The organism is Bacillus sp. FSL W8-1202 (genome assembly GCF_038006165.1).
GTDB lineage: Bacteria > Bacillota > Bacilli > Bacillales > Bacillaceae > Bacillus > Bacillus subtilis.
On the sequence record NZ_JBBOUR010000001.1, the window covers coordinates 1,082,501 to 1,140,171 of the forward strand.

The window sequence follows — 57,671 nt, forward strand, 5'->3', positions numbered from 1 at the left end:
TGAATTAACACGTAGTCATCACTTATATGCTGTGTTAATAACTCATACCACCATTCTGTTTCATACCTTGCAATCATCCCAACGTTGTACAAAATCAAATAATGAATTGTCATTTCGGGAAGCCTCAGAAATTGCTCCCTTTGAGAAGGGATATAATATTGGTTCTTTTCCATGTCAAACAATAAGCTGGTCGATGTCCATGGCTCTTTGTCTTGTGGTGAAATTTCGAACAGCAGCCCTTGTTCATTTTTTTTTGTGAAAGACCATTGATAATGATGGGACATGTATTCAGCAAACCTTGAATCAGACATTTTGTAATTGATTACTACTTCCTCCGGTACAAAAATTTCGTTCTTATCCTTCTCAACTTTTGTCATAAATCGTTCTTTCTGCTGAAAGTAGAAAATATCGCTAAGTTCTGGAATGGCCATTAATAATTTTTTCATGGTATACCGTTCATCTACTATATCCGATTGTCCGAATAAATGTTTCATGAAATGTACGCATAGGCCATTCCGTTGTATTTTCACTTCATCGTCGCTAAAACAATAATTTTGTTTCTTTCGTTTTCTTGTTGTTACGCCATGTGCCAGTACTGATGTATGGCTTGGATAATGAGGATCACGTGTAATTAAGCATGCTTTGATAAGCTGTGCCATTCCATAAAATAAAAGAATCGGTTTGATTTCTAAGGGAGAATATGCGGCTTGTTTATAAAACGATTCGGCATGCTTTAAGAAATAAATAAACCGTTCACTGTTTTTAAAAGAGTTTTTTTTCGCATCGTCAATACCGTTTAAGATATAAACCTTTTCTAGAAATTTCTGGGTTGATTCAACGGAGTAAAATAGCGCTAAGTCTTTCCACTCATGATATGTCATGTATATTTCTTAATCCTTTCCGTTATCTAAATATTTCAACTCTTTCCCGCTTCCTTGACATGCTCTTGGCTAGTTGATAATCTACATATAATATTTTGCCGAAAAGAGGGGGATTTACTAATGTGGGAAAGTAAATTTTCAAAAGAAGGCTTAACGTTCGACGATGTGCTGCTTGTACCAGCAAAGTCTGAGGTACTTCCGCGTGATGTGGATTTATCTGTAGAACTTACAAAAACGTTAAAGCTAAATATTCCTGTCATCAGCGCAGGTATGGACACTGTAACAGAATCAGCAATGGCAATTGCAATGGCAAGACAGGGCGGCTTGGGCATCATTCACAAAAATATGTCCATTGAACAGCAGGCTGAACAAGTTGATAAAGTAAAGCGTTCTGAGCGCGGCGTTATCACAAATCCCTTCTTTTTAACTCCTGATCACCAAGTATTTGATGCGGAGCATTTGATGGGGAAATACAGAATTTCCGGTGTTCCGATTGTAAATAACGAAGAAGACCAGAAGCTTGTTGGAATTATTACAAACCGTGACCTTCGTTTTATTTCTGACTACTCAATGAAAATCAGCGATGTCATGACGAAAGAAGAGCTAGTTACTGCATCTGTAGGAACTACTCTGGATGAAGCTGAAAAGATTTTGCAGAAACATAAAATTGAAAAGCTTCCTCTCGTAGACGACCAGAATAAATTAAAAGGTCTTATCACAATTAAAGACATTGAAAAAGTCATTGAGTTCCCGAACTCATCTAAAGACATTCACGGCCGCCTGATCGTTGGCGCGGCAGTTGGTGTAACTGGCGATACAATGACTCGCGTCAAAAAGCTTGTTGAAGCCAATGTTGATGTGATTGTTATCGATACAGCTCACGGACACTCTCAAGGCGTTTTAAACACAGTCACAAAAATCCGTGAAACGTATCCCGAATTAAACATTATTGCTGGAAACGTGGCAACAGCTGAAGCGACAAGAGCGCTTATCGAAGCTGGAGCAGACGTTGTCAAAGTTGGAATAGGACCTGGTTCAATTTGTACTACACGTGTTGTAGCCGGCGTCGGTGTTCCGCAAATTACAGCAATTTATGATTGTGCGACTGAAGCAAGAAAACACGGCAAAACAATCATAGCCGACGGCGGTATTAAATTCTCTGGCGATATCACTAAAGCGTTGGCAGCCGGCGGACATGCTGTTATGCTCGGAAGCTTGCTTGCAGGCACATCAGAAAGCCCTGGTGAAACTGAAATCTACCAAGGCAGAAGATTTAAGGTATACCGCGGCATGGGATCAGTTGCTGCAATGGAAAAAGGAAGTAAAGACCGTTACTTCCAAGAAGAAAACAAAAAATTTGTTCCTGAAGGAATTGAAGGCCGCACACCTTACAAAGGACCAGTTGAAGAAACCGTTTATCAGCTAGTCGGAGGCCTTCGTTCTGGTATGGGGTATTGCGGGTCCAAAGATCTGCGTGCGCTAAGAGAAGAAGCTCAGTTCATTCGCATGACTGGCGCAGGACTTCGCGAAAGCCATCCGCATGACGTACAGATTACAAAAGAATCACCTAACTATACAATTTCATAATAAATTGTTACAAATTAAAAACATTTGACAGGGTCTCTGACTCTGTCTATTTTTTTTATACTGATTATGATAAAATTTATACTGTTGTGCATTGAAAATGTCCTTAACGGCTTAATTATAGATGAAGAAAATGAAATACGGAGGTCGTACGATTGAACATCAAGAAATGTAAACAGCTACTGATGTCATTGGTTGTGTTAACTCTAGCTGTCACGTGTCTGGCTCCAATGTCAAAAGCAAAAGCAGCCAGCGATCCAATTGATATCAATGCATCTGCTGCTATTATGATCGAAGCTTCTTCAGGTAAAATTCTTTACAGTAAAAATGCAGATAAGAGACTGCCAATTGCGAGTATGACAAAAATGATGACAGAGTATCTGTTATTAGAAGCAATTGATCAAGGTAAAGTGAAATGGGACCAAACCTATACGCCTGATGACTATGTGTATGAAATTTCCCAAGATAACAGCTTATCAAACGTTCCTCTTCGGAAAGACGGGAAATACACAGTAAAAGAATTATATCAAGCTACAGCAATTTATTCTGCAAATGCTGCTGCTATTGCGATTGCAGAAATCGTTGCCGGTTCTGAAACTAAGTTTGTTGAAAAAATGAATGCAAAAGCAAAAGAACTAGGCTTAACAGATTACAAATTTGTTAACGCAACAGGTCTTGAAAACAAAGATCTTCACGGGCATCAGCCTGAGGGGACAAGCGTAAATGAAGAAAGTGAAGTTTCTGCAAAGGATATGGCCATTCTTGCGGATCACCTGATTACTGACTACCCTGAGATACTGGAGACTTCCAGTATCGCCAAAACGAAATTCAGAGAAGGCACCGATGATGAAATGGACATGCCGAACTGGAATTTTATGCTAAAGGGGCTTGTCAGCGAGTATAAAAAAGCGACTGTAGACGGACTGAAAACAGGTTCTACTGACTCTGCGGGTTCATGCTTTACAGGAACAGCTGAACGCAACGGTATGCGTGTCATCACTGTTGTATTAAACGCAAAGGGCAACCTTCATACAGGCCGTTTCGATGAAACGAAGAAAATGTTTGATTATGCTTTCGACAATTTCTCCATGAAAGAAATTTATGCTGAAGGCGATCAAGTAAAAGGCCATAAAACAGTTTCAGTTGATAAGGGTAAAGAGAAAGAAGTAGGCATTGCGACAAACAAGGCGTTCTCTCTTCCTGTCAAAAATGGTGAGGAAAAGAATTACAAAGCGAAGGTCACACTGAATAAAGATAACTTAACTGCTCCTGTGAAAAAAGGAACCAAGGTTGGGAAGCTGACTGCAGAATACACAGGTGATGAAAAGGATTACGGATTCCTTAACAGCGATCTGGCTGGCGTAGACCTTGTTACAAAAGAAAATGTAGAAAAAGCAAACTGGTTTGTTTTGACAATGCGCAGTATCGGCGGATTTTTTGCCGGAATTTGGGGAAGCATTGTTGATACGGTAACCGGCTGGTTTTAATCAATTGAAAGAGCTCTGATGGATGTTAGGGCTCTTTCGCGTAATATACTGAAAAAAACCAATTTTTAATAAAAAATGATTTTCAAAGCGTTAAAAACCGAATAAAATAGTATATATCCATATGAATTATTGGATTTCTAGGATACAATAAGAATTAGAAATCATATAACTATACCTTGATTAGGGGGACCAAGAAATGGCTCAAACAGGTACTGAACGTGTAAAACGCGGAATGGCAGAAATGCAAAAAGGCGGCGTCATCATGGACGTCATCAATGCGGAACAAGCGAAAATCGCTGAAGAAGCTGGAGCTGTCGCTGTAATGGCGCTAGAACGTGTGCCGGCAGATATTCGCGCGGCTGGAGGAGTTGCCCGTATGGCTGACCCTACAATCGTGGAAGAAGTAATGAATGCAGTATCTATCCCTGTAATGGCAAAAGCGCGTATCGGACATGTTGTTGAAGCGCGTGTGCTTGAAGCTATGGGTGTTGACTATATTGATGAAAGTGAAGTTCTGACGCCGGCTGATGAAGAATTTCATTTAAATAAAAATGAATACACAGTTCCTTTTGTTTGTGGCTGCCGTGATCTTGGTGAAGCAACACGCCGTATTGCGGAAGGTGCTTCTATGCTTCGCACAAAAGGTGAGCCTGGAACAGGTAATATTGTTGAGGCTGTTCGCCATATGCGTAAAGTTAACGCTCAAGTGCGCAAAGTAGTTGCGATGAGTGAGGATGAGCTAATGACAGAAGCGAAAAACCTAGGTGCTCCTTACGAGCTTCTTCTTCAAATTAAAAAAGACGGCAAGCTTCCTGTCGTTAACTTTGCCGCTGGCGGCGTAGCAACTCCAGCTGATGCTGCTCTCATGATGCAGCTTGGTGCTGACGGAGTATTTGTTGGTTCTGGTATTTTTAAATCAGACAACCCTGCTAAATTTGCGAAAGCAATTGTGGAAGCAACAACTCACTTTACTGATTACAAATTAATCGCTGAGTTGTCAAAAGAGCTTGGTACTGCAATGAAAGGGATTGAAATCTCAAACTTACTTCCAGAACAGCGTATGCAAGAACGCGGCTGGTAAGAACATAGGAGCGCTGCTGACATGTTAACAATAGGTGTACTAGGACTTCAAGGAGCAGTTAGAGAGCACATCCATGCGATTGAAGCATGCGGCGCGGCTGGTCTTGTCGTAAAACGTCCGGAGCAGCTGAACGAAGTTGACGGGTTGATTTTGCCGGGCGGTGAGAGCACGACGATGCGCCGTTTGATCGATACGTATCAATTCATGGAGCCGCTTCGTGAATTCGCTGCTCAGGGCAAACCGATGTTTGGAACATGTGCCGGATTAATTATATTAGCAAAAGAAATTGCCGGTTCAGATAATCCTCATTTAGGTCTTCTGAATGTGGTTGTAGAACGTAATTCATTTGGCCGGCAGGTTGACAGCTTTGAAGCTGATTTAACAATTAAAGGCTTGGACGAGCCTTTTACTGGGGTATTCATCCGTGCTCCGCATATTTTAGAAGCTGGTGAAAATGTTGAAGTTCTATCGGAGCATAATGGTCGTATTGTAGCCGCGAAACAGGGGCAATTCCTTGGCTGCTCATTCCATCCGGAGCTGACAGAAGATCACCGAGTGACGCAGCTGTTTGTTGAAATGGTTGAGGAATATAAGCAAAAGGCACTTGTATAAAACAGTTGAAAGCTGTGGAAACTTATAGTACATTATAAGCACAAATAAAGATCGAAAAGCGTTGATAGGAACTAGTAGGGAGCCTCTCTTTCTAAGAGAGCCGATGGTTGGTGCGAATCGGTGAAAGATGCTGTCTGAATCCATCCTTGAGCGAAATGCTGAAGCGAGTAGGCATTTACGGGATAACCGTTATGTTTGAAAGTGGAAAACGAGTCTTTGATTTGTTTTCAATCAGGGTGGCAACGCGAGAGCTCTCGTCCCTTTATGGGGATGAGGGCTCTTTTTATTTTCGATAAATCAATAAAAAAAGGAGTGTTTCGCATGCTTGATACGAAAATGCTGAGAGCAAATTTTCAAGAAATTAAAGCAAAGCTTGTACACAAAGGCGAAGACTTAACTGATTTTGATAAGTTTGAGGCGCTGGATGATAGACGAAGAGAGCTTATCGGCAAGGTTGAAGAGTTAAAAGGAAAACGAAATGAAGTTTCTCAGCAGGTTGCTGTGCTGAAGCGTGAGAAAAAAGACGCGGATCACATTATTAAAGAAATGCGTGAAGTCGGCGAGGAAATTAAAAAGCTCGATGAAGAATTACGGACAGTGGAAGCTGAGCTTGATACAATCCTGCTCTCAATCCCGAATATTCCGCATGAGTCTGTACCTGTCGGTGAAACAGAAGACGACAACGTAGAAGTGCGTAAATGGGGTGAAAAGCCTTCATTTGCTTATGAGCCGAAGCCGCACTGGGATATTGCGGATGAGCTGGGTATTCTGGATTTTGAACGTGCTGCCAAAGTAACAGGAAGCCGTTTCGTGTTCTATAAAGGCTTAGGTGCTCGTCTGGAGCGTGCGCTTTATAACTTTATGCTTGATCTGCATGTGGATGAGTATAACTACACTGAAGTGATCCCGCCATATATGGTAAACCGCGCAAGCATGACGGGAACGGGGCAGCTTCCTAAATTTGAAGAGGATGCATTTAAAATCAGAGAAGAAGATTATTTCTTAATTCCAACGGCGGAAGTGCCGATTACAAACATGCATCGCGATGAAATCCTTTCAGGTGACAGCCTGCCGATCAACTATGCGGCATTCAGTGCTTGCTTCCGTTCTGAAGCTGGTTCAGCAGGACGTGACACACGCGGATTAATTCGTCAGCACCAATTTAATAAAGTTGAGCTTGTAAAGTTTGTGAAGCCTGAAGATTCTTATGAAGAATTAGAGAAACTTACAAACCAAGCAGAACGGGTTCTTCAGCTGCTTGAGCTTCCATACCGTGTCATGAGCATGTGTACGGGTGACTTAGGCTTTACGGCTGCGAAAAAATACGATATCGAAGTTTGGATTCCAAGCCAAGACACATATCGAGAAATCTCTTCTTGCAGCAACTTCGAAGCGTTCCAGGCGAGACGTGCGAATATTCGTTTCAGACGTGAAGCGAAAGGCAAGCCTGAGCATGTACACACACTGAACGGCTCAGGACTGGCGGTTGGAAGAACAGTTGCCGCTATCTTAGAAAATTATCAGCAGGAAGACGGAAGCGTTGTGATTCCGAAAGTGCTTCGTCCTTATATGGGGAATAGAGAAGTAATGAAACCGTAAATTATGGAAAGGCGTGCCTGACAAGGTGCGCCTTTTTGCTTATGTAAACACGGCATTTTCATAAAAACAAAAAAAGTTTTTAAAAATGCTTGACCACACGAGAACATACGTGATATAGTAAGTCTTGTCGATACGGAGGAATACCCAAGTCCGGCTGAAGGGATCGGTCTTGAAAACCGACAGGGGTGTCAAAGCCCGCGGGGGTTCGAATCCCTCTTCCTCCGCCATATTGATTTTAATTCTAATGAAACACAAGCATATATTGGAGATTGTTTTGTCCGTTGCATTCGGTGCGGCGGATTTTTTATTTTAAAGAAAAAGTGAATCTCGACTGAGATTCACTTTTTTTGATTATCATGAATAACTGAAGCAATTTGATCTACAATATTTTCAATCGAGTTTTCGTCGTTCAGAAGATCATAATCTTCAATGCGAAGTTTTAAAACAGGGCAGGCATTAAAACCGCTTATCCAGTTCTCGTAGCGTGTATGCATTTCTTCCCAATAAGACCGGCTTGTCTGAAGCTCCATCTCACGGCCGCGTTGTTCAATCCGGTTTAAAATGTTCTCCAGATCTCCTTCTAAATAGATCAACACATCTGGATGTGGGAAATACGGTGTCATTACCATTGCTTCGAAAAGGCTTGTGTAAGTCTTATAATCAACCTTTGACATTGTCCCTTTATCAGCATGCATTTTTGCGAAAATTCCTGTATCTTCATAAATCGAACGATCCTGTACAAAACCTCCGCCGGCTTCAAAAATTGTTTTCTGTTCTTTGAAGCGTTCAGCTAAGAAGTAAATTTGAAGGTGAAAGCTCCAACGTTCAAAATCATGATAGAACTTTTCCAAATATGGATTATGATCGACTTCCTCCAACGATGTTTTAAATCCAAGCCGTTTAGCTAAAGTTTTTGTTAAAGTCGATTTTCCGACACCTACTGTTCCTGCTACTGTAATAATTGAATTCTTAGGGATATGATGTTCCTTCATACGATAAGCTCCTTTACATGGGCGGCAATGCGTTCAAAGTCGCTCTTATTCAAAACGAAATCCTTTGAATCACCATCTACGGTTAACACTGTAAGTTCAGGGTCTGCTTCCTGCAGCTGCTTGATGGCGACTTCATAATCTGAAATCAGCTGCTCCAAATAGCTAGTTTCAATTTTTTTCTCAAAGGGGCGCCCGCGTTTTTCAATGCGGTGTAGCAACGTAGGCAGACTGGCCTTTATGTAAATGATGAAATTCGGCTTTGGCAGATCATCCGTTAGCAGGTGATAAATCTTTTTGTATTTTTCCAGCTGATGTGGAGACAAGGTGCGTTCCGCAAAAATCACATTTTTATAAATATGATAATCAGCTATTACAGGCTGTCCCTTTTTTAAAAAGTGATCACTGGTGTCTTCAAGCTGTTTGTATCTGTGACAAAGAAAAAACATCTCGAGCTGGAAGCTCCATTCCTCTATATTGTCATAAAACTTATCAAGGTACGGGTTATCCTCTACAATCTCATTGATCATAGGGAATCCGAACTCTTGTGAGAGCATCGTTGCGAGAGTTGTTTTTCCTGCCCCGATAGGACCTTCTATTGCAATAAAAGGGGCTGTATTCATCGGAATCCTCCTTATATCTGAAAAACGTGCGTCAGTTACCGACCTTCATATTGTATCACAACCCTTGGGTGCCCCCATGAAAAAAAGACGTTTCCAAATTATCGAAACGTCTTTTTGACAACATTAAATTGATCAGACAGCAGCAGCCAGTTTTGCGGAAAGGAAAGACCCAGCTTCCAATAGCTGATGCCTCTTAAATTCAGCTCTTTAATCAGATTGAATTTTGCTTGAATCGAGCGGGCATCCTCGAACCATACCTCGTGTCTTCTGTTTTCTGCATCAGTATAGCGGAAGAAAGGGGCCTGAGCGGTTTGGTCATACTGAATTTCTGCATTGTTTTGATCGGCAATGACAATGGCTTGTTGAGGGCTTATTGCTCTTGCCGGAGTTCCCCCTGCTGTATATGGCAGCGTCCAGTCATATCCATATAAATTCTGGCCCATGACAATTTTGTTCGCAGGCATTTCAGTCAAAGCATATTCTATGACATCACGGACAGGTCCAATTGGAGAAACCGCTTGAGGCGGCCCGCCGCTATAGCCCCATTCATATGTCATGAGAACAACAAAGTCGACAATTTGGCCATGTGCCCTGTAATCATGAGCTTCATACCATCTGCCCTGCTGTGTTGCACTTGTTTTAGGAGCAAGAGCCGTAGAAATTTCTAAGCCCTCTCGATGAAAAAGATCCCTTGCTTCGCGGAGAAATTGGTTATAGGCTTCTCTATCCTCAGGCCGCAAATATTCAAAGTCAAAATGAATATCATAGAAACCATATCTTTTTGCATTCTCGACTATTTCATTTAAAAGTCTTCTTTTTACAGTATCGTCGTTCAAAAGGATCCGGCCGAGTTCATCGCTGAATGCCTGGTTTTCTAGGTTCGTTATAATCATCATCAATGCCGTGTTTTGATTCTCTGCAATGCTTCTTAAATTCGTTAAAGGCGGTGCGACTAAGGTTCCGTTCCGCTGTGCCTGGAAGCTGAATGCGCCAAGGTACGTTAAGTAGGGCGACGCTTCTCTGGCCGCCTGCTGGAGATTTTCGCTGACTTGATTTCCTCGGGGCTCCAAATAAGCATTTGATTCGATGTCTCGTTTAGGAGCTGGAGGGATGTATAAACGGAAACCAATCTGAAGCACGGTATTTAACTGGATGCGGTTAACCCTTGCGAGCTCGGCTGCTGTTGTATTGAACTGCCGGGCGATGGATGTCAGGGTATCACCTCGCTTCACATCATAGAACTGGCCGGCTATTGGAATGACAATGGTTTGTCCGACAACAAGGCTGTCGGGATTCGGTATTTCATTCGTTTCAGTGATCTCACTTACGGTTGTTCTGTATTGTGAAGCGATAGCAGAAAGAGTGTCGCCTTGTTTTACCACATAAATTTGAATGAAAAACGCCTCCTTTCATATCGATATCAATGTATGAAAGAAAAGCGCTGATCATGTTTATTTTTCTGTAATTTGTTCTTCCGTCGTAATTTCTGCGAAAAGAACATTCTCCATCATAGTTAAGGCGAATTCGTTATCTTCGTCACTGTTTGACGCGATACAGTCCTTAGGAATCGTGATGCTGTATTCCCTCATATAAGCGTCATTAGCGGTAAACAGCACACATATATTGCCGGCTATACCTGTTAAGATAATATGTCTCACCTGCAACTCAGTAAGAAGGGTGTGAAGTGCAGTTTCGTAGAAAGCGGAATGTTTTGGTTTGATTAAAAAATAATCAGCGTCTTCCGGAGCTATCTTTGTGATGATATCCTTGCTTCTTTCATTTGTGCATTCTTGCTGAATGTTTTTAATGTCAGCTTGCCAAAGTCCATAATGATCATTGATGTAAATAATCGGCCATTCATTTTGTCTCGCGTGCTCCTTTAATGATAAAATATGAGGAACGATTTTTTCTGTTTTTTTAGCGAGGGTTTCTCCCATATCGAATTCAAAATTATTGATCATGTCTACAATGAGAAGGGCTGTATCTGATTTGGACAATCGACAGTCTCCTTTCCGTTTCAGTTATAGTTAATATGTAGCCTTTTTAGGCAATGAAAAAACTTTGAAAAGAGAGCTTATCCTTATGACACAAGATGAACTTTATATGAAAGAAGCAATTAAAGAAGCGAAAAAGGCTGAAGAGAAAGGTGAAGTGCCAATAGGTGCGGTGCTTGTCGTTAATGATGAAATTATAGCGCGTGCACATAATTTAAGAGAGACTGAGCAACGATCTATTGCCCATGCAGAAATGCTTGTGATTGATGAAGCGTGTAAGGCACTGGGAACATGGCGGCTGGAAGGTGCGACTCTTTATGTGACGCTTGAGCCTTGTCCAATGTGTGCTGGTGCAGTCGTACTTTCTCGAGTGGAAAAAGTGGTTTTTGGCGCATTTGATCCGAAAGGCGGCTGTTCAGGCACGCTAATGAACCTTCTCCAGGAGGAACGCTTTAATCATCAGGCTGAAGTGGTGAGCGGTGTACTTGAGGAAGAATGCGGCGGAATGCTCAGTGCGTTTTTCAGAGAACTAAGAAAAAAGAAGAAAGCTGCCAGGAAAAACTTGTCTGAATAGTACGGTTGCAATTTTTAGGGGAAACAGATATACTTAAGTGTGCATCGTAATAGATGCAACATAAAATTTGATATTTATTTTGCCGTGCTAAGCGGGGAGGTAGCGGTGCCCTGTACCTGCAATCCGCTCTAGCAGGGCCGAATCCCTTCTCGAGGTTCGTTTACTTTAAGGCCTGCCTTAAGTAAGTGGTGTTGACGTTTGGGTCCTGCGCAATGGGAATTCATGAACCATGTCAGGTCCGGAAGGAAGCAGCATTAAGTGAAACCTCTCATGTGCCGCAGGGTTGCCTGGGCCGAGCTAACTGCTTAAGTAACGCTTAGGGTAGCGAATCGACAGAAGGTGCACGGTAAATCAATCATCAAATTTTCAGACTCACCTAATATTAGGTGAGTTTTTTGTTATGTAAAAAGAGCTTTTGGAATCGAAACAAGGTTCATGTATAATGGGAATGATGAATAACGGAGGAGGGCAAACCCGTGAGTTACCAAGCTTTATATCGAGTATTCAGGCCTCAGCGCTTTGAAGATGTGGTCGGACAAGAACACATTACAAAAACGCTGCAAAATGCCCTTTTGCAAAAAAAGTTTTCTCACGCCTATCTGTTTTCCGGGCCAAGAGGAACCGGAAAAACCAGTGCAGCCAAAATATTTGCTAAGGCTGTCAACTGTGAACATGCTCCTGTTGATGAGCCATGCAACGAATGTGCGGCCTGTAAAGGGATAACAAACGGGTCAATATCCGATGTCATAGAAATTGACGCCGCTTCTAATAACGGTGTTGATGAGATTCGTGACATTCGCGATAAAGTGAAGTTTGCCCCATCGGCCGTCACATATAAGGTATATATCATAGATGAGGTGCATATGCTTTCTATCGGCGCTTTTAATGCATTACTAAAAACATTAGAAGAGCCGCCTGAGCATTGTATTTTCATATTAGCAACAACTGAACCGCACAAAATTCCTTTAACCATTATCTCTAGATGTCAGCGTTTTGACTTTAAACGAATTACCTCCCAGGCGATTGTAGGCCGCATGAATAAAATTGTTGATGCTGAACAGCTGCAAGTGGAGGAAGGATCGCTGGATATCATCGCGAGTGCTGCAGACGGAGGGATGAGGGATGCCCTGAGCCTTCTTGATCAGGCCATATCATTCAGCGGCGATATCCTGAAAGTCGAAGATGCGCTTTTAATTACGGGTGCTGTTTCTCAATTATATATCGGGAAGCTTGCACAATCCCTGCATGATAAAAACGTTTCTGACGCACTGGAAACATTAAATGAATTGCTTCAGCAAGGAAAAGATCCAGCTAAGCTGATAGAAGATATGATTTTCTATTTCAGGGACATGCTGCTGTACAAAACAGCCCCTGGCTTAGAGGGAGTGCTTGAGAAAGTAAAAGTCGATGAAACGTTCCGGGAACTAAGTGAACAAATTCCGGCTCAGGCCCTATATGAAATGATTGATATTCTGAACAAGAGCCATCAGGAAATGAAATGGACAAATCATCCGCGTATCTTTTTCGAAGTGGCCGTTGTGAAGATTTGCCAAACCTCACATCAATCTGCTGCTGATCTCCCGGAAGTGGATATGCTGATGAAAAAAATCCAGCAGCTTGAACAGGAAGTAGAACAGCTCAAAACAACGGGCATAAAAGCAGCTGCGGAAAGTCCGAAAAAAGAAGCGCCGCGTGTGCCAAAGGGCGGGAAATCCAATTACAAAGCGCCAGTAGGCAGAATTCATGAGATTTTGAAGGAAGCCACAAGACCGGATCTTGATCTGCTCAGAAACAGTTGGGGCAAGCTTCTTGCTCATCTCAAACAGCAAAACAAAGTATCACATGCCGCTTTGCTGAATGACAGTGAACCTGTGGCTGCCGGATCGGCGGCATTTGTTCTGAAATTCAAATATGAAATTCATTGTAAAATGGTCGCTGAGGATAACAACGGAGTCCGGACTAATCTTGAGCAGATTTTAGAATCGATGCTCGGAAAAAGAATGGATTTGATTGGCGTTCCAGAAGCACAATGGGGTAAAATAAGAGAAGAATTTTTAGAAGATCATCAGCAGGAAAATGAAGGATCAAATGAACCGGCTGAAGAAGACCCGCTTATTGCCGAAGCGAAAAAGCTTGTTGGAGCGGATTTAATTGAAATAAAAGACTAACAAAATGAAAGAGAGTGAATGCTATGCGTGGCGGAATGGGTAATATGCAAAAAATGATGAAACAAATGCAAAAAATGCAAAAGGACATGGCGAAGGCTCAAGAAGAGCTTGCAGAAAAGGTTGTTGAAGGAACTGCAGGCGGCGGTATGGTAACAGTAAAAGCAAACGGCCAAAAAGAAATCCTGGATGTTATCATCAAAGAAGAAGTCGTTGATCCTGAAGATATTGATATGCTTCAAGATTTAGTGCTTGCTGCAACGAATGAAGCTTTGAAAAAAGTTGACGATATCACAAACGAAACAATGGGTCAATTTACAAAGGGAATGAACATGCCAGGTTTATTCTAGGGGGATAAAAGAACATGCAATATCCTGAACCAATATCAAAGCTGATTGACAGCTTTATGAAATTGCCAGGGATCGGACCGAAAACAGCGGTTCGTCTGGCTTTTTTTGTTCTAGGTATGAAAGAAGATGTAGTATTAGATTTTGCGAAAGCATTAGTAAATGCGAAACGCAACCTGACATATTGTTCAGTTTGCGGGCATATTACAGATCAGGACCCTTGCTATATATGTGAAGATACGCGCAGGGATAAGTCTGTTATCTGTGTTGTGCAAGACCCTAAGGATGTTATCGCTATGGAGAAAATGAAGGAATACAACGGACAGTATCACGTTCTTCACGGCGCTATTTCTCCAATGGACGGCATCGGACCGGAGGATATTAAAATACCAGAATTGTTAAAACGATTACAGGATGATCAAGTGACAGAAGTGATCCTCGCGACAAACCCTAATATAGAAGGGGAAGCAACGGCGATGTATATATCAAGGCTCCTCAAGCCGTCTGGTATTAAGCTCTCCCGTATTGCCCACGGACTGCCCGTCGGCGGTGATTTGGAATATGCTGATGAGGTCACTCTTTCTAAAGCACTTGAAGGAAGACGTGAATTGTAAGGAGGAAAAAGCGATCTATGGGTTTTCTTCGCAAGAAAACATTAAGAAGAGAGTTTGATGAAAAACTAACCGAACAGCTTTTTAAGCAAAAGGAAGAGTGGAACAGGCAAAAAAAGCTGGTTGAAAAAAGCTTAGAACCGTCTGCTGAAGTGTTATACGAACTGAAAGTAGCTGAAGCGAAGTATTTTTTTTACTTAAGGGAAGCGAAGCAGCGAAATTTAAAAATCAGCCGGTGGAAGTAAGTGGTCTAAACTCCTGGATCTTCTCATAAGCTTGTACTAGAACAAGCGAAGGAGATGAGAAGATTCATGGAGCCTATTTTTATTATTGGGATTATTTTAGGACTGGTTATTCTTCTTTTTTTATCAGGTTCAGCTGCGAAGCCTTTAAAGTGGATGGGCATCACAGCTGTTAAATTTGTGGCAGGTGCTTTGCTGCTGGTTTGTGTAAATATGTTTGGCGGCAGTCTTGGCATTCATGTGCCGATTAATCTGGTTACAACAGCTATCAGCGGAATTTTAGGGATACCCGGAATAGCTGCGTTAGTCGTTATTAAGCAATTTATCATTTAATTGATATTATGTATTGACTTAGACAACTGAAGGTGTTATTCTAATATACGTCGCTGATGACGAAAAGCTTTTTTGAAAAGAAAATATTAAAAAGTTGTTGACAGTAGCGGCGGTAAATGTTATGATAATAAAGTCGCTTAAACGAGCGGTAAACAAAGTTCTTTGAAAACTAAACAAGACAAAACGTACCTGTTAATTCATTTTTTATAAATCGCACAGCGATGTGCGTAGTCAGTCAAACTACTTTATCGGAGAGTTTGATCCTGGCTCAGGACGAACGCTGGCGGCGTGCCTAATACATGCAAGTCGAGCGGACAGATGGGAGCTTGCTCCCTGATGTTAGCGGCGGACGGGTGAGTAACACGTGGGTAACCTGCCTGTAAGACTGGGATAACTCCGGGAAACCGGGGCTAATACCGGATGGTTGTTTGAACCGCATGGTTCAAACATAAAAGGTGGCTTCGGCTACCACTTACAGATGGACCCGCGGCGCATTAGCTAGTTGGTGAGGTAATGGCTCACCAAGGCAACGATGCGTAGCCGACCTGAGAGGGTGATCGGCCACACTGGGACTGAGACACGGCCCAGACTCCTACGGGAGGCAGCAGTAGGGAATCTTCCGCAATGGACGAAAGTCTGACGGAGCAACGCCGCGTGAGTGATGAAGGTTTTCGGATCGTAAAGCTCTGTTGTTAGGGAAGAACAAGTACCGTTCGAATAGGGCGGTACCTTGACGGTACCTAACCAGAAAGCCACGGCTAACTACGTGCCAGCAGCCGCGGTAATACGTAGGTGGCAAGCGTTGTCCGGAATTATTGGGCGTAAAGGGCTCGCAGGCGGTTTCTTAAGTCTGATGTGAAAGCCCCCGGCTCAACCGGGGAGGGTCATTGGAAACTGGGGAACTTGAGTGCAGAAGAGGAGAGTGGAATTCCACGTGTAGCGGTGAAATGCGTAGAGATGTGGAGGAACACCAGTGGCGAAGGCGACTCTCTGGTCTGTAACTGACGCTGAGGAGCGAAAGCGTGGGGAGCGAACAGGATTAGATACCCTGGTAGTCCACGCCGTAAACGATGAGTGCTAAGTGTTAGGGGGTTTCCGCCCCTTAGTGCTGCAGCTAACGCATTAAGCACTCCGCCTGGGGAGTACGGTCGCAAGACTGAAACTCAAAGGAATTGACGGGGGCCCGCACAAGCGGTGGAGCATGTGGTTTAATTCGAAGCAACGCGAAGAACCTTACCAGGTCTTGACATCCTCTGACAATCCTAGAGATAGGACGTCCCCTTCGGGGGCAGAGTGACAGGTGGTGCATGGTTGTCGTCAGCTCGTGTCGTGAGATGTTGGGTTAAGTCCCGCAACGAGCGCAACCCTTGATCTTAGTTGCCAGCATTCAGTTGGGCACTCTAAGGTGACTGCCGGTGACAAACCGGAGGAAGGTGGGGATGACGTCAAATCATCATGCCCCTTATGACCTGGGCTACACACGTGCTACAATGGACAGAACAAAGGGCAGCGAAACCGCGAGGTTAAGCCAATCCCACAAATCTGTTCTCAGTTCGGATCGCAGTCTGCAACTCGACTGCGTGAAGCTGGAATCGCTAGTAATCGCGGATCAGCATGCCGCGGTGAATACGTTCCCGGGCCTTGTACACACCGCCCGTCACACCACGAGAGTTTGTAACACCCGAAGTCGGTGAGGTAACCTTTTAGGAGCCAGCCGCCGAAGGTGGGACAGATGATTGGGGTGAAGTCGTAACAAGGTAGCCGTATCGGAAGGTGCGGCTGGATCACCTCCTTTCTAAGGATATTATACGGAATATAAGACCTTGGGTCTTATAAACAGAACGTTCCCTGTCTTGTTTAGTTTTGAAGGAACTTTGTTCCTTGAATAAGTTAAGATGGGCCTGTAGCTCAGCTGGTTAGAGCGCACGCCTGATAAGCGTGAGGTCGGTGGTTCGAGTCCACTCAGGCCCACCATCTTATATAACGGGGCCTTAGCTCAGCTGGGAGAGCGCCTGCTTTGCACGCAGGAGGTCAGCGGTTCGATCCCGCTAGGCTCCACCAACGTGTTCTTTGAAAACTAGATAACAGTAGACATCACATTCAAGTAATACAAGATATCACATAGTGATTCTTTTTAACGGTTAAGTTAGAAAGGGCGCACGGTGGATGCCTTGGCACTAGGAGCCGATGAAGGACGGGACGAACACCGATATGCTTCGGGGAGCTGTAAGCAAGCTTTGATCCGGAGATTTCCGAATGGGGAAACCCACCACTCGTAATGGAGTGGTATCCATATCTGAATTCATAGGATATGAGAAGGCAGACCCGGGGAACTGAAACATCTAAGTACCCGGAGGAAGAGAAAGCAAATGCGATTCCCTGAGTAGCGGCGAGCGAAACGGGATTAGCCCAAACCAAGAGGCTTGCCTCTTGGGGTTGTAGGACACTCTGTACGGAGTTACAAAGGAACGAGGTAGATGAAGAGGTCTGGAAAGGCCCGCCATAGGAGGTAACAGCCCTGTAGTCAAAACTTCGTTCTCTCCTGAGTGGATCCTGAGTACGGCGGAACACGTGAAATTCCGTCGGAATCCGGGAGGACCATCTCCCAAGGCTAAATACTCCCTAGTGACCGATAGTGAACCAGTACCGTGAGGGAAAGGTGAAAAGCACCCCGGAAGGGGAGTGAAAGAGATCCTGAAACCGTGTGCCTACAAGTAGTCAGAGCCCGTTAACGGGTGATGGCGTGCCTTTTGTAGAATGAACCGGCGAGTTACGATCCCGTGCAAGGTTAAGCAGAAGATGCGGAGCCGCAGCGAAAGCGAGTCTGAATAGGGCGCATGAGTACGTGGTCGTAGACCCGAAACCAGGTGATCTACCCATGTCCAGGGTGAAGTTCAGGTAACACTGAATGGAGGCCCGAACCCACGCACGTTGAAAAGTGCGGGGATGAGGTGTGGGTAGGGGTGAAATGCCAATCGAACCTGGAGATAGCTGGTTCTCTCCGAAATAGCTTTAGGGCTAGCCTCAAGGTAAGAGTCTTGGAGGTAGAGCACTGATTGGACTAGGGGCCCCTACCGGGTTACCGAATTCAGTCAAACTCCGAATGCCAATGACTTATCCTTGGGAGTCAGACTGCGAGTGATAAGATCCGTAGTCGAAAGGGAAACAGCCCAGACCGCCAGCTAAGGTCCCAAAGTATACGTTAAGTGGAAAAGGATGTGGAGTTGCTTAGACAACCAGGATGTTGGCTTAGAAGCAGCCACCATTTAAAGAGTGCGTAATAGCTCACTGGTCGAGTGACTCTGCGCCGAAAATGTACCGGGGCTAAACGTATCACCGAAGCTGCGGACTGTTCTTCGAACAGTGGTAGGAGAGCGTTCTAAGGGCTGTGAAGCCAGACCGGAAGGACTGGTGGAGCGCTTAGAAGTGAGAATGCCGGTATGAGTAGCGAAAGAGGGGTGAGAATCCCCTCCACCGAATGCCTAAGGTTTCCTGAGGAAGGCTCGTCCGCTCAGGGTTAGTCGGGACCTAAGCCGAGGCCGAAAGGCGTAGGCGATGGACAACAGGTTGATATTCCTGTACCACCTCCTCACCATTTGAGCAATGGGGGGACGCAGGAGGATAGGGTAAGCGCGGTATTGGATATCCGCGTCCAAGCAGTTAGGCTGGGAAATAGGCAAATCCGTTTCCCATAAGGCTGAGCTGTGATGGCGAGCGAAATATAGTAGCGAAGTTCCTGATTCCACACTGCCAAGAAAAGCCTCTAGCGAGGTGAGAGGTGCCCGTACCGCAAACCGACACAGGTAGGCGAGGAGAGAATCCTAAGGTGATCGAGAGAACTCTCGTTAAGGAACTCGGCAAAATGACCCCGTAACTTCGGGAGAAGGGGTGCTCTGTTAGGGTGCAAGCCCGAGAGAGCCGCAGTGAATAGGCCCAGGCGACTGTTTAGCAAAAACACAGGTCTCTGCGAAGCCGTAAGGCGAAGTATAGGGGCTGACGCCTGCCCGGTGCTGGAAGGTTAAGAGGAGCGCTTAGCGTAAGCGAAGGTGCGAATTGAAGCCCCAGTAAACGGCGGCCGTAACTATAACGGTCCTAAGGTAGCGAAATTCCTTGTCGGGTAAGTTCCGACCCGCACGAAAGGCGCAACGATCTGGGCACTGTCTCAACGAGAGACTCGGTGAAATTATAGTACCTGTGAAGATGCAGGTTACCCGCGACAGGACGGAAAGACCCCGTGGAGCTTTACTGCAGCCTGATATTGAATGTTGGTACAGCTTGTACAGGATAGGTAGGAGCCTTGGAAACCGGAGCGCCAGCTTCGGTGGAGGCATCGGTGGGATACTACCCTGGCTGTATTGACCTTCTAACCCGCCGCCCTTATCGGGCGGGGAGACAGTGTCAGGTGGGCAGTTTGACTGGGGCGGTCGCCTCCTAAAAGGTAACGGAGGCGCCCAAAGGTTCCCTCAGAATGGTTGGAAATCATTCGCAGAGTGTAAAGGCACAAGGGAGCTTGACTGCGAGACCTACAAGTCGAGCAGGGACGAAAGTCGGGCTTAGTGATCCGGTGGTTCCGCATGGAAGGGCCATCGCTCAACGGATAAAAGCTACCCCGGGGATAACAGGCTTATCTCCCCCAAGAGTCCACATCGACGGGGAGGTTTGGCACCTCGATGTCGGCTCATCGCATCCTGGGGCTGTAGTCGGTCCCAAGGGTTGGGCTGTTCGCCCATTAAAGCGGTACGCGAGCTGGGTTCAGAACGTCGTGAGACAGTTCGGTCCCTATCCGTCGCGGGCGCAGGAAATTTGAGAGGAGCTGTCCTTAGTACGAGAGGACCGGGATGGACGCACCGCTGGTGTACCAGTTGTTCTGCCAAGGGCATCGCTGGGTAGCTATGTGCGGACGGGATAAGTGCTGAAAGCATCTAAGCATGAAGCCCCCCTCAAGATGAGATTTCCCATTCCGCAAGGAAGTAAGATCCCTGAAAGATGATCAGGTTGATAGGTCTGAGGTGGAAGTGTGGCGACACATGGAGCTGACAGATACTAATCGATCGAGGACTTAACCATATTTTTGAATGATGTCACACCTGTTATCTAGTTTTGAGAGAACACTCTCAATTTGTTTGGTGGCGATAGCGAAGAGGTCACACCCGTACCCATACCGAACACGGAAGTTAAGCTCTTCAGCGCCGATGGTAGTCGGGGGTTTCCCCCTGTGAGAGTAGGACGCCGCCAAGCAAGCTTAAACCCAGCTCATTGAGCTGGGTTTTTTGTTTACTCAAGATCGAGAAAATCAAACAAATACAAACACCGAGGGCTTATATAGCCCATATACTGATTTAAAGTTTCAAAAAGATCTAAATAGTGTATACAATATCCGTTTTAAGGGGAGGCTAATTGTACGGAGGTGGAGAAGATGGACGAAACAGGCAAACTTAATCATACATGTGTGATTTGTGATCAAGAGAAGAATAGAGGCATTCATCTTTATACGAAATTCATATGCTTAGATTGTGAGAGAAAAGTAATTTCTACATCAACTTCTGATCCTGACTATGCCTTTTACGTAAAAAAACTAAAGAGCATTCATACACCGCCATTATATTCATAGACCTGAAAAGGTCTTTTTTTGTACTCTTAATAATAAAAAGAAGATGAAACTTGTTTAAGGATTGAACGTAGTAGATAATAATATTAAAACTGAGTATAGACACAGGAGTCGATTATCTCATGCAGAGATTTTTTCACTTTTTGATGTGGAGTTTAACTAGCAGTGCGACTTTTGTTTTCATAGGAATATTGAGCTTTTTCGGTTTAAACCAGTCGCTTTTTTTATCTTTTGTTTATGGGCTTGCTTCTGGAGCAGCCGTATATATAGCTGGCATCTGGAATGCAAGACGGTTATTTCTTAAAAAGCATGAATTGACAGGAAGAGAGTATGCTTACATTAAGAAAAACTTAGAGGAAGCAAGGCAGAAAATGATCCGTCTTAGAAAAGCCTTGTTTCAGGCTAAAAGCATTCAAATGTTTAAGCAAAATGCAGAAATGCTAAGGATTGTGAGAAGGATTTATCTCCTCACCAAAAAAGAGCCAAAACGGTTTTATCAGGCAGAACGATTTTTTTATCAAACTCTCGATTCGGTTGTTGAATTGACAGAGAAGTATGCTTTTCTATCATCTCACCCAAAAAAAAGCAAAGAACTGTCGATGTCGTTAAGTGAGACACGCATCACTCTTACTGAATTGACCAAGCGTTTAGAGGAAGATTTAACTCAAGTAATGGGTGATGAAATTGACGAGTTGCAGTTTGAATTAGACGCAGCAAAACATTCATTAAAGAAATAAGGGAAGAGGGTAAGAGCGATGAACCGAGACCAAAGCGACCTTCATATAGATGAATTATTGGCAGATCCTTTTGGTGGTAACATAGAGATACCAGGTTCGGAGGCTGTAAAAGCAGAGAAAGAGCAAGTACGGCTTGTTGATGTTCTTCCTGAGGAAAACAAGGAAAAAGCAATTCAGCTTGCCGGACAGATTGATCATAAAAATATGCAAAGTATTGTCTTATACGGTTCACAAGCTCAATCTAAACTGCTGAACTTTTCTCATGATATGATTAATCATGTTCAAAAGAAGGATGTCGGGGAGATTGGCGAAATACTTGGAGAGCTGATGAAAAAGCTGGAGCAAGTAAATCCTGATGATCTCCAATCTAAGAAAAAGGGTTTTTTGGCACGCATGTTTGGAAGAGTATCAAGTTCTCTTCAAGAGGTGCTGTCTAAATACCAAAAGACCAGTGTGCAGATAGACAGAATCAGCTTGAAGCTGGAGCACTCTAAAAATGCTTTAATCAGTGACAACAAGCTGTTAGAGCAGTTATATGAAAAAAATAAAGAATATTTTGCCGCGCTGAATGTTTATATCGCTGCAGGAGAACTGAAGCTGGAGGAATTAAAAACAAAAACGATTCCTAAACTGAAGCAACAGGCTGAATCGAGTGATCATAACCAAATGGCAGTTCAAGAGGTGAATGATTTAATTCAATTTGCTGACCGGTTAGATAAAAGGGTGCATGATTTGCTGCTGAGCAGGCAAATTACAATCCAAAGTGCACCGCAAATCAGGCTGATTCAAAATACAAACCAAGCGTTAGCTGAAAAGATTCAGTCATCCATTGTGACAGCGATTCCTCTATGGAAAAATCAAGTTGCCATTGCACTGACGCTTTTAAGGCAGCGCAATGCAGTGGATGCACAACAGAAAGTATCTGATACAACCAATGAGCTTTTGTTGAAAAATGCGGAGCTTTTAAAAACCAATACAATTGAAACTGCACGGGCAAATGAACGGGGCCTGGTTGATATAGATACCTTGAAGAAGGTTCAGGAAAGCTTAATAAGCACGCTTGAAGAAACACTGACTATACAAGAAGAAGGACGAATCAAACGCCGTCAGGCAGAAGAAGAGCTTATGATGATGGAAGGCGACCTGAAGCAAAAGCTGCTTACAATAAAGGAAAGATAGTTACCAGTAAGTCTGGCTTTAAGTTCTCTCAGAGGCACGATATAATAAGGTGTAAGAAGACACATTCAAAGGATTGTTTTCATGAACACACCTTTATATAAAGCATTAATTCAACATGCGAGAAGAAATTCTCATTCATTTCATGTTCCGGGACATCACAATGGAGATGTCTTTTTTGATGACGCTAAGTCAATATTCGATCCGCTTCTCACCATTGATGTAACTGAACTGGCAGGATTGGATGATCTCCATCATCCTTCTGGGGTGATTAAGGAAGCTCAGGAGCTTGCCAGTCAATTATATGGATCGGCGGAAAGTTTTTTTCTGGTAAATGGTACGACTGTCGGAAACTTAGCGATGATTTTATCTGTTTGTGAACCTGGTGATACAATTCTGGTTCAAAGAAACTGTCATAAATCTGTATTTCATGCTGTTGATTTGGCCGATGCTGAGCCGGTTTATCTTGCGCCTGACGTTGATTCAGCGATGCATGTGCCTACGCATGTTCCGCTTGGAACAATTAAAGAGGCCCTGGCAGCATATCCAGATGCGAAAGGCTTGGTACTGACCAATCCGACATATTACGGACATAGTGCTGATTTGACTGAGATCATTACTGAAGCCCATCATTACGGGATTCCTGTTTTGGTCGATGAAGCGCATGGTGCACATTTTATTTTAGGTGAGCCTTTTCCGGTCTCAGCTTTAAAAATGGGGGCAGATATTGTTGTTCAGTCGGCCCACAAAACGTTGCCTGCCATGACGATGGGTTCTTATTTGCATCTCAACAGCAGCTGCAGGATTAACAGGGATCGGGTTGCAGAGTATTTAAACCGATTACAAAGCAGCAGCCCGTCTTATCCGATTATGGCTTCGTTAGATATTGCCCGCGCTTATGTACAGCATATTATAGAAGAACAAAAGCTTTCTGACATTCTGCAGCGGATACAAACACTTAAACAAACGTTTGATTCACTTACAAATGCTGAAGCTGTTAACCCTGCTAATCCACTGATCATCACGGACCCGCTGAAGCTCACAATTCGTTCAAAACGCGGGCATACTGGCTATACGCTGCAAAGCATATTAGAGCGTGCCAACATATTCACTGAGCTTGCTGATGAAAATCAAGTTCTGCTCGTTCTCCCATTGGGAGGAAAACGGAGAATAAACGCTGAAACCATTAGAAGCATTGATGAAGAGATTGAGAAAACGCCTCCGGATCAGACGTTTGTTTCTGCAGAATGGGGTGTGCAGCCTGTTACTGTCTTGCCTTATCCAAAAAAGGTCTTACATTCGTTTAAGAAAGAATATGTGGACTTTGAGGAAGCAGCTGGCCGGCTGAATGCAGAAGATATCATCCCTTATCCTCCGGGTATCCCGATGATTATGGCGGGAGAAAGAATAACAAAAGAAAGTGTGCAAAAGCTCAGCCGCTTGATCAGCATGAAAACGCATGTTCAAGGGAATATGAAAATCAAAGAGAAACAACTACTTGTTTATATAGAAGAGGAGAAATCATGAGCGGTTTATTTATTACATTCGAAGGTCCTGAAGGTGCAGGGAAAACGACTGTTCTGCAGGAGATCAAAAACATACTGACAGCAGAAGGCCTTCAGGTTATGGCAACTCGAGAGCCAGGCGGAATAGATATTGCAGAACAAATTCGAGAGGTTATTCTGAATGAGAACAATATATTAATGGACCCAAAAACAGAAGCTCTCTTATATGCGGCTGCAAGACGCCAGCATTTAGTTGAAAAAGTAAAACCTGCTTTAGAACAGGGGTTTATCGTTCTTTGCGACAGATTCATAGACAGTTCTCTTGCGTATCAAGGATATGCAAGAGGGCTTGGAATTGATGAGGTTCTGTCCATTAATGAATTTGCCATTGGAGATATGATGCCCCATGTAACGGTTTATTTTTCAATTGATCCGGAAGAAGGACTGAAGCGAATTTACGCAAACGGCTCACGGGAGAAAAACAGGCTCGATTTAGAAAAACTGGACTTTCATACAAAAGTACAAGAAGGTTATCAAGAGCTGATGAAGCGATTTCCGGAAAGATTTCATTCAGTTGATGCCGGGCAATCCAAAGACCTCGTCGTTCAGGATGTTCTAAAGGTGATCGATGAAGCGTTGAAAAAAATTCAATTGTGACCTGTTTCCCAATAGTTGATATAATAATGTAAACGAGATCACGTTGTTTCCAATCTAAAGGAGGCCTTCACAGATGAAATTGATAGTGGCAGTTGTACAAGATCAGGACAGCAACAGACTTTTGAAAACCTTAACGGATCACAACTTCAGAGTCACAAAGCTTGCGACGACAGGAGGATTTCTTAAATCAGGCAATACAACGTTTATGATCGGTGTCGAGGATATACGCGTCAATAAAGCGTTGAGTCTCATTAAAGAAAACGGGCAGAAACGTGATCAGATGATTGCCCCTGTATCTCCAATGGGCGGAAATGCTGATTCCTATGTCCCTTATCCAGTCGAAGTTGAAGTTGGCGGAGCGACAGTATTTGTCCTTCCAGTCGATGAATTTCATCAATTTTAAGGATCTGAAACTGTGAAAATTAATAAAGATATACGTACATTTATAGATAATAAGCAGATTCCCTCTGTGAAAACATCTGAGATCACAGCATCGTTTAAAACATCAATGGAAAACCAAAGCAGCAAAATGAAGCTTGATCAGCTTACCAGGCTGTTATCTGATATAGAAGCATTCGGAAAAAGGCTAACGAAATCTCGGAATTTTAAAGACTTAGCGAGATTTAAAGGACTTGTGAAACGTTTTGTCAAAGAAGCTGTGGACAGCGGCCTTTCACATGAAACATCGAAAAGCTTTGACCTTTACGGGAACAGCAGAACGCTGGGACTTGTGAAAGAAATAGATGACAAATTGATACAGCTTACGGAAGAGATGATGGATCAGGAAAAACCGGCAATAGATTTGCTGAAGCGTATTGGCGAAATAAAAGGTTTATTAATTAACCTTTACACATAGAGAGTGATACAATGGCAATATCCTGGAAGGAAATGAACGAGCTTCAGCCCAGAGTGATGAAGCTTTTATATAATAGTATTGAGAAGGACAGACTATCACACGCTTATTTGTTTGAGGGGAAAAAAGGAACAGGCAAGCTTGATGCCGCGCTGCTTCTTGCAAAAAGCTTCTTTTGTCTGGAGGATGGCGCGGAGCCTTGTGAGAGCTGCCGAAACTGTAAACGGATAGAGTCAGGGAACCATCCTGATCTCCATCTTGTTCAGCCTGATGGCTTATCAATCAAAAAGGCGCAAATTCAAGCGCTCCAAGAAGAGTTTTCTAAGACAGGACTTGAATCGCATAAAAAGCTGTATATTATTTCGCACGCAGATCAAATGACAGCAAATGCGGCGAATAGCCTGCTGAAATTTTTAGAAGAACCGAACAAAGACACAATGGCCGTCCTCATCACTGAGCAGCCCCAAAGGTTATTGGATACCATCATTTCAAGATGCCAAACCCTTCCTTTTCAGCCTTTGCAGCCGAAAGCAATTGAAGACAGACTGATCGAACAGGACGTCTCGCCTCATATGGCAAGGCTTCTGGCCAACATGACTAATAATGTAGCAGAAGCAGTCGAATTAAGTCGAAATGATGAGTTTGCAGAGTCTAGAGCGAAAGTGATAAAATTGTATGAAGTCCTACACCAGCGGAAAGGACATGCTTTTTTCTTTATTCAAGATCAATGGATGCCCTTTTTCAAAGAAAAAACCCATCAAGAAATGGGTCTTGATATGCTCTTATTGATATATCGTGATGTGTTGTCCATCCAAATAGGAAATGAAGATAAATTGATTTATCAAGACTTATTCCAATCAATAAAACAGCATGCGCTACAATCAACACAACAAAGCGTTACGAATCAGATACTTGCTGTTTTAGAAGCAAAGAAACGGCTTCATTCCAATGTGAATGTACAAGGATTAATGGAGCACTTGGTGTTAATGTTGCAGGAGGGATAAGCTTGTACAATGTAATTGGTGTCCGCTTTAAGAAAGCGGGTAAAATATATTATTTTGATCCGAATGGATTTCATATAGAACATGACAGCTGCGTAATTGTAGAAACTGTCAGAGGCGTTGAGTACGGCCAGGTCGTAATTGCAAATAAACAGGTGGATGAGCATGATGTTGTGCTTCCCCTTCGAAAAGTGATACGTGTGGCTGACGAGCGCGATCTTCTCATTGTAGAAGAAAATAAACAGGAAGCACTATCAGCATTTGATATCTGCCAAAAGAAAGTGATTGAGCATGGCTTGGATATGAAGCTGGTCGATGTTGAATTCACGTTTGATCGCAATAAAGTCATTTTTTACTTCACTGCTGACGGCCGAGTCGACTTTAGAGAGCTTGTAAAGGATTTGGCTTCTATCTTTAAGACAAGAATTGAGCTGCGCCAAATCGGAGTAAGGGATGAGGCAAAAATGCTCGGAGGAATCGGTCCTTGCGGAAGAATGCTTTGCTGTTCAACGTTCCTTGGAGATTTTGAACCCGTTTCCATTAAAATGGCCAAGGATCAGAACTTGTCTTTAAATCCTACGAAGATTTCGGGCCTTTGCGGACGATTGATGTGCTGTCTAAAATATGAGAACGATGAGTATGAGACGGCAAAAGAACAGCTTCCGGATATAGGAGAAATGATTACGACAGCAAACGGTCCCGCGAAGGTCGTCGGACTAAATATTCTGGAACGGGTGCTTCAGGTGGAACTGATAAACCGTGAAAAAGTGATAGAATATACTTGGGAAGAGCTCTTGGAAGAGGGCGTCGTATCCGCACAAACCACAGATTAACGAGGTGTGGAACCTTGGATAAAAAAGAGTTATTTGATACAGTCATTAACTTAGAAGAACAAATTGGCTCACTGTACCGGCAGCTGGGGGATTTGAAGCAGCATATCGGTGAGATGATTGAGGAAAATCATCATTTACAGCTTGAAAACAAGCATTTGCGCAAACGGCTGGACGATACGACGCAGCAGATTGAAAAGTTCAAAGCTGATAAAAAAGAATCAAAAACACAGAAGACAGAGCAAACTGATATAGGGGAAGGATATGATAATCTGGCACGTCTGTATCAAGAAGGATTTCATATCTGCAATGTCCACTATGGAAGTGTTCGAAAAGAGGATTGTCTTTTCTGTCTGTCATTCTTAAATAAAAAATAGGGAAAAGGCTTCCGCATAAGACGGGAGCCTTTTTCAAAGGTACTGAAAGGATAAGAAGATGGTTTCATTACATGATGATGAAAGATTAGATTATTTGCTGGCAGAGGACATGAAAATCATACAAAGCCCAACAGTGTTTGCTTTTTCGTTGGACGCTGTGCTTCTGTCCAAATTTGCGTACGTTCCGATTCAAAAAGGGAAAATTGTTGATTTATGCACCGGCAATGGTATTGTGCCGCTGCTGCTCAGTACAAGATCAAAAGCAGACATTCTGGGAGTCGAAATTCAAGAAAGACTGCATGATATGGCTGTTCGCAGCGTGGAGTATAATAAGTTGGACGATCAGATCCAGATCATACATGATGACCTGAAAAACATGCCGGAGAAACTTGGACATAATCGATATGATGTTGTCACCTGCAATCCGCCGTATTTTAAAACGCCGAAACAAACTGAACAAAACATGAACGAGCATCTCCGAATCGCAAGACATGAAATCCACTGCACGCTGGAGGATGTCATTTCAGTCAGCAGCAAGCTGCTCAAGCAAGGGGGGAAAGCAGCTCTTGTTCACCGGCCGGGAAGGCTTCTGGAGATTTTTGAACTGATGAAGGCTTATCAAATCGAGCCGAAACGTGTACAATTTGTCTATCCGAAGCAAGGGAAAGAAGCCAATACCATTCTGGTTGAAGGTATCAAAGGCGGGCGCCCAGATTTGAAAATTCTTCCTCCCTTATTCGTTTATGATGAACAAAATGAATATACAAAAGAAATCAGGACCATTTTATATGGAGACAAATAACCATTTCTTCTACGTCGTGAAATGTAAGGACAATAGCTGGTATGCCGGATATACCAACGATCTGCATAAACGAGTGAAAACGCACAATGATGGAAAGGGCGCAAAGTACACAAAAGTAAGACGTCCGGTTGAATTAATTTTTGCCGAGAGCTTTTCAACAAAGCGGGAAGCTATGCAGGCGGAATATTATTTCAAAAAACTAACTCGGAAGAAAAAAGAGCTTTATATAGAAGAAAAGCGGAACAGCAAGGAGGCTGTATATGTTAAGGCGCCAAATGAGCTTTAATGGAAAGTCGGACATGGGGATTCTTTACTTGGTCCCAACCCCAATCGGAAATCTAGAGGATATGACATTCCGGGCGATCGACACGCTGAAATCAGTGGATGCGATTGCTGCGGAAGATACGAGGCAAACGAAAAAGCTTTGTCATGTATATGAAATTGAAACACCGCTCGTCAGCTATCACGAACACAATAAAGAAAGCAGTGGGCACAAAATTATTGAATGGCTGAAGTCGGGAAAAAACATTGCTCTTGTCAGTGATGCCGGTCTGCCGACGATTTCTGATCCCGGAGCGGAAATTGTAAAGGATTTTACGGATATAGGCGGTTATGTTGTTCCGTTGCCGGGAGCAAATGCCGCATTAACAGCTCTTATTGCTTCAGGTATTGTACCGCAGCCTTTTTTCTTTTACGGTTTTCTCAACAGACAGAAAAAAGAAAAGAAGAAGGAGCTTGAAGCCCTTAAAAAACGGCGGGAAACGATCATTTTTTATGAAGCGCCTCACAGATTGAAGGAAACCTTGTCAGCGATGGCAGAGATATTAGGAGATCGGGAAATTGCTGTAACACGTGAACTCACTAAGAAATATGAAGAGTTTATCCGAGGAACCATATCTGAGGTCATTGGATGGGCAAATGAGGATCAAATACGCGGCGAGTTTTGTCTTGTCGTAGAAGGAAGTAATAATGAAGAGGTAGATGAGGAAGAACAATGGTGGGAAACCCTCACTGCGAAAGAACATGTCGAGCATTACATCTCGAAAGGCGCTACGTCTAAAGAAGCCATTAAAAAAGCAGCAGTCGATCGCAATGTACCAAAGCGTGAAGTGTACGATGCTTACCATATTAAGCAATAAAAAAACGTTCTTGTGTCATAACAAGAACGTTTTTTGTACAAGAAATGATTATTTAAGGTTTTGAAGCTGGTTTTGGATTTCGCTGATGATTTGCTCAGCGCCTTCTTTACTAAGAACCAATTTACCGCCTGCAAGTTTAAGGTTATCATCAGAAACTTCACCAGTTACTTGGCAAGTCATGTTTGGTTTATATTTTTTAAGGATGATTTTTTCATCATCAACATAGATTTCAAGAGCATCTTTTTCTGCGATTCCAAGAGTACGACGCAGTTCGATAGGAATAACTACACGTCCTAATTCATCAACTTTACGTACAATACCAGTAGATTTCATAAACATTCTCCTCCCAAGAGATACTTATTTGTTTAAATTATATTTTTCTTCGTCATTATTCGTCAAAATCCTTACCTTCATAGCATAACAAGGTTTCCAATAATCGTCAATCATTTTGTTTACTATTGATTGTAAGAATTAGTTCTTATAGTCAGTAATGTCTTAGAAACTACCGAAATAACAGCATTTTATAAATATTTAATAAAGCTATTATCCTACTAAAAATCCTTTTAAATCAAGACTTTCGAACCAAAGTTTTTTATTTCATTTGATTATATACGACAAAATTCGACACGAACTGACTTTTTTTATTTTCATTAAAGATTTTTAATTTTAATTATTCTTTTTCAGGGTGTATGTATATATTCTTGATCTTAAAGGCTAAGATGGTATCATAGATAAAGGATAAATATAAATAATATTCATATATGATTTGCACTTATCGCCGCTCTCGTCCTTTGGGCGGGAGCTTTTTGACATTCTGATTAGGAGGTTTCAAGATGCCGCAAGAAAACAATACATTTTACATTACAACACCGATTTATTATCCGAGCGGAAAATTACATATCGGCCATGCATATACGACAGTCGCGGGAGATGCAATGGCACGTTACAAAAGATTAAAAGGGTTCGATGTTCGCTATTTAACGGGAACGGACGAGCATGGACAAAAGATCCAGCAAAAAGCTGAACAGGAAAACATTACACCTCAGGAGTATGTGGATCGCGCAGCGGCAGATATTCAAAAACTGTGGAAGCAGCTTGAAATCTCAAACGACGACTTTATCCGCACGACAGAAAAACGGCATAAAGTTGTCATTGAAAAGGTGTTTCAAAAGCTTCTTGATAACGGGGACATCTATCTTGATGAGTATGAAGGCTGGTACAGCATCCCTGATGAAACGTTCTACACGGAAACTCAGCTCGTTGATATTGAGCGGAATGAAAAGGGAGAGGTCATCGGCGGAAAAAGCCCTGACAGCGGTCACCCAGTTGAATTGATCAAAGAGGAATCTTATTTCTTCCGCATGGGGAAATACGCGGATCGTCTTCTGAAATACTATGAAGAAAACCCGACATTCATTCAGCCAGAATCACGCAAAAACGAAATGATTAATAACTTTATCAAACCTGGACTTGAGGATTTGGCAGTATCACGCACCACTTTTGATTGGGGCGTGAAGGTGCCGGAAAATCCAAAGCATGTTGTATATGTTTGGATTGACGCACTATTTAACTATTTAACAGCACTCGGTTATGATACAGAAAATGGTGAGCTTTATCAAAAATATTGGCCTGCCGATGTTCATTTGGTCGGTAAGGAGATTGTACGATTCCATACTATTTATTGGCCAATTATGCTGATGGCTCTGGATCTTCCGTTGCCGAAACAGGTATTCGCGCATGGCTGGCTTTTGATGAAAGACGGAAAAATGTCGAAATCAAAAGGAAACGTTGTAGATCCGGTTACATTAATTGAACGCTATGGTTTAGACGAGCTTCGCTATTACCTGCTTCGTGAAGTGCCGTTCGGATCTGACGGTGTTTTCACGCCGGAAGGATTTGTTGAGCGAATCAACTATGATTTAGCGAATGATTTAGGAAATCTATTGAATCGTACTGTTGCGATGATCAATAAGTATTTTGACGGACAAATCGGTTCTTACAAAGGTGCTGTTACGGAATTTGACCAAACGCTCACTTCTGTTGCTGAAGAAACAGTGAAAGCTTATGAGAAAGCAATGGAAAATATGGAGTTCTCGGTAGCACTTTCGACTTTATGGCAGCTCATCAGCCGCACAAACAAATACATTGATGAGACAGCTCCATGGGTGCTTGCGAAAGATCCGGCAAAAGAAGAAGAATTGCGATCAGTTATGTATCATCTCGCTGAATCATTGCGTATTTCAGCGGTACTGCTTCAGCCATTCTTAACAAAAACACCGGAAAAAATGTTCGAGCAGCTGGGCATTACCGATGAATCTCTAAAAGCTTGGGACAGCATTACAACTTTCGGCCAGCTGAAAGATACAAAAGTACAAAAAGGCGAGCCATTGTTCCCTCGTTTAGAGGCAGAAGAAGAAATTGCTTACATCAAAGGGAAAATGCAAGGTTCGGCACCAGCGAAAGAAGAAACAAAAGAAGAAAAGCCGCAAGAGGTCGATCGTTTACCTGAAATTACGATTGATCAATTTATGGATGTAGAGCTTCGCGTAGCTGAGGTCATTGAGGCAGAACCAGTGAAAAAAGCAGACCGTTTATTGAAGCTGCAGCTTGATCTTGGTTTTGAAAAGCGCCAAGTGGTATCCGGCATTGCGAAGCATTATACGCCTGAAGAGCTTGTTGGAAAAAAACTCGTTTGTGTAACAAATCTAAAACCGGTTAAACTCAGAGGAGAGCTTTCTCAAGGTATGATCCTTGCAGGAGAAGCAGACGGCGTTTTAAAGGTCGTATCTATCGATCAGTCGTTACCAAAAGGCACAAGAATTAAATAATGATAAACAAAAGGTGTTTCACGTGTAACAATTCGTCGAACACCTTTTGTGTTTCGACAAGAAAGGAGTTTTTCACTTATGTTGTTTGACACTCACGCGCATTTAAATGCAGAACAATATGATACTGATCTGGATGAGGTTATTGAACGGGCAAAAGCTGAAAAAGTTGAACGAATTGTCGTAGTTGGTTTTGACCGTCCGACGATTACCCGTGCGATGGAAATGATTGAGGAATATGATTTTATTTATGCAGCCATTGGCTGGCACCCTGTTGACGCTATTGACATGACAGAGGAAGACTTAGCGTGGATTAAAGAGCTTTCTGCTCATGAGAAAGTGGTAGCGATAGGGGAAATGGGACTGGATTATCATTGGGATAAATCACCTAAAGATATTCAAAAAGAGGTGTTTAGAAAACAAATCGCCTTAGCGAAAGAGGTCAATTTGCCTATTATCATTCATAACCGTGATGCAACGGAGGATGTCGTGACCATTTTGAAAGAGGAAGGCGCAGAAGCTGTGGGCGGAATCATGCACTGCTTTACAGGAAGTGCGGAAGTGGCAAGAGAATGCATGAAAATGAATTTTTATTTATCATTTGGAGGACCGGTGACATTTAAAAATGCGAAGAAACCGAAGGAAGTAGTGAAGGAAATTCCCAATGACCGGTTGCTGATTGAAACGGACTGCCCGTTTCTCACACCGCACCCTTTCCGCGGGAAAAGAAATGAGCCAAGCTATGTGAAATATGTGGCAGAACAAATCGCCGAATTAAAAGAAATGACCTTTGAAGAGATTGCGTCAATCACGACTGAAAATGCGAAAAGACTTTTCCGTATAAACTGACAAAAAACGCTAGCGGGTTTTGTAAGAGCTTGTCCCTTACAGCGTTTTTCTATAAAAGTTCTACATGCTTTCTTCTCCTCATAGGATAGGTTTGTCGACAAGTCTTTCTTCCGTTTCTCAGTGTATTTCAGGATAATGAAGAGGACACTGAGCTTTTGGGAGAAAGAGAAGGGAGGGTTGACAGCCTTTTAGATACTCTATATAATCTCTCCGAGGAGAAGGAGGCGTTTTTCATCACACAAAAAATGAAAAAGCTGTTTTCCGTAAAGCTTAGCAAAAGCAAAGTCATTCTGGTTGCTGCTTGTTTGCTTTTGGCAGGAAGCGGGACTGCGTACGCGGCTCATGAGCTGACGAAACAATCAGTCTCAGTTTCTATCAATGGCAAAAAGAAACATATACGCACACATGCAAATACAGTCGGTGATCTTTTGGAGACGCTTGATATAAAGACAAGAGACGAAGACAAGATCACACCTGCTAAACAGACAAAGATAACAGCAGACATGGACGTTGTGTATGAGGCTGCAAAACCTGTGAAGCTTACAATAAACGGGGAAGAAAAGACGTTATGGTCAACAGCAAAAACGGTCGGTGCATTACTGGACGAACAAGATGTTGATGTGAAAGAACAAGATCAAATTGATCCTGCAATAGATACAGATATTTCGAAAGACATGAAGATTAACATAGAGCCCGCATTTCAGGTTACTGTGAATGATGCAGGGAAACAAAAGAAGATCTGGACGACTTCGACTACGGTCGCTGACTTTTTAAAACAGCAAAAGATGAACATAAAAGACGAAGATAAAATCAAGCCTGCGTTAGATGCAAAGCTGACGAAAGGAAAGGCTGATATTACAATTACTCGTATCGAAAAGGTCACCGATGTAGTTGAAGAGAAGATTGCGTTCGATGTGAAAAAACAAGAAGACGCTTCTCTTGAAAAAGGGAAAGAAAAGGTCGTCCAAAAAGGAAAAGAAGGCAAGCTAAAAAAACATTTCGAAGTCGTTAAAGAAAACGGTAAAGAAGTGTCCAGAGAGCTTGTAAAAGAAGAAACAGCTGAACAAAGCAAAGATAAAGTGATTGCTGTCGGCACAAAGCAAAGCAGTCCAAAAGTTGAAACGGTCAGTGCTTCAGGTGATTCAAAAACAGTTGTGTCCCGCAGCAATGAATCAACAGGCAAAGTCATGACTGTATCATCTACGGCTTATACGGCAAGCTGCAGCGGTTGTTCAGGACATACAGCGACAGGCGTCAATTTAAAAAATAATCCGAATGCCAAAGTCATCGCTGTGGATCCCAATGTCATTCCGCTAGGCTCCAAAGTCCACGTGGAAGGCTATGGATATGCCATTGCTGCAGATACCGGTTCAGCGATTAAAGGGAACAAGATAGACGTCTTTTTCCCAGAGAAATCATCGGCGTACCGATGGGGAAATAAAACAGTCAAAATTAAAATCTTAAATTAGTATATACTTATGTATTCAGAGGGTTTTGCGCCCTCTGTTTTTTTCGTTATAATAGACAAAGTGCATTTTCTGCTTATTAGACGCTCGACATAAGAAAAAGTTTCATGAATATACAAAAGTTTTTATTTTGTCTTGGAGGAAATAATGAAAATTAAAGAGATCATTGTGGTCGAGGGGCGTGATGATACGGCCCGCATCAAATTGGCTGTTGATGCAGACACAATTGAAACAAATGGTTCAGCCATCGATGATCATGTGATTGACCAAATCCGTTTGGCCCAGAAGACCAGAGGCGTCATTATTTTAACGGATCCGGACTTTCCGGGAGAGAAGATTCGCAAAACCATCTCAGAGGCTGTACCCGGCTGTAAGCATGCATTTTTGCCAAAACATCTTGCCAAACCTAAAAACAAGCGGGGAATTGGTGTGGAGCATGCATCGGTTGAAAGCATTAGGGCATGTTTAGAAAATGTGCATGAGGAGATGGAAGCGCAGCCGAGTGACATTTCAGCTGAGGATTTGATTCATGCCGGACTAATAGGCGGACCTGCGGCCAAACGCCGCCGGGAACGACTGGGTGATCTGTTGAAAATCGGCTATACAAATGGCAAACAGCTTCAAAAACGGCTGCAAATGTTTCAAATTAAAAAAAGTGATTTTATGAGCGCGCTCGATACCGTTATGCGGGAGGAACAGAATGAATAAAGATATTGCGACACCGATTAGAACGAAAGAGATACTGAAGAAATACGGTTTTTCTTTTAAAAAGAGCTTAGGACAGAATTTCTTAATTGATACGAACATTTTAAACAGAATTGTCGATCACGCGGAAGTGACGGAGAAAACAGGTGTCATTGAAATCGGCCCGGGAATCGGGGCTTTAACCGAACAGCTTGCCAAGCGGGCGAAAAAGGTCGTGGCATTTGAGATTGACCAGCGATTATTGCCGATTCTGAAGGATACACTGTCACCTTATGACAATGTCACTGTCATTCATCAGGACGTGTTAAAGGCTGATGTCAAATCGGTCATTGAAGAACAATTTCAAGATTGTGATGAGATTATGGTAGTTGCCAACCTTCCTTATTACGTAACAACACCGATTATCATGAAACTGCTTGAAGAACATCTTCCGCTGAAAGGAATTGTGGTCATGCTGCAAAAAGAAGTGGCTGAGCGCATGGCGGCTGATCCTTCATCTAAGGAGTACGGCTCGCTTTCAATCGCGGTGCAGTTTTATACAGAAGCCAAAACGGTGATGATCGTTCCGAAAACCGTATTTGTTCCTCAGCCTAATGTCGATTCCGCAGTCATCCGTCTGGTTCTCCGAGACGGCCCGGCAGTGGACGTGGAAAACGAATCCTTTTTCTTTCAGCTCATCAAGGCAAGCTTTGCACAGCGCCGTAAAACGCTGCTCAATAACTTAGTTAACAATCTGCCTGAAGGAAAAGCACAAAAATCAACGATTGAGCAAGTGCTCAAAGAAACAAATATTGACGGTAAGCGCCGAGGTGAATCCCTGTCTATTGAGGAGTTCGCAGCGCTGTCTAACGGATTGTATAAAGCCCTTTTCTAAAAGGGCTTTTTGTTTTGCGCACCACATGGACTGCCGCTACATAGGCTAGAGAAGGACCTTTCATTCAATGATAAGAAAAAACTTGGACTCAGCGAAAAAAGGCGCTTTCTCAAGGCTCTTTCTTTCATGATGAGGCTTAGTCTATGTGTGGAGTGAGGAATGTGCAATTTCAAATAGGGGATATGGTAGCCAGAAAATCCTATCAGATGGATGTTTTGTTTCGAATTATAGGAATAGAGCAAACAAGCAAAGGAAATTCAATTGCCATTTTGCATGGAGATGAAGTCAGGCTGATTGCTGATTCGGATTTTTCTGATCTGGTAGCAGTGAAAAAAGATGAGCAGATGATGCGGAAAAAGAAAGATGAGAGCAGAATGAATGAGTCGCTCGAATTGCTCCGCCAGGATTATAAGCTGCTCAGAGAAAAACAGGAGTACTATGCGACAAGCCAATATCAGCATCAGGAGCATTATTTCCATATGCCGGGCAAAGTGCTTCATCTGGATGGCGATGAAGCATATCTGAAAAAATGCCTGAATGTCTATAAAAAAATTGGAGTGCCGGTCTATGGCATCCATTGCCATGAAAAGAAAATGTCTGCTTCTATTGAAGAATTGCTCGACAAATATCGACCTGACATCCTGGTGATCACAGGGCATGATGCTTACTCGAAGCAAAAGGGCGGTATTGATGATTTGAATGCGTACAGACATTCTAAGCACTTTGTTGAAACAGTTCAAACAGCCCGAAAAAAGATCCCTCACTTAGATCAGCTTGTTATTTTTGCGGGGGCTTGCCAATCCCATTTTGAATCACTCATCAGAGCGGGTGCGAATTTTGCGAGTTCGCCATCAAGAGTCAATATTCATGCGCTTGATCCGGTATATATCGTCGCGAAGATCAGCTTTACGCCGTTTATGGAACGGATTAATGTATGGGAAGTGCTCCGTAATACGCTGACAAGAGAGAAAGGGCTTGGAGGTATTGAAACAAGAGGAGTTCTGAGAATTGGTATGCCTTATAAGTCCAATTAACAGTTGAAAACCTGCATAGGAGAGCTATGCGGGTTTTTTATTTTGCATAATGATACATAATTTACCGAAACTTGCGGAACATAATTGAGGAATCATAGAATTTTGTCAAAATAATTTTATTGACAACGTCTTATTAACGTTGATATAATTTAAATTTTATTTGACAAAAATGGGCTCGTGTTGTACAATAAATGTAGTGAGGTGGATGCAATGGCGAAGACGTTGTCCGATATTAAAAGATCGCTTGATGGGAATTTAGGTAAAAGGCTGACGTTAAAAGCAAACGGTGGCCGCCGAAAAACGATTGAGCGTTCGGGCATTTTAGCTGAGACGTACCCTTCTGTTTTTGTGATACAACTAGATCAAGACGAGAACTCGTTTGAAAGAGTTTCATACAGTTATGCTGATATTTTGACTGAGACTGTTGAGCTGACATTTAATGATGACGCCGCAAGCTCAGTGGCATTTTAACGGGCAGTGAACCTTTTGTTTACTGCTTTTTGTTTTGCCCTTTTTTGGTTTCCAATAATTTTAACGAAAGTTCCATCTGATTTAACAAAAGATAAAACAGTCACATATTATCGTGACGTGCACGAATGGCTATCACTTCTAAAAAAGGGGTTGTTTCGTTTGGGCAGACGTCGTGGAGTTATGTCAGATGAGTTTAAATATGAGCTGGCTAAAGACCTTGGTTTTTATGACACAGTAAAAAATGGCGGCTGGGGTGAAATTCGGGCCCGCGATGCCGGTAACATGGTGAAGCGTGCCATTGAAATCGCCGAACAGCAAATGGCTCAGAATCAGAATAACCGATAAGGATGTGACCCGGGGGACGTGCTGTTCCCTGGTTTTTTTATTTTGGATATAAATACATAATGGGCTGAATATGGATATGTTCATCCTGTACTTCAAATGTGATACAATGTTCATACTTATGTTTAGATGGAGAAGTAGGTGAAAGCTATGCGTATTTTAGAAAAAGCGCCAGCTAAGATCAATCTGTCACTTGACGTCACCCGAAAACGCCCGGATGGCTATCATGAAGTCGAAATGATCATGACGACAATTGATTTAGCTGATCGAATTGAATTGACGGAGCTTGCAGAGGATGAAGTGAGGGTTTCCTCCCACAACCGATTTGTGCCTGATGACCAAAGAAACTTAGCTTATCAGGCTGCCAAGCTGATCAAGGACAGATACAACGTGAAAAAGGGAGTTTCCATCATGATTACGAAGGTAATTCCGGTGGCTGCCGGTCTTGCCGGCGGAAGCAGTGATGCGGCGGCGACGCTCAGAGGGCTGAACAGACTGTGGAATTTAAATCTGTCTGCGGAAACGCTTGCTGAGCTTGGAGCGGAAATTGGCTCTGACGTTTCATTTTGTGTCTATGGCGGAACTGCATTAGCAACAGGGCGCGGCGAGAAAATTAAACATATCAGCACGCCTCCGCACTGCTGGGTCATTTTAGCGAAGCCGACAATTGGTGTTTCAACTGCTGAAGTGTACAGAGCCCTGAAACTGGATGGTATAGAGCATCCTGATGTACAAGGCATGATCGAGGCGATAGAAGAAAAGAGTTTTCAGAAGATGTGCAGCCGTTTAGGCAATGTGCTTGAATCTGTTACACTCGATATGCATCCTGAAGTTGCGATGATCAAAAACCAGATGAAACGCTTTGGTGCAGATGCCGTGTTAATGAGCGGGAGCGGCCCGACAGTGTTTGGACTGGTTCAGTATGAGTCGAAGGTGCAGAGAATTTATAACGGGTTAAGAGGCTTCTGCGATCAAGTTTATGCGGTGAGAATGATCGGCGAACAGAACGCTCTTGATTAAATCCGTATGTTAAGTTATATTGATCTTAAAATATTCGGATTTTGGGGGTAAGTTCATGAAGTTTCGTCGCAGCGGCAGATTGGTGGACTTAACAAATTATTTGTTAACCCATCCGCACGAGTTAATACCGCTAACCTTTTTCTCTGAGCGGTATGAATCTGCAAAATCATCGATCAGTGAAGATTTAACAATTATTAAACAAACCTTTGAACAGCAGGGGATTGGTACTTTGCTTACTGTTCCCGGAGCTGCCGGAGGCGTTAAATATATTCCGAAAATGAAGCGTGCTGAAGCTGAAGAGTTTGTGCAGACACTTGGACAGTCGCTGGCAAATCCTGAGCGTATCCTTCCGGGCGGTTATGTATATTTAACGGATATCTTAGGAAAGCCATCTGTACTCTCCAAGGTAGGGAAGCTGTTTGCTTCCGTGTTTGCAGAGCGCGAAATTGATGTTGTCATGACCGTTGCCACGAAAGGCATCCCTCTTGCGTATGCAGCTGCAAGTTATTTGAATGTACCTGTTGTGATCGTTCGTAAAGACAATAAGGTAACAGAGGGCTCCACAGTCAGCATTAATTACGTTTCAGGCTCCTCAAACCGCATTCAAACAATGTCACTTGCGAAAAGAAGCATGAAAACGGGGTCAAACGTACTCATTATTGATGACTTTATGAAAGCAGGCGGCACCATTAATGGTATGATTAATCTGTTGGATGAGTTTAACGCAAATGTGGCGGGAATCGGCGTCTTAGTTGAAGCCGAAGGAGTAGATGAACGTCTTGTTGACGAATATATGTCACTTCTTACTCTTTCAACCATCAACATGAAAGAGAAGTCCATTGAAATTCAGAATGGCAATTTTCTGCGTTTTTTTAAAGACAATCTTTTAAAGAATGGAGAGACAGAATCATGACAAAAGCAGTCCACACAAAACATGCCCCAGCGGCAATCGGGCCTTATTCACAAGGGATTATCGTCAACAATATGTTTTACAGCTCAGGCCAAATCCCTTTGACTCCTTCAGGCGAAATGGTGAACGGCGATATTAAGGAGCAGACTCATCAAGTATTCAGCAATTTAAAGGCGGTTCTGGAAGAAGCGGGTGCTTCTTTTGAAACAGTTGTAAAAGCAACTGTATTTATCGCGGATATGGAACAGTTTGCGGAAGTAAACGAAGTGTACGGACAATACTTTGACACTCACAAACCGGCGAGATCTTGTGTTGAAGTCGCGAGACTCCCGAAGGATGCGTTAGTCGAGATTGAAGTTATTGCACTGGTGAAATAATAAGAAAAGTGATTCTGGGAGAGCCCGGGATCACTTTTTTATTTACCTTATGCCCGAAATGAAAGCTTTATGACCTAATTGTGTAACTATATCCTATTTTTTCAAAAAATATTTTAAAAACGAGCAGGATTTCAGAAAAAATCGTGGAATTGATACACTAATGCTTTTATATAGGGAAAAGGTGGTGAACTACTGTGGAAGTTACTGACGTAAGATTACGCCGCGTGAATACCGATGGTCGCATGAGAGCGATTGCATCCATCACGCTGGATCACGAATTTGTTGTACATGATATTCGTGTGATTGATGGAAACAATGGTCTTTTCGTTGCGATGCCGAGTAAACGCACCCCTGATGGAGAGTTCCGCGATATTGCTCATCCTATTAATTCAAGCACGCGAGGAAAGATTCAAGATGCCGTGTTAAATGAGTATCATCGTCTGGGTGACACTGAAGCATTAGAATTCGAAGAAGCTGGAGCTTCTTAAAAAATAACCAAAAAGCAAGGACTGCTGAAAGGGCTGACATAAGCCTTTTGCCGGCGGTCCTTTTTTAATTCTGATTTTTCAAACTTAGTTGCATTCAATAGAAAATTCTTGCACTTCATGAAGTCTCCTTGAAATCAGAAGATATTTAGGATATATTTTTCTATGGATAAAAGGGATATTGGAGGCCAATAAATGGATAAGCGGTTTGCAGTTGTTTTAGCGGCTGGACAAGGAACGAGAATGAAATCGAAGCTTTATAAAGTCCTTCATCCAGTTTGCGGTAAGCCTATGGTAGAGCACGTCGTGGACGAAGCCTTAAAATTATCTTTATCGAAGCTTGTCACGATTGTCGGACATGGTGCGGAAGAAGTGAAAAAGCAGCTTGGTGATAAAAGCGAGTACGCGCTTCAAGCAGAACAGCTTGGCACTGCTCATGCGGTAAAACAGGCACAGCCATTTCTTGCTGACGAAAAAGGCGTCACAATTGTCATTTGCGGAGATACGCCGCTTTTGACAGCAGAGACGATGGAACAGATGCTGAAAGAACATACACAAAGAGAAGCGAAAGCTACGATTTTAACTGCGGTTGCAGAAGATCCAACCGGATACGGCCGTATTATTCGCAGCGAAAACGGAGCGGTTCAAAAAATCGTTGAGCATAAGGACGCCTCTGAAGAAGAACGTCTTGTAACTGAGATCAACACCGGTACGTATTGTTTTGACAATGAAGCGCTATTTCGGGCTATTGATCTGGTGTCTAATGATAATGCCCAAGGCGAGTATTATTTGCCGGATGTCATAGAGATTCTTAAAAATGAAGGCGAAACTGTTGCCGCTTACCAGACTGGTAATTTCCAAGAAACGCTCGGAGTTAATGATAGAGTTGCTCTTTCTCAGGCAGAACAATTTATGAAAGAGCGCATTAATAAACGGCATATGCAAAATGGCGTGACGTTGATCGACCCGATGAATACGTATATTTCTCCTGACGCTGTTATCGGAAGCGATACTGTGATTTACCCTGGAACTGTGATTAAAGGTGAGGTGCAAATCGGAGAAGATACGATTATTGGCCCTCATACGGAGATTATGAATAGTGCCATTGGCAGCCGTACGGTTATTAAACAATCGGTAGTCAATCACAGTAAAGTGGGGAATGATGTAAACATAGGACCTTTTGCTCACATCAGACCTGATTCTGTCATCGGGAATGAAGTGAAGATCGGGAATTTTGTAGAAATTAAAAAGACTCAATTCGGAGACCGAAGCAAGGCATCTCATCTAAGCTATGTCGGCGATGCTGAGGTAGGCACTGATGTAAACCTGGGCTGCGGTTCAATTACTGTCAATTATGATGGAAAGAATAAGTATTTGACAAAAATTGAAGATGGCGCGTTTATCGGCTGCAATTCCAACTTGGTTGCCCCTGTCACAGTCGGAGAAGGCGCTTATGTGGCGGCAGGTTCAACTGTTACGGAAGATGTACCTGGAAAAGCACTTGCTATTGCCAGAGCGAGACAAGTAAATAAAGACGATTATGTGAAAAATATTCATAAAAAATAATCCTAAATTCGGAGGTTTATCCATGTCTAATCAATACGGAGATAAGAATTTAAAGATTTTTTCTTTGAATTCGAATCCAGAGCTTGCAAAAGAAATCGCAGATATAGTTGGAGTTCAATTAGGGAAATGTTCTGTCACAAGATTTAGTGACGGGGAAGTCCAAATTAATATCGAAGAAAGTATTCGCGGATGTGATTGTTACATCATCCAGTCTACAAGTGACCCCGTTAACGAGCATATTATGGAACTGCTGATTATGGTAGATGCGTTAAAACGCGCTTCTGCAAAAACGATTAACATTGTTATTCCTTATTACGGTTATGCGCGTCAAGACAGAAAAGCAAGATCCCGTGAGCCAATCACAGCTAAACTTTTCGCTAACCTGCTTGAAACAGCCGGTGCGACTCGTGTGATTGCACTTGACCTGCATGCGCCGCAAATTCAAGGATTCTTTGATATACCGATTGACCACTTAATGGGTGTTCCGATTTTAGGAGAATATTTTGAAGGTAAAAATCTTGAAGATATCGTCATTGTTTCACCAGACCATGGCGGTGTGACACGTGCCCGCAAACTGGCTGACCGACTAAAAGCGCCAATTGCGATTATCGATAAACGCCGTCCGCGTCCAAACGTGGCGGAAGTCATGAATATTGTAGGTAACATCGAAGGGAAGACTGCTATCCTCATCGATGACATTATTGATACTGCAGGTACGATTACACTTGCTGCTAATGCGCTCGTTGAAAACGGAGCGAAAGAAGTATATGCATGCTGTACACACCCTGTACTATCAGGCCCTGCGGTAGAACGGATTAATAATTCAACAATTAAAGAGCTTGTTGTGACAAACAGCATCAAGCTTCCTGAAGAAAAGAAAATTGAACGCTTTAAGCAGCTTTCAGTCGGACCGCTTCTGGCCGAAGCGATTATTCGCGTTCATGAGCAGCAATCAGTCAGCTATCTGTTCAGCTAAACCATTTTTCGAGGTTTAAATCCTTATCGTTATGGGTATTGTTTGTAATAGGACAACTAAAACGACAATAGGATGGTGCTGAATATGGCAACTTTAACGGCAAAAGAAAGAACGGACTTTACTCGTTCGTCTCTTCGGAATATCCGTACTTCAGGACATGTTCCAGGTATCATATATGGGAAGGATACGGGCAACAAACCTGTGTCATTAGACAGTGTGGAGCTCATCAAAACGCTGAGGGACGAAGGCAAAAATGCAGTCATTACGCTTGAGGTCGGTGGAGAAAAACACTCAGTCATGGTAACAGACCTGCAGACGGACCCGTTGAAAAATGAAATCACTCATGCTGATTTTCAAGTAGTTAATATGAGTGAGGACATTGAAGTGGAAGTTCCGATTCATCTGACCGGAGAAGCCATTGGAGTGAAAAACGGAGGCGTACTGCAGCAGCCGTTATATGCACTTACTGTAAAGGCCAAGCCAAAAGCCATTCCGCAAACGATTGAGGCTGATATTTCAAGCCTCGATGTAAATGAAGTACTGACGATTGCAGATTTGCCTGCTGGCGGTGACTACTCCTTTAATCATGAATCAGATGAGGTTGTGGCTTCAATCCTTCCTCCGCAGCAGCAGGAAGCAGCTGAGGTCGATGAAGAGGAATCTGCCGATGCTCAGCGAGAAGGTGAAAACGAACAATAATAGCTTAAGGCGTAACCCTCCCGCGGTTACGTCTTTTGTGCTAGAATGAGAAGAATTATAGCCCGTTTATGAAGACGGGAGTTATGTGACTAAGGGAGGATTCGCCATGCTTGTGATTGCCGGTCTCGGAAACCCGGGGAAGAACTATGAAAATACACGGCATAATGTCGGATTTATGGTGATAGATCAGCTTGCAAAGGAATGGAATATAGAGCTGAATCAAAATAAATTTAACGGATTATACGGAACCGGATTTGTTTCCGGCAAAAAGGTTCTACTTGTTAAACCGCTTACATATATGAATTTATCAGGAGAATGTTTGCGGCCTTTAATGGACTACTATGATGTCGATAACGAAGATTTGACAGTCATTTACGACGACCTTGACCTTCCTACTGGCAAGATCCGTTTAAGAACGAAAGGAAGCGCCGGAGGGCACAATGGCATCAAATCACTGATCCAGCATCTTGGTACATCCGAGTTTGACCGTATCCGCATCGGAATCGGCAGGCCTGTAAACGGCATGAAGGTCGTTGATTATGTGTTAGGCTCCTTTACCAAGGAGGAGGCACCTGAGATCGAAGAAGCGGTTGATAAATCTGTGAAGGCTTGTGAGGCTTCTTTGAGTAAACCGTTTTTAGAAGTCATGAACGAATTTAACGCAAAGGTATAAAATGTAACAACAAAGTCCATACTACACCAAAATGACTTTTTCATCAGGAGGTCCCTTGTATGGCTTTGCATTATTATTGTCGTCATTGCGGAGTGAAAGTAGGCAGTCTCGAATCTTCAATGGTATCGACAGACTCACTTGGATTTCAGCACTTAACAAATGAGGAAAGAAACGATATGATTTCTTATAAAGAAAATGGAGATGTCCATGTTTTGACGATATGTGAAGACTGCCAAGAGGCGCTTGACCGAAATCCGCATTACCACGAATATCACACATTTATTCAATAAAAAGCTTTGGTGTAGACACTAGACCAAAGCGTTTTTCTGTTCTCACAGGAAACAGAGAGGAGGGGCCATATGGACAACATTCAAACCTTTATAAAAGAAAGCGATGACTTTAAATCCATCATCAACGGTTTACACGAGGGCCTGAAGGAACAGCTGCTCGCGGGTCTGTCGGGGTCCGCGCGTTCTGTTTTTACTTCTGCTCTGGCTAATGAAACGAATAAGCCTATCTTTCTAATCACCCATAACTTATATCAAGCCCAGAAAGTAACAGATGATCTGACTTCACTTCTAGAGGATCGGTCTGTCCTTTTGTACCCCGTCAATGAACTCATTTCATCAGAAATCGCAGTTGCAAGCCCTGAATTGCGGGCGCAGCGATTAGATGTCATTAATAGACTAACGAATGGAGAAGCGCCAATTGTCGTTGCTCCGGTAGCTGCAATCAGAAGAATGCTGCCGCCTGTAGAGGTGTGGAAAAGCAGCCAGATGCTCATTCAAGTAGGCCATGATATCGAACCTGACCAGCTTGCCTCACAGCTGGTAGAGGTAGGATATGAGCGGTCTGATATGGTTTCTGCGCCCGGGGAATTCAGTATTCGCGGTGGAATCATTGACATTTATCCGTTGACTTCAGAGAATCCGGTGAGAATTGAACTTTTTGACACCGAGGTGGATTCAATCCGCAGCTTTAATTCAGATGATCAGCGGTCAATTGAGACCCTTACCTCGATCAATATCGGTCCCGCGAAGGAATTAATTATCAGACCGGAAGAAAAAGCGCGGGCGATGGAGAAAATCGATAGTGGTCTTGCCGCGAGCTTGAAAAAATTAAAAGCTGACAAACAAAAAGAAATACTTCATGCGAATATTTCTCACGATAAAGAACGCTTGTCTGAAGGCCAGACAGATCAGGAGCTCGTGAAGTATCTCTCATATTTCTATGAAAAGCCTGCTAGTTTACTAGATTATACACCTGATAATACACTTCTGATTTTGGATGAAGTCAGTCGGATTCATGAGATGGAAGAACAGCTTCAAAAAGAAGAAGCGGAGTTTATAACAAATCTTCTTGAGGAAGGGAAGATTTTGCATGACATTCGTTTGTCATTCAGCTTCCAAAAAATAGTGACTGAGCAAAAACGGCCTCTGCTGTACTACTCTTTATTTTTGCGGCATGTACACCATACAAGCCCGCAAAATATTGTCAATGTGTCAGGCCGGCAAATGCAGAGTTTCCATGGCCAAATGAACGTGCTTGCGGGCGAAATGGAGCGTTTTAAAAAATCAAATTTCACTGTTGTGTTCTTAGGAGCAAACAAGGAACGTACACAGAAATTGTCATCTGTTTTGGCTGATTATGATATCGAGGCCGCCGTGACAGACAGCAAAAAAGCGCTTGTTCAGGGACAGGTCTATATCATGGAAGGCGAGCTCCAATCGGGATTTGAGCTGCCGTTAATGAAGCTTGCCGTTATCACGGAAGAAGAACTGTTCAAAAACCGTGTAAAGAAGAAGCCGCGAAAACAGAAGCTTACCAATGCAGAGCGCATCAAAAGCTATTCTGAGCTTCAAATTGGAGATTATGTCGTTCATATTAATCACGGGATCGGAAAATACCTGGGGATTGAGACTCTTGAAATCAACGGCATTCATAAAGACTATTTAAATATACATTATCAGGGAAGTGACAAGCTTTACGTCCCTGTAGAACAAATTGATCAGGTCCAAAAATATGTTGGCTCCGAAGGAAAAGAGCCAAAGCTGTATAAATTAGGCGGAAGTGAATGGAAGCGGGTCAAGAAAAAAGTAGAGACATCCGTTCAGGATATTGCTGATGACTTAATTAAGCTGTATGCCGAAAGAGAAGCGAGCAAGGGCTATGCGTTTTCTCCTGACCATGAGATGCAGCGGGAATTCGAATCGGCTTTCCCTTATCAAGAGACTGAGGATCAGCTCCGTTCTATTCACGAAATCAAAAAAGACATGGAAAGAGAACGTCCGATGGACCGCTTGCTGTGCGGAGATGTGGGCTACGGTAAAACAGAGGTTGCCATACGTGCCGCGTTTAAGGCGATCGGTGACGGAAAGCAGGTAGCTCTGCTCGTTCCGACAACAATTTTGGCACAGCAGCACTATGAAACCATAAAAGAGCGCTTCCAGGACTATCCGATTAATATCGGCCTTCTCAGCAGGTTCAGAACGAGAAAAGAAGCAAACGAAACAATCAAAGGGCTGAAAAACGGAACGGTTGATATCGTCATCGGGACGCATCGGCTGCTATCAAAGGATGTCGTGTATAAAGACTTAGGGCTCCTCATCATTGATGAAGAGCAGCGTTTCGGTGTAACCCATAAAGAAAAGATCAAGCAAATAAAAGCCAATGTTGATGTATTAACGTTAACAGCAACGCCGATTCCTCGTACGCTGCATATGTCTATGCTTGGCGTAAGGGATCTTTCAGTCATCGAGACTCCGCCGGAAAATCGCTTCCCCGTACAGACGTATGTTGTGGAATATAACGGCGCTCTTGTCAGAGAGGCGATTGAACGTGAGCTTGCACGCGGAGGCCAGGTCTATTTCTTGTACAACCGGGTAGAGGACATTGAGCGGAAAGCGGATGAAATTTCAATGCTAGTCCCTGACGCGAAGGTAGCATATGCTCATGGGAAAATGACAGAAAATGAATTAGAAACCGTTATGCTAAGTTTCCTTGAAGGAGAATCAGACGTTCTCGTCAGCACAACCATTATCGAAACTGGCGTGGACATCCCGAACGTCAATACGTTGATCGTATTTGACGCCGACAAGATGGGACTTTCTCAGCTTTACCAGCTGCGGGGGCGTGTCGGTCGTTCTAACCGTGTGGCGTATGCGTACTTCACGTATCGCCGGGATAAAGTGCTGACAGAAGTGGCTGAAAAAAGGCTGCAGGCTATTAAAGAATTCACAGAGCTAGGTTCCGGTTTTAAAATCGCAATGCGTGACTTAACGATTCGCGGAGCCGGGAATCTTCTTGGTGCCCAGCAGCATGGCTTCATCGATTCGGTCGGATTTGACCTCTATTCACAAATGCTGAAGGAGGCCATTGAGGAGCGTAAAGGAGACACAGCGAAGACAGAGCAGTTTGAAACAGAAATTGATGTCGAGCTTGATGCGTATATTCCGGAAACTTATATTCAAGACGGCAAACAGAAAATTGATATGTATAAACGCTTCAGGTCTGTGGCGACAATCGAAGAGAAGAATGAGCTTCAAGATGAAATGATCGACCGCTTTGGAAACTATCCAAAAGAAGTCGAATACTTGTTTACTGTTGCAGAAATGAAAGTCTATGCGAGACAGGAACGTGTCGAGCTGATTAAGCAGGATAAAGATGCTGTCAGATTGACGATTTCTGAAGAAGCAAGTGCTGAAATTGACGGACAGAAGCTGTTTGAGCTTGGCAATAAATATGGCAGACAAATCGGACTGGGAATGGAAGGGAAAAAACTCAAAATCTCCATACAGACGAAAGGCCGTAGTGCCGATGAATGGCTCGACACCGTGCTGGGCATGCTGAAGGGCTTAAAAGATGTGAAAAAGCAAACTATTTCATCAACGTAAATTTTGTTACTCTCTGGTGTATATTACATTTGATGTGACGGATACTAATTTCAAGCGAGGCGGAAGGTACATAAAGTAACTGCTTTAGGTCTTTCCCACATGTATATACCATCAAATGAAAGAGAGGCACCAGAGATGAAAGCAACCGGTATCGTACGTCGTATTGATGACTTAGGTCGGGTCGTGATTCCTAAAGAAATTCGAAGAACTCTGAGAATCAGGGAAGGCGATCCGCTTGAGATTTTTGTAGATCGTGACGGAGAAGTAATTTTGAAAAAGTACTCTCCGATCAGTGAGCTTGGAGACTTTGCAAAGGAGTATGCAGACGCGCTTTACGACAGCCTCGGCCATTCAGTGCTGATTTGTGATCGTGATGTATATATTGCCGTGTCCGGCAGCTCCAAAAAAGATTACTTAAACAAGTCAATCAGCGAAATGCTGGAAAGAACAATGGATCAGCGCAGCTCCGTGCTTGAGAGTGATGCGAAATCAGTACAGCTTGTGAATGGAATTGATGAGGACATGAATTCTTATACTGTCGGCCCAATTGTGGCGAACGGTGATCCGATAGGTGCTGTGGTGATCTTTTCAAAAGATCAGACAATGGGCGAAGTAGAGCATAAAGCCGTTGAAACAGCAGCTGGATTTTTGGCTCGTCAAATGGAACAGTAGGTCTTATTCCTTTCTTCGAAAATAGGTATGTAAAGAACAGCTCTCCTTGGGACGCTGTTCTTTTTCATGCGTGCCGAAAAAGGAATCCAAGGGTTGGGATGTGGTATAATAACCTCGTTTTTATTTGTGCCGCGGTAATACGTGAACCGTATTGCCCCTGACGTTGGGAAGGAGCTTTTGGATGGACGATTCAATAGGCGTTAAACGGCATTGGATTTGGCAGGGGGCTTTTGTTTTAATTCTGGCAGGCGTCATCACAAAAATTTTAAGCGCTGTTTACAGAGTCCCGTTTCAAAACATTGTCGGCGATGTTGGATTTTATATATATCAGCAGGTATATCCCTTTCTTGGTATTGCGGTCATGCTGTCCACATCAGGATTTCCAGTCATTATTTCAAAGCTGATGAATGATTATAGTGAAAAAAATCATCACACCATATTAAAAATATCAGCGTTGTTTTTGTCTTTAATCGGTATTTTATTATTTCTTTGTTTATATCTGGGTGCTGTTCCTATTGCACTCTTTATGGGGGATTCGCATCTAGCCGTATTAATTCAAGTGGCCGCATGCGCGTTTCTGCTGTTCCCATTTGTCGCGTTGCTTAGAGGCGGTTTTCAGGGGCGGCACGAAATGCTCCCTTCAGCCTTATCACAGATGACAGAGCAGTTTCTGCGTGTTGCGGTGCTCTTGGGTTTATCATTTTGGCTCGTGAAAAAGGGAGCCTCGCTTTATACTGCGGGAGCGGCAGCCGCTTCAGGCTCTCTTGCTGGAAGTTTGGTTGCATTGGTGATACTGGGGTTTTTTTGGTTCAAAACGAAAAGAGAAAACCAAACGGATAGGCAAAACGAAAATGTCATCACAACAAAAGAATTGACGAAAAAACTGCTTTTATATTCGGTTACAATTTGTGTAAGCAGTTTGCTGCTTTTGTTTATCCAGCTTGTTGATGCTTTGAATTTATATGCATTGCTTTCGGGTGGTGAGGCAAGCGAAGAAGCAAAACGCCTAAAGGGGATCTATGATCGGGGACAACCCTTGCTGCAGCTCGGTTCAATTTTCGCGGTAAGCATTGCGACGTCACTCGTTCCGTATATTTCTATGGCTGTAAAAAACAAAGAGCTGAAGATCATGAAAGAAAAAATCACGTCATCTTTGAAACTATGCCTTGTGCTCGGTACAGGCGCATCGGCTGGGTTGATTTGCATTCTAAAGCCGGTTAATATCATGCTGTTTCAAAATAGAGAAGGGACAGGTGCGTTACAAGTATTTAGCTGCTCCATTTTGTTTGCATCTTTGGCAGTAACGGCAGCGGCAGTCTTACAGGGCGCGGGGTACACAGTTTTTCCAGCGATAGCGGTGGGCGCGGGTGTTGCGGTGAAATGGGTGTTAAACACACTTTTGGTTCCGCGCTATGGGATTGAAGGCGCATCGCTTGCGACAGCGGCTTCCTTTGCGGCTGTCGCCGGCCTTAACTTGTATCAGCTTCGGCAAAAGGAATGGCTCGATAAGCTTAGAGGCGTTTTGATTCCGATTATTGGATCTGCTCTTTTGATGTCAGCTGTTTTGCTTGCGTATACGCGTCTATGGACTTTCTTGTTTCCTGCAACAGGAAGAGGAGCGGCTGTGATTGAGAGCCTTTCTGCTGTTGCCATTGGTGGCGCGGTGTTTATTTATTGTATGATGAGATTGGGAATATTTACAGATGAAGAGCTGAACAGTGTGCCATTCGGCAGCAAGTTAAGCAAATTCATGAGAAGGAGAGAACAAAATGGCGGGTAAAATTACAGTCGTGGGACTTGGTGCCGGAGACATGGACCAGTTGACAATTGGTATATACAAGCTGCTGACGAAGGCAGATACGCTGTATGTCAGAACCAAGGATCATCCTTTAATTGAGGAGCTTGAAAAAGAAACGAAGAACATCCGTTACTTTGACGATATATATGAGAAACATGATCAGTTCGAGGCGGTATATGAAGAAATTGCAGATATCCTCTTTGAAGCGGCGCGGCGTGAGGACGTGGTTTACGCTGTGCCGGGACACCCTTTTGTCGCAGAAAAAACAGTTCAGCTGCTGACGGAGCGGGAGGAAAAGGAAAACGTTCAAGTGAAAGTCGCGGGTGGACAAAGTTTCCTTGATGCCACATTCAATGCCTTGCAAATTGACCCGATTGAAGGTTTTCAATTTGTGGATGCCGGCACATTGTCTGCGGATGAGCTTGAGCTCAGACATCATCTGATCATATGTCAGGTTTACGACCAAATGACGGCTTCTGAAGTCAAGCTGACATTGATGGAGAAGCTGCCTGATGATTATGAGGTCGTCATTGTGACTGCAGCAGGCAGCCGTGGCGAGGAGATCAAGACAGTGCCATTATTTGAGCTGGACCGCAATGTCGCCTTGAACAACTTAACAAGTGTGTATATTCCGCCGATTAAAGAAGAGAAGCTGCTTTATCACGAATTCTCCACGTTCCGAAGCATCATCAGAGAGCTTCGCGGACCTAATGGATGTCCGTGGGATAAAAAGCAGACGCATCAGTCATTAAAGCAGTACATGATTGAAGAATGTTATGAGCTTCTCGAAGCTATTGACGAAGAAGACACAGACCATATGATCGAAGAGCTTGGTGACGTTTTGCTTCAGGTCTTGCTTCACGCGCAAATTGGTGAAGATGAAGGTTATTTCACAATTGATGATGTCATAAAAGGAATCAGTGAAAAAATGGTCCGAAGACATCCCCATGTGTTTAAAGATGTTAAGGTTCAGGATGAAAACGATGTTTTGGCCAATTGGGAAGATATAAAAAAGGCCGAAAAAAATACATCTGAATCATCGTTACTAGACAGCGTACCGAAAACCCTTCCAGCTCTTTCGAAAGCTGCTAAATTGCAGAAAAAAGCAGCGAAGGTCGGTTTTGACTGGGAAGACGTCAGCGATATTTGGGAAAAGGTAAGTGAGGAAATGAAGGAGTTTTCTTCTGAGGTTTCTGAAGCTCCTCACGAACACAATCTTAAAGCTGAGTTTGGCGACATTTTGTTCGCGCTGGTGAATGTAGCGCGCTTCTACAAAATAGAGCCAGAGGAAGCGCTGGCCATGACTAATGACAAATTCCGGAGACGGTTCTCGTACATTGAGGAAACAGCGAAGGAAGAGGGAGTCGAGTTGGCTGATATGTCCCTTGAGGACATGGACAAACTGTGGAATGAAGCAAAAGAAACTGAGAGGAGATCATAGATATGAGATTAGATAAATTTTTGAAGGTATCACGGCTGATCAAACGGCGTACACTAGCGAAGGAAGTAGCTGACCAAGGACGAATCTCTATTAACGGAAACCAAGCTAAAGCTAGCTCTGACGTAAAACCGGGAGATGAACTAACGGTCCGCTTCGGCCAAAAGCTTGTAACGGTTCAAGTTAATGAATTGAAAGACATGACGAAAAAAGAAGAAGCTGCAAACATGTACACGATTCTAAAAGAAGAAAAACTCGGCGAATAGGCTTGTTCTAAAAAAATCCCCCACCTCATACAATGCAGTAATAAAAGTATCGAGGATATGGGGGCTGAATAGATGAATTCATATTATGATCAAAAAGGTTCTTCGTCTGTTCCGGAACAGCATGATGTGACAATGAAAGGCCGGAAGCATTTAGATATTTCTGGGGTTAAGCATGTGGAGAGTTTTGATAACGAAGAATTCCTGCTGGAAACGGTGATGGGAATGCTCTCCGTCAGAGGCCAAAACCTGCAGATGAAAAATCTTGATGTGGAAAAAGGGATTGTTTCGATTAAAGGCAGGGTATTTGATTTAGTGTACTTAGACGAACAACAAGGGGATAAAGCTAAAGGGTTTTTTAGCAAGTTGTTTAAATGACGCTGACCACACAATTCTATACAATGCTGGCGATGTCCGGTATGGGTCTCTGGCTTGGTGCTTCGCTTGATACATACCGGCTCTTTGTCATTCGTGCCAAAACAGCCAGATGGCTATTATTTATTCATGATATTCTTTTCTGGATTGTGCAAGGGCTGCTTTTCTTTTATGTCTTGCTTCATGTAAATGAGGGAGAATTCAGGATTTACATCTTTTTAGCGGTTCTGCTGGGCGTTGCGACGTATCAGAGCCTTTGCAAACGAATCTATATAAAAATACTGAAATTCGTCATTTACCTTGTTGTTTCTGTTTATCAATTCTTCAAAAAACTCATTCAGCACGTGTTATTTCGTCCTATTGTGTGGACATGCGGAGCGATCATCTGGCTGGCGGCATTTTTATTCAAGAAAACATACAGCCTGATAGGTTTTCTCCTGCTGTGTCTATATAAAATAGTCATGGTTCTGTGTTTTCCGATCCATTTTATCGCGAAACAATGTTTGAAACTTCTTCCTGTGAAAATGCGTCTAACTTTTAGACGTTATTTTGAAAAAGGTGCAGGATTTCTCAAAAAGAAGAAGAAACTATTGATAACCATAAGAACGACCATTACACGGTTTTTGAAGAAATGAAAGGAGGACCGTCTGGTTTGAATTTTTCCAGGGAACGAACGATAACTGAAATACAAAACGACTATAAAGAACAAGTAGAACGGCAAAATCAGCTGAAGAAACGAAGACGCAAAGGGCTGTACAGACGGTTAACTGTATTCGGCGCCCTAGTATTCCTGACGGCAATTGTGCTGGCAAGCTCTGTATGGTCCCAAACATCTTCCCTTAGTGCAAAAGAAGAAAAGAAAGAACAGCTTGAAAAAGAACTGAAAAGTTTAAAGACAAAACAAACGGATTTAAAAGAAGAAATATCCAAATTGAAAGATGAGGATTACGTCACAGAGCTTGCCAGAAGGGACTTATTCATGTCTGGAGACGGAGAAATTATCTTCAATGTGGAGAAGAAGAGCAAGTAGCCTTGTTGACACTTAAATTTTTATTTAGGTATAATTAAGCAAACGATCTTTTTATAAGCCTAAGGAGGAGCACTTTTTTTATGTCGATTGAAGTTGGCAGCAAGTTGCAAGGGAAAATTACAGGTATTACAAATTTTGGAGCATTTGTTGAATTGCCTGGAGGCTCAACCGGTCTCGTTCACATTAGTGAGGTAGCTGATAATTATGTCAAAGACATTAACGACCACTTAAAAGTCGGCGACCAAGTTGAAGTGAAAGTCATCAACGTTGAAAAAGACGGGAAAATTGGTTTATCTATTAAAAAAGCTAAAGACCGTCCGCAAGCCAGACCTAGAAATGATTTCCGTCCGAAAGAATCTTTTGAACAGAAAATGAATAAGTTTTTAAAAGACAGCGAAGATCGCTTGTCATCTTTAAAACGCAATACGGAATCAAAACGTGGAGGGCGCGGAGCAAGAAGAGGATAACTTGCTGCTTTCTATAAAATAAATGAAGCATCCGTTCATCCCGACGGATGCTTTTTTATTATCCTCACCCTCTTTAAAAGTCAGAAAATTACAACATTAAAGTTTCTGTTGACGAAAGAGACAAACCTTTGTATTATATAACTTGTGCTTAGAAGCACAAAACAATATGGCGGTGTAGCTCAGCTGGCTAGAGCGTACGGTTCATACCCGTGAGGTCGGGGGTTCGATCCCCTCCGCCGCTACCATATTTGTTTGGCCCGTTGGTCAAGCGGTTAAGACACCGCCCTTTCACGGCGGTAACACGGGTTCGAATCCCGTACGGGTCATCCTAAAAAATCGGTTTCTCTTGCAGAAGCCGATTTTTTTCATTTTTAGACAACATTCCGGAAATTCTTTTCATAAACGAATATCAAGGCAGAAACCGTCGAAGATTTCTTTGGTATTGTTACCTTCTTTTGACAAAATCCTATCTGTGCTTTCGCTATAATGACAGGCAACGAATATAACAGGTGGGAGATGAGAGGAATGGAAAAAGCAGAAAGAAGAGTGAACGGGCCAATGGCGGGACAAGCTTTGGAAAAACTCCAATCGTTTTTTAACAGGGGCACGAAGCTGGTGACTCATCATTTGCATTCACTGTTTTTCTATAAAGGATTCATTTATGTTGTCATCGGATTTTTGCTTGGACGGGCTTTCATATTATCCGAGGTGCTTCCTTTCGCACTTCCTTTCTTTGGAGCGATGCTTCTTATCAGAAGAGACAAAGCGTTTTATGCGGTTTTGGCTGTGCTTGCAGGTGCGCTGACCATATCTCCAAAGCACTCATTGCTCATACTGGCGGCATTGCTGGCATTCTTCGTATTTTCTAAAGTGGCTGCCTTCATTACCGACGATCGTGTTAAAGCGCTCCCGATTGTCGTGTTCTTCTCGATGGCTGCAGCAAGAGCCGGGTTTGTTTATGCCCAAAATGGCGTATTTACAACCTATGATTATGTAATGGCTATCGTTGAGGCTGGACTATCGTTTATCTTAACACTGATTTTCCTTCAGAGCCTTCCGATTTTTACTGTGAAAAAAGTGAAACAATCATTAAAAATAGAGGAAATCATTTGCTTTATGATTCTTATTGCCTCTGTTTTAACGGGGCTGGCCGGCTTGTCCTACCAAGGGATGCAGGCAGAACATATATTGGCTCGTTATGTTGTGTTGAGTTTTTCCTTTATTGGCGGAGCAAGCATCGGCTGTACGGTTGGGGTTGTGACCGGCCTGATTCTTGGCTTGGCGAATATCGGAAACCTATATCAAATGAGTCTGCTTGCTTTTTCCGGTTTATTGGGCGGTTTGCTGAAGGAAGGGAAAAAAGCGGGTGCAGCAATCGGTTTGATCGTTGGATCACTTCTTATATCTTTATATGGTGAAGGCTCTGCCGGTCTGATGACCACGCTCTATGAGTCATTAATCGCAGTCGGCCTGTTTTTGCTCACACCTCAATCTATTACAAGGAAAGTGGCGAGATATATTCCGGGAACTGTCGAGCATCTTCAAGAGCAACAGCAATACGCTAGAAAAATCCGTGATGTCACTGCTCAGAAGGTAGACCAGTTCTCCAATGTATTTCACGCGCTGTCTGAAAGCTTTGCAACCTTTTACCAAGCATCAGACGAACAGACAGATGACAGCGAAGTTGATCTGTTCTTAAGCAAAATCACGGAGCATTCCTGTCAGACGTGCTACAAGAAAAACAGGTGCTGGGTACAGAACTTTGATAAAACATATGATTTAATGAAACAAGTTATGCTTGAAACAGAGGAAAAAGAATATGCATCAAACCGAAGGCTGAAAAAAGAGTTTCAACAGTATTGTTCTAAATCCAAGCAGGTTGAAGAGCTGATTGAGGACGAGCTCGCACATCATCATGCCCATTTGACACTCAAGAAAAAAGTCCAAGACAGCAGGCGCCTTGTTGCTGAACAGCTTTTAGGCGTTTCTGAAGTCATGGCCGACTTTTCTCGGGAAATAAAAAGAGAGCGAGAACAGCACTTTCTGCAGGAAGAGCAAATCATAGAGGCGCTTCAGCATTTCGGAATTGAGATTCAGCATGTCGAGATCTATAGTCTTGAACAAGGAAATATCGATATTGAAATGACCATTCCGTTCAGCGGACATGGAGAAAGTGAAAAAATCATTGCCCCTATGCTGTCTGACATTCTGGAAGAACAAATTCTTGTGAAAGCCGAACAGCACTCTCCGCATCCGAATGGATACAGCCATGTCGCCTTTGGATCAACAAAATCATACAGGGTGTCCACGGGAGCTGCTCACGCTGCGAAGGGCGGCGGCCTTGTCTCCGGCGACAGCTACAGCATGATGGAGCTTGGAGCCAGAAAATATGCTGCAGCAATCAGTGACGGAATGGGCAATGGCGCAAGAGCGCACTTTGAAAGCAATGAAACGATCAAGCTTCTTGAAAAAATCCTTGAATCGGGAATTGATGAAAAAATAGCAATTAAAACGATCAACAGCATACTGTCTCTAAGGACAACTGACGAAATATATTCCACGCTTGACCTGTCTATTATCGATCTTCAAGATGCCAGCTGTAAATTTTTGAAGGTTGGATCGACGCCTAGCTTTATCAAACGGGGTGACCAGGTCA

General features: G+C 43.1%; 57 protein-coding genes, 5 tRNA genes, 3 rRNA genes, 1 other RNA gene and 1 other annotated feature (2 of these 67 running past the window's edge). Of the genes, 60 read left to right on the forward strand and 6 right to left on the reverse strand.

All coding sequences use genetic code 11. From position 1 onward, the window contains the following. A protein-coding gene (locus NSQ09_RS05550) for a YaaC family protein (RefSeq protein ID WP_003226805.1) crosses the window boundary here: on the reverse strand, window positions 1-881 show its 5' portion. The gene continues 67 nt to the left of window position 1, outside the view; 881 of the gene's 948 nt are visible here — the first part of the coding sequence; its start codon is at window positions 879-881; its stop codon lies off the left edge, out of view. 120 nt (window positions 882-1,001) lie between these two features. Here NSQ09_RS05550 and guaB point away from each other — a divergent pair, with 120 nt between their 5' ends. From guaB to NSQ09_RS05580, 6 genes are all read left to right on the forward strand, one after another. Beyond that, window positions 1,002-2,468, forward strand: coding sequence for an IMP dehydrogenase (guaB, locus tag NSQ09_RS05555; RefSeq protein WP_003226803.1), 1,467 nt, complete (start codon window positions 1,002-1,004; stop codon window positions 2,466-2,468). 152 nt (window positions 2,469-2,620) lie between these two features. Next, the gene (gene dacA, locus NSQ09_RS05560) at window positions 2,621-3,952 is read left to right on the forward strand and encodes a D-alanyl-D-alanine carboxypeptidase (RefSeq protein ID WP_341030627.1); all 1,332 of its coding nucleotides are present in this window, start codon (window positions 2,621-2,623) and stop codon (window positions 3,950-3,952) included. 196 nt (window positions 3,953-4,148) lie between these two features. Beyond that, window positions 4,149-5,033, forward strand: coding sequence for a pyridoxal 5'-phosphate synthase lyase subunit PdxS (gene pdxS / locus NSQ09_RS05565; RefSeq protein ID WP_014478583.1), 885 nt, complete (start codon window positions 4,149-4,151; stop codon window positions 5,031-5,033). Window positions 5,034-5,054: 21 nt separating this feature from the next. Next, window positions 5,055-5,645 carry a pyridoxal 5'-phosphate synthase glutaminase subunit PdxT gene (gene pdxT, locus NSQ09_RS05570; protein WP_003226797.1) on the forward strand — a complete coding sequence of 197 codons (591 nt, stop codon included), beginning with the start codon at window positions 5,055-5,057 and terminating at the stop codon, window positions 5,643-5,645. A 52-nt stretch (window positions 5,646-5,697) separates the two neighbouring features. Further along, window positions 5,698-5,910 (forward strand) — a binding site (T-box leader). A gap of 56 nt (window positions 5,911-5,966) precedes the next feature. Further along, window positions 5,967-7,244, forward strand: a complete 1,278-nt coding sequence (gene serS, locus NSQ09_RS05575; protein ID WP_003247131.1) for a serine--tRNA ligase — start codon at window positions 5,967-5,969, stop codon at window positions 7,242-7,244. A gap of 134 nt (window positions 7,245-7,378) precedes the next feature. Then, window positions 7,379-7,471: transfer RNA gene (locus NSQ09_RS05580), tRNA-Ser, on the forward strand. Between the two features lie 111 nt (window positions 7,472-7,582). Here NSQ09_RS05580 and dck read toward each other — a convergent pair. The 4 genes from dck to NSQ09_RS05600 all read right to left on the reverse strand — a co-directional run bounded on the left by dck (window position 7,583) and on the right by NSQ09_RS05600 (window position 10,853). After that, the gene (gene dck, locus NSQ09_RS05585; RefSeq protein ID WP_003226792.1) at window positions 7,583-8,236 is read right to left on the reverse strand and encodes a deoxyadenosine/deoxycytidine kinase; all 654 of its coding nucleotides are present in this window, start codon (window positions 8,234-8,236) and stop codon (window positions 7,583-7,585) included. Next, window positions 8,233-8,856 carry a deoxyguanosine kinase gene (gene dgk / locus NSQ09_RS05590; protein ID WP_003226790.1) on the reverse strand — a complete coding sequence of 208 codons (624 nt, stop codon included), beginning with the start codon at window positions 8,854-8,856 and terminating at the stop codon, window positions 8,233-8,235. The genes dck and dgk overlap by 4 nt, the downstream gene beginning before the upstream one ends. Before the next feature lie 98 nt (window positions 8,857-8,954). Beyond that, window positions 8,955-10,238 (reverse strand): glycoside hydrolase family 18 protein, encoded by a 1,284-nt coding sequence (locus NSQ09_RS05595; RefSeq protein WP_017697521.1) that lies wholly within the window; start codon window positions 10,236-10,238, stop codon window positions 8,955-8,957. A gap of 69 nt (window positions 10,239-10,307) precedes the next feature. Beyond that, window positions 10,308-10,853, reverse strand: coding sequence for an isochorismatase family cysteine hydrolase (locus tag NSQ09_RS05600; protein ID WP_341030628.1), 546 nt, complete (start codon window positions 10,851-10,853; stop codon window positions 10,308-10,310). 85 nt (window positions 10,854-10,938) lie between these two features. Here NSQ09_RS05600 and tadA point away from each other — a divergent pair, with 85 nt between their 5' ends. From tadA to rsmI, 25 genes are all read left to right on the forward strand, one after another. Then, window positions 10,939-11,424 (forward strand): tRNA adenosine(34) deaminase TadA, encoded by a 486-nt coding sequence (gene tadA, locus NSQ09_RS05605; protein ID WP_003226784.1) that lies wholly within the window; start codon window positions 10,939-10,941, stop codon window positions 11,422-11,424. 82 nt (window positions 11,425-11,506) lie between these two features. Next, window positions 11,507-11,771: signal recognition particle sRNA large type (gene ffs, locus NSQ09_RS05610), an RNA gene on the forward strand. 129 nt (window positions 11,772-11,900) lie between these two features. Then, entirely contained in the window at window positions 11,901-13,592 is a 1,692-nt protein-coding gene (gene dnaX / locus NSQ09_RS05615) for a DNA polymerase III subunit gamma/tau (protein WP_017697523.1), read from the forward strand. Between the two features lie 23 nt (window positions 13,593-13,615). Then, on the forward strand, window positions 13,616-13,939 hold the full coding sequence (locus tag NSQ09_RS05620) for a YbaB/EbfC family nucleoid-associated protein (protein ID WP_017697524.1): 324 nt from the start codon (window positions 13,616-13,618) through the stop codon (window positions 13,937-13,939). Window positions 13,940-13,953: 14 nt separating this feature from the next. Further along, a complete protein-coding gene (recR, locus tag NSQ09_RS05625) occupies window positions 13,954-14,550 on the forward strand; it encodes a recombination protein RecR (RefSeq protein WP_003225425.1) in 597 nt (198 codons plus the stop codon). A 17-nt stretch (window positions 14,551-14,567) separates the two neighbouring features. After that, complete coding sequence (locus NSQ09_RS05630) at window positions 14,568-14,792, forward strand: YaaL family protein (protein WP_003242387.1); 225 nt, start codon at window positions 14,568-14,570, stop codon at window positions 14,790-14,792. 66 nt (window positions 14,793-14,858) lie between these two features. Beyond that, entirely contained in the window at window positions 14,859-15,122 is a 264-nt protein-coding gene (gene bofA, locus NSQ09_RS05635; RefSeq protein ID WP_015715090.1) for a sigma-K factor-processing regulator BofA, read from the forward strand. A gap of 245 nt (window positions 15,123-15,367) precedes the next feature. After that, a 16S ribosomal RNA gene (locus tag NSQ09_RS05640) occupies window positions 15,368-16,917 on the forward strand. Window positions 16,918-17,019: 102 nt separating this feature from the next. After that, a tRNA-Ile gene (locus tag NSQ09_RS05645) sits at window positions 17,020-17,096 on the forward strand. 11 nt (window positions 17,097-17,107) lie between these two features. After that, window positions 17,108-17,183, forward strand: a tRNA-Ala gene (locus NSQ09_RS05650). A 78-nt stretch (window positions 17,184-17,261) separates the two neighbouring features. Then, window positions 17,262-20,189, forward strand: a 23S ribosomal RNA gene (locus NSQ09_RS05655). 55 nt (window positions 20,190-20,244) lie between these two features. Further along, window positions 20,245-20,360: ribosomal RNA gene (gene rrf, locus NSQ09_RS05660) — 5S ribosomal RNA — on the forward strand. Together the 16S, 23S and 5S rRNA genes with 2 tRNA genes alongside form the textbook arrangement of a ribosomal RNA operon. Window positions 20,361-20,538: 178 nt before the next feature. Next, window positions 20,539-20,733, forward strand: a complete 195-nt coding sequence (csfB, locus tag NSQ09_RS05665; RefSeq protein ID WP_015482686.1) for an anti-sigma-G factor — start codon at window positions 20,539-20,541, stop codon at window positions 20,731-20,733. 119 nt (window positions 20,734-20,852) lie between these two features. Continuing rightward, window positions 20,853-21,467 (forward strand): 5-bromo-4-chloroindolyl phosphate hydrolysis family protein, encoded by a 615-nt coding sequence (locus tag NSQ09_RS05670; protein ID WP_017696386.1) that lies wholly within the window; start codon window positions 20,853-20,855, stop codon window positions 21,465-21,467. Window positions 21,468-21,485: 18 nt separating this feature from the next. Continuing rightward, entirely contained in the window at window positions 21,486-22,646 is a 1,161-nt protein-coding gene (locus tag NSQ09_RS05675) for a toxic anion resistance protein (protein ID WP_024571366.1), read from the forward strand. Window positions 22,647-22,727: 81 nt separating this feature from the next. After that, window positions 22,728-24,170, forward strand: a complete 1,443-nt coding sequence (locus NSQ09_RS05680; protein ID WP_341030629.1) for an aminotransferase class I/II-fold pyridoxal phosphate-dependent enzyme — start codon at window positions 22,728-22,730, stop codon at window positions 24,168-24,170. After that, window positions 24,167-24,805 carry a dTMP kinase gene (tmk, locus tag NSQ09_RS05685; RefSeq protein WP_003243137.1) on the forward strand — a complete coding sequence of 213 codons (639 nt, stop codon included), beginning with the start codon at window positions 24,167-24,169 and terminating at the stop codon, window positions 24,803-24,805. Before NSQ09_RS05680 ends, tmk begins: the two co-directional genes overlap by 4 nt. A gap of 73 nt (window positions 24,806-24,878) precedes the next feature. Next, entirely contained in the window at window positions 24,879-25,208 is a 330-nt protein-coding gene (gene darA / locus NSQ09_RS05690; protein ID WP_003242755.1) for a cyclic di-AMP receptor DarA, read from the forward strand. A gap of 12 nt (window positions 25,209-25,220) precedes the next feature. Further along, window positions 25,221-25,661: a YaaR family protein gene (locus NSQ09_RS05695; protein ID WP_129137409.1), complete on the forward strand. Its 441-nt coding sequence runs from the start codon at window positions 25,221-25,223 to the stop codon at window positions 25,659-25,661. 11 nt (window positions 25,662-25,672) lie between these two features. Continuing rightward, complete coding sequence (gene holB / locus NSQ09_RS05700; protein WP_003226770.1) at window positions 25,673-26,662, forward strand: DNA polymerase III subunit delta'; 990 nt, start codon at window positions 25,673-25,675, stop codon at window positions 26,660-26,662. A 2-nt stretch (window positions 26,663-26,664) separates the two neighbouring features. Next, on the forward strand, window positions 26,665-27,492 hold the full coding sequence (gene ricT / locus NSQ09_RS05705; protein WP_003226767.1) for a competence/sporulation regulator complex protein RicT: 828 nt from the start codon (window positions 26,665-26,667) through the stop codon (window positions 27,490-27,492). Window positions 27,493-27,506: 14 nt separating this feature from the next. Further along, window positions 27,507-27,866 (forward strand): replication initiation-control protein YabA, encoded by a 360-nt coding sequence (gene yabA, locus NSQ09_RS05710; RefSeq protein WP_003218308.1) that lies wholly within the window; start codon window positions 27,507-27,509, stop codon window positions 27,864-27,866. 58 nt (window positions 27,867-27,924) lie between these two features. Next, window positions 27,925-28,668 (forward strand): tRNA1(Val) (adenine(37)-N6)-methyltransferase, encoded by a 744-nt coding sequence (locus tag NSQ09_RS05715; protein ID WP_003244526.1) that lies wholly within the window; start codon window positions 27,925-27,927, stop codon window positions 28,666-28,668. Continuing rightward, window positions 28,655-28,954 (forward strand): GIY-YIG nuclease family protein, encoded by a 300-nt coding sequence (locus tag NSQ09_RS05720; RefSeq protein ID WP_003242983.1) that lies wholly within the window; start codon window positions 28,655-28,657, stop codon window positions 28,952-28,954. Before NSQ09_RS05715 ends, NSQ09_RS05720 begins: the two co-directional genes overlap by 14 nt. After that, window positions 28,929-29,807: a 16S rRNA (cytidine(1402)-2'-O)-methyltransferase gene (gene rsmI, locus NSQ09_RS05725; protein WP_019712967.1), complete on the forward strand. Its 879-nt coding sequence runs from the start codon at window positions 28,929-28,931 to the stop codon at window positions 29,805-29,807. The genes NSQ09_RS05720 and rsmI overlap by 26 nt, the downstream gene beginning before the upstream one ends. Window positions 29,808-29,855: 48 nt before the next feature. Here the strand turns inward: rsmI and abrB are convergent, their stop codons facing one another. Then, on the reverse strand, window positions 29,856-30,146 hold the full coding sequence (abrB, locus tag NSQ09_RS05730; RefSeq protein ID WP_003226760.1) for a transition state genes transcriptional regulator AbrB: 291 nt from the start codon (window positions 30,144-30,146) through the stop codon (window positions 29,856-29,858). A 494-nt stretch (window positions 30,147-30,640) separates the two neighbouring features. Here abrB and metG point away from each other — a divergent pair, with 494 nt between their 5' ends. The 29 genes from metG to spoIIE form a co-directional block, all read left to right on the forward strand. After that, complete coding sequence (metG, locus tag NSQ09_RS05735; protein WP_129137410.1) at window positions 30,641-32,635, forward strand: methionine--tRNA ligase; 1,995 nt, start codon at window positions 30,641-30,643, stop codon at window positions 32,633-32,635. Between the two features lie 78 nt (window positions 32,636-32,713). Further along, window positions 32,714-33,481 carry a TatD family hydrolase gene (locus NSQ09_RS05740; RefSeq protein ID WP_014478595.1) on the forward strand — a complete coding sequence of 256 codons (768 nt, stop codon included), beginning with the start codon at window positions 32,714-32,716 and terminating at the stop codon, window positions 33,479-33,481. 155 nt (window positions 33,482-33,636) lie between these two features. Continuing rightward, window positions 33,637-34,950 carry a ubiquitin-like domain-containing protein gene (locus NSQ09_RS05745; protein WP_015715099.1) on the forward strand — a complete coding sequence of 438 codons (1,314 nt, stop codon included), beginning with the start codon at window positions 33,637-33,639 and terminating at the stop codon, window positions 34,948-34,950. 144 nt (window positions 34,951-35,094) lie between these two features. Further along, the gene (rnmV, locus tag NSQ09_RS05750; protein ID WP_015253010.1) at window positions 35,095-35,655 is read left to right on the forward strand and encodes a ribonuclease M5; all 561 of its coding nucleotides are present in this window, start codon (window positions 35,095-35,097) and stop codon (window positions 35,653-35,655) included. Beyond that, entirely contained in the window at window positions 35,648-36,526 is an 879-nt protein-coding gene (rsmA, locus tag NSQ09_RS05755) for a 16S rRNA (adenine(1518)-N(6)/adenine(1519)-N(6))-dimethyltransferase RsmA (protein WP_041054370.1), read from the forward strand. Before rnmV ends, rsmA begins: the two co-directional genes overlap by 8 nt. 161 nt (window positions 36,527-36,687) lie before the next feature. Next, window positions 36,688-37,560: a sporulation-specific protease PrtG gene (gene prtG, locus NSQ09_RS05760; RefSeq protein ID WP_014475574.1), complete on the forward strand. Its 873-nt coding sequence runs from the start codon at window positions 36,688-36,690 to the stop codon at window positions 37,558-37,560. A 210-nt stretch (window positions 37,561-37,770) separates the two neighbouring features. Then, window positions 37,771-38,031 carry a biofilm formation stimulator Veg gene (gene veg / locus NSQ09_RS05765; RefSeq protein WP_003218330.1) on the forward strand — a complete coding sequence of 87 codons (261 nt, stop codon included), beginning with the start codon at window positions 37,771-37,773 and terminating at the stop codon, window positions 38,029-38,031. Between the two features lie 159 nt (window positions 38,032-38,190). Then, a complete protein-coding gene (locus tag NSQ09_RS05770; RefSeq protein ID WP_003218333.1) occupies window positions 38,191-38,376 on the forward strand; it encodes a small, acid-soluble spore protein, alpha/beta type in 186 nt (61 codons plus the stop codon). A 147-nt stretch (window positions 38,377-38,523) separates the two neighbouring features. Beyond that, window positions 38,524-39,393, forward strand: a complete 870-nt coding sequence (gene ispE, locus NSQ09_RS05775) for a 4-(cytidine 5'-diphospho)-2-C-methyl-D-erythritol kinase (protein ID WP_003226742.1) — start codon at window positions 38,524-38,526, stop codon at window positions 39,391-39,393. A gap of 55 nt (window positions 39,394-39,448) precedes the next feature. Further along, on the forward strand, window positions 39,449-40,306 hold the full coding sequence (gene purR / locus NSQ09_RS05780) for a pur operon repressor (protein WP_041054354.1): 858 nt from the start codon (window positions 39,449-39,451) through the stop codon (window positions 40,304-40,306). Continuing rightward, on the forward strand, window positions 40,303-40,680 hold the full coding sequence (gene ridA / locus NSQ09_RS05785) for a 2-iminobutanoate/2-iminopropanoate deaminase (protein ID WP_003226738.1): 378 nt from the start codon (window positions 40,303-40,305) through the stop codon (window positions 40,678-40,680). Before purR ends, ridA begins: the two co-directional genes overlap by 4 nt. A gap of 194 nt (window positions 40,681-40,874) precedes the next feature. After that, window positions 40,875-41,168, forward strand: coding sequence for a septation regulator SpoVG (gene spoVG / locus NSQ09_RS05790; protein ID WP_003218346.1), 294 nt, complete (start codon window positions 40,875-40,877; stop codon window positions 41,166-41,168). Window positions 41,169-41,360: 192 nt separating this feature from the next. Then, window positions 41,361-42,731, forward strand: a complete 1,371-nt coding sequence (glmU, locus tag NSQ09_RS05795; RefSeq protein ID WP_017696375.1) for a bifunctional UDP-N-acetylglucosamine diphosphorylase/glucosamine-1-phosphate N-acetyltransferase GlmU — start codon at window positions 41,361-41,363, stop codon at window positions 42,729-42,731. A gap of 22 nt (window positions 42,732-42,753) precedes the next feature. Continuing rightward, a complete protein-coding gene (locus tag NSQ09_RS05800; RefSeq protein ID WP_003218353.1) occupies window positions 42,754-43,707 on the forward strand; it encodes a ribose-phosphate diphosphokinase in 954 nt (317 codons plus the stop codon). A gap of 84 nt (window positions 43,708-43,791) precedes the next feature. Beyond that, on the forward strand, window positions 43,792-44,406 hold the full coding sequence (locus tag NSQ09_RS05805) for a 50S ribosomal protein L25/general stress protein Ctc (RefSeq protein ID WP_341030634.1): 615 nt from the start codon (window positions 43,792-43,794) through the stop codon (window positions 44,404-44,406). Window positions 44,407-44,512: 106 nt separating this feature from the next. Next, complete coding sequence (pth, locus tag NSQ09_RS05810; protein WP_003226727.1) at window positions 44,513-45,079, forward strand: aminoacyl-tRNA hydrolase; 567 nt, start codon at window positions 44,513-44,515, stop codon at window positions 45,077-45,079. A 59-nt stretch (window positions 45,080-45,138) separates the two neighbouring features. Further along, window positions 45,139-45,369: an anti-sigma-F factor Fin gene (fin, locus tag NSQ09_RS05815; RefSeq protein ID WP_003243417.1), complete on the forward strand. Its 231-nt coding sequence runs from the start codon at window positions 45,139-45,141 to the stop codon at window positions 45,367-45,369. 69 nt (window positions 45,370-45,438) lie between these two features. After that, complete coding sequence (gene mfd / locus NSQ09_RS05820) at window positions 45,439-48,972, forward strand: transcription-repair coupling factor (RefSeq protein ID WP_341030635.1); 3,534 nt, start codon at window positions 45,439-45,441, stop codon at window positions 48,970-48,972. 135 nt (window positions 48,973-49,107) lie between these two features. Beyond that, window positions 49,108-49,644 (forward strand): stage V sporulation protein T, encoded by a 537-nt coding sequence (gene spoVT, locus NSQ09_RS05825; protein WP_003218365.1) that lies wholly within the window; start codon window positions 49,108-49,110, stop codon window positions 49,642-49,644. A gap of 181 nt (window positions 49,645-49,825) precedes the next feature. Then, on the forward strand, window positions 49,826-51,424 hold the full coding sequence (locus tag NSQ09_RS05830; protein ID WP_341030636.1) for a putative polysaccharide biosynthesis protein: 1,599 nt from the start codon (window positions 49,826-49,828) through the stop codon (window positions 51,422-51,424). After that, on the forward strand, window positions 51,414-52,883 hold the full coding sequence (gene mazG / locus NSQ09_RS05835; RefSeq protein WP_088272136.1) for a nucleoside triphosphate pyrophosphohydrolase: 1,470 nt from the start codon (window positions 51,414-51,416) through the stop codon (window positions 52,881-52,883). The genes NSQ09_RS05830 and mazG overlap by 11 nt, the downstream gene beginning before the upstream one ends. Window positions 52,884-52,885: 2 nt before the next feature. After that, a complete protein-coding gene (locus NSQ09_RS05840; RefSeq protein ID WP_272515820.1) occupies window positions 52,886-53,146 on the forward strand; it encodes an RNA-binding S4 domain-containing protein in 261 nt (86 codons plus the stop codon). A 72-nt stretch (window positions 53,147-53,218) separates the two neighbouring features. Beyond that, window positions 53,219-53,521 (forward strand): sporulation protein YabP, encoded by a 303-nt coding sequence (gene yabP / locus NSQ09_RS05845; protein WP_003226714.1) that lies wholly within the window; start codon window positions 53,219-53,221, stop codon window positions 53,519-53,521. Beyond that, the gene (gene yabQ / locus NSQ09_RS05850; RefSeq protein ID WP_341030638.1) at window positions 53,518-54,153 is read left to right on the forward strand and encodes a spore cortex biosynthesis protein YabQ; all 636 of its coding nucleotides are present in this window, start codon (window positions 53,518-53,520) and stop codon (window positions 54,151-54,153) included. Before yabP ends, yabQ begins: the two co-directional genes overlap by 4 nt. Window positions 54,154-54,170: 17 nt before the next feature. Further along, window positions 54,171-54,548, forward strand: a complete 378-nt coding sequence (gene divIC / locus NSQ09_RS05855) for a cell division protein DivIC (RefSeq protein ID WP_003243211.1) — start codon at window positions 54,171-54,173, stop codon at window positions 54,546-54,548. A gap of 80 nt (window positions 54,549-54,628) precedes the next feature. Further along, window positions 54,629-55,015: a S1 domain-containing RNA-binding protein gene (locus tag NSQ09_RS05860; protein ID WP_003218379.1), complete on the forward strand. Its 387-nt coding sequence runs from the start codon at window positions 54,629-54,631 to the stop codon at window positions 55,013-55,015. 168 nt (window positions 55,016-55,183) lie between these two features. After that, window positions 55,184-55,260, forward strand: a tRNA-Met gene (locus NSQ09_RS05865). A 9-nt stretch (window positions 55,261-55,269) separates the two neighbouring features. Beyond that, a tRNA-Glu gene (locus NSQ09_RS05870) sits at window positions 55,270-55,341 on the forward strand. 199 nt (window positions 55,342-55,540) lie between these two features. Continuing rightward, window positions 55,541-57,671, forward strand: partial view of a stage II sporulation protein E gene (gene spoIIE / locus NSQ09_RS05875; RefSeq protein WP_015253002.1) — the 5' portion only. The gene runs 353 nt beyond the window's last position; 2,131 of the gene's 2,484 nt are visible here — the first part of the coding sequence; the start codon lies at window positions 55,541-55,543; the stop codon falls past the right edge of the window.

Coding starts and splice junctions, on each gene's coding strand:
- NSQ09_RS05860 (WP_003218379.1), top strand. CDS start 54,629: ATGTCGATTGAAGTTGGCAGCAAGTTGCAAGGGAAAATTACAGGTATT.
- serS (WP_003247131.1), top strand. CDS start 5,967: ATGCTTGATACGAAAATGCTGAGAGCAAATTTTCAAGAAATTAAAGCA.
- csfB (WP_015482686.1), top strand. CDS start 20,539: ATGGACGAAACAGGCAAACTTAATCATACATGTGTGATTTGTGATCAA.
- NSQ09_RS05670 (WP_017696386.1), top strand. CDS start 20,853: ATGCAGAGATTTTTTCACTTTTTGATGTGGAGTTTAACTAGCAGTGCG.
- glmU (WP_017696375.1), top strand. CDS start 41,361: ATGGATAAGCGGTTTGCAGTTGTTTTAGCGGCTGGACAAGGAACGAGA.
- ridA (WP_003226738.1), top strand. CDS start 40,303: ATGACAAAAGCAGTCCACACAAAACATGCCCCAGCGGCAATCGGGCCT.
- NSQ09_RS05805 (WP_341030634.1), top strand. CDS start 43,792: ATGGCAACTTTAACGGCAAAAGAAAGAACGGACTTTACTCGTTCGTCT.
- pth (WP_003226727.1), top strand. CDS start 44,513: ATGCTTGTGATTGCCGGTCTCGGAAACCCGGGGAAGAACTATGAAAAT.
- abrB (WP_003226760.1), bottom strand. CDS start 30,146: ATGTTTATGAAATCTACTGGTATTGTACGTAAAGTTGATGAATTAGGA.
- rsmA (WP_041054370.1), top strand. CDS start 35,648: ATGAATAAAGATATTGCGACACCGATTAGAACGAAAGAGATACTGAAG.
- NSQ09_RS05740 (WP_014478595.1), top strand. CDS start 32,714: ATGTTGTTTGACACTCACGCGCATTTAAATGCAGAACAATATGATACT.
- NSQ09_RS05840 (WP_272515820.1), top strand. CDS start 52,886: ATGAGATTAGATAAATTTTTGAAGGTATCACGGCTGATCAAACGGCGT.
- bofA (WP_015715090.1), top strand. CDS start 14,859: ATGGAGCCTATTTTTATTATTGGGATTATTTTAGGACTGGTTATTCTT.
- veg (WP_003218330.1), top strand. CDS start 37,771: ATGGCGAAGACGTTGTCCGATATTAAAAGATCGCTTGATGGGAATTTA.
- metG (WP_129137410.1), top strand. CDS start 30,641: ATGCCGCAAGAAAACAATACATTTTACATTACAACACCGATTTATTAT.
- rnmV (WP_015253010.1), top strand. CDS start 35,095: ATGAAAATTAAAGAGATCATTGTGGTCGAGGGGCGTGATGATACGGCC.
- purR (WP_041054354.1), top strand. CDS start 39,449: ATGAAGTTTCGTCGCAGCGGCAGATTGGTGGACTTAACAAATTATTTG.
- mazG (WP_088272136.1), top strand. CDS start 51,414: ATGGCGGGTAAAATTACAGTCGTGGGACTTGGTGCCGGAGACATGGAC.
- guaB (WP_003226803.1), top strand. CDS start 1,002: ATGTGGGAAAGTAAATTTTCAAAAGAAGGCTTAACGTTCGACGATGTG.
- dgk (WP_003226790.1), bottom strand. CDS start 8,856: ATGAATACAGCCCCTTTTATTGCAATAGAAGGTCCTATCGGGGCAGGA.
- spoVT (WP_003218365.1), top strand. CDS start 49,108: ATGAAAGCAACCGGTATCGTACGTCGTATTGATGACTTAGGTCGGGTC.
- NSQ09_RS05630 (WP_003242387.1), top strand. CDS start 14,568: ATGGGTTTTCTTCGCAAGAAAACATTAAGAAGAGAGTTTGATGAAAAA.
- darA (WP_003242755.1), top strand. CDS start 24,879: ATGAAATTGATAGTGGCAGTTGTACAAGATCAGGACAGCAACAGACTT.
- fin (WP_003243417.1), top strand. CDS start 45,139: ATGGCTTTGCATTATTATTGTCGTCATTGCGGAGTGAAAGTAGGCAGT.
- NSQ09_RS05715 (WP_003244526.1), top strand. CDS start 27,925: ATGGTTTCATTACATGATGATGAAAGATTAGATTATTTGCTGGCAGAG.
- tmk (WP_003243137.1), top strand. CDS start 24,167: ATGAGCGGTTTATTTATTACATTCGAAGGTCCTGAAGGTGCAGGGAAA.
- yabP (WP_003226714.1), top strand. CDS start 53,219: ATGAATTCATATTATGATCAAAAAGGTTCTTCGTCTGTTCCGGAACAG.
- dck (WP_003226792.1), bottom strand. CDS start 8,236: ATGAAGGAACATCATATCCCTAAGAATTCAATTATTACAGTAGCAGGA.
- pdxS (WP_014478583.1), top strand. CDS start 4,149: ATGGCTCAAACAGGTACTGAACGTGTAAAACGCGGAATGGCAGAAATG.
- mfd (WP_341030635.1), top strand. CDS start 45,439: ATGGACAACATTCAAACCTTTATAAAAGAAAGCGATGACTTTAAATCC.
- rsmI (WP_019712967.1), top strand. CDS start 28,929: ATGTTAAGGCGCCAAATGAGCTTTAATGGAAAGTCGGACATGGGGATT.
- NSQ09_RS05830 (WP_341030636.1), top strand. CDS start 49,826: ATGGACGATTCAATAGGCGTTAAACGGCATTGGATTTGGCAGGGGGCT.
- recR (WP_003225425.1), top strand. CDS start 13,954: ATGCAATATCCTGAACCAATATCAAAGCTGATTGACAGCTTTATGAAA.
- NSQ09_RS05720 (WP_003242983.1), top strand. CDS start 28,655: ATGGAGACAAATAACCATTTCTTCTACGTCGTGAAATGTAAGGACAAT.
- NSQ09_RS05620 (WP_017697524.1), top strand. CDS start 13,616: ATGCGTGGCGGAATGGGTAATATGCAAAAAATGATGAAACAAATGCAA.
- holB (WP_003226770.1), top strand. CDS start 25,673: ATGGCAATATCCTGGAAGGAAATGAACGAGCTTCAGCCCAGAGTGATG.
- NSQ09_RS05800 (WP_003218353.1), top strand. CDS start 42,754: ATGTCTAATCAATACGGAGATAAGAATTTAAAGATTTTTTCTTTGAAT.
- pdxT (WP_003226797.1), top strand. CDS start 5,055: ATGTTAACAATAGGTGTACTAGGACTTCAAGGAGCAGTTAGAGAGCAC.
- NSQ09_RS05675 (WP_024571366.1), top strand. CDS start 21,486: ATGAACCGAGACCAAAGCGACCTTCATATAGATGAATTATTGGCAGAT.
- yabQ (WP_341030638.1), top strand. CDS start 53,518: ATGACGCTGACCACACAATTCTATACAATGCTGGCGATGTCCGGTATG.
- ispE (WP_003226742.1), top strand. CDS start 38,524: ATGCGTATTTTAGAAAAAGCGCCAGCTAAGATCAATCTGTCACTTGAC.
- tadA (WP_003226784.1), top strand. CDS start 10,939: ATGACACAAGATGAACTTTATATGAAAGAAGCAATTAAAGAAGCGAAA.
- NSQ09_RS05680 (WP_341030629.1), top strand. CDS start 22,728: ATGAACACACCTTTATATAAAGCATTAATTCAACATGCGAGAAGAAAT.